Source organism: Streptomyces sp. NPDC002133, from assembly GCF_040296405.1.
Taxonomy (GTDB): Bacteria; Actinomycetota; Actinomycetes; order Streptomycetales; family Streptomycetaceae; genus Streptomyces.
Map to the genome: position 1 here is coordinate 1 of NZ_JBEOXF010000035.1, position 56554 is coordinate 56554.

At 68.3% G+C, this 56554-nt stretch carries 53 protein-coding genes and 5 pseudogenes (1 of these 58 cut by a window edge); 23 read left to right on the forward strand and 35 right to left on the reverse strand.

Annotation, left to right across the window (positions count from 1 at the left end; all coding sequences use genetic code 11):
• The first annotated feature begins 309 nt into the window (after nucleotides 1-309).
• From ABT078_RS27245 to ABT078_RS27260, 4 genes are all read left to right on the forward strand, one after another.
• A complete protein-coding gene (locus tag ABT078_RS27245) occupies nucleotides 310-933 on the forward strand; it encodes a Mu transposase domain-containing protein (protein WP_351232151.1) in 624 nt (207 codons plus the stop codon).
• A complete protein-coding gene (istB, locus tag ABT078_RS27250) occupies nucleotides 930-1694 on the forward strand; it encodes an IS21-like element helper ATPase IstB (RefSeq protein WP_502981347.1) in 765 nt (254 codons plus the stop codon). Before ABT078_RS27245 ends, istB begins: the two co-directional genes overlap by 4 nt.
• 39 nt (nucleotides 1695-1733) lie before the next feature.
• Complete coding sequence (locus ABT078_RS27255) at nucleotides 1734-2108, forward strand: hypothetical protein (protein WP_351232153.1); 375 nt, start codon at nucleotides 1734-1736, stop codon at nucleotides 2106-2108.
• Between the two features lie 201 nt (nucleotides 2109-2309).
• Nucleotides 2310-3062, forward strand: coding sequence for an ISL3 family transposase (locus tag ABT078_RS27260; protein ID WP_351232265.1), 753 nt, complete (start codon nucleotides 2310-2312; stop codon nucleotides 3060-3062).
• 35 nt (nucleotides 3063-3097) lie between these two features.
• Here the strand turns inward: ABT078_RS27260 and ABT078_RS27265 are convergent.
• A pseudogene (locus ABT078_RS27265) lies at nucleotides 3098-3603 on the reverse strand (DUF4240 domain-containing protein).
• On the opposite strand from ABT078_RS27265, the gene ABT078_RS27270 reads away from it, so the two are divergent.
• Both ABT078_RS27270 and ABT078_RS27275 read left to right on the forward strand, forming a co-directional pair.
• Nucleotides 3602-4408 carry a nucleotidyltransferase domain-containing protein gene (locus ABT078_RS27270; protein WP_351232155.1) on the forward strand — a complete coding sequence of 269 codons (807 nt, stop codon included), beginning with the start codon at nucleotides 3602-3604 and terminating at the stop codon, nucleotides 4406-4408. The pseudogene ABT078_RS27265 and the gene ABT078_RS27270 overlap by 2 nt on opposite strands.
• Nucleotides 4409-4739: 331 nt before the next feature.
• On the forward strand, nucleotides 4740-5132 hold the full coding sequence (locus ABT078_RS27275; protein ID WP_351232157.1) for a hypothetical protein: 393 nt from the start codon (nucleotides 4740-4742) through the stop codon (nucleotides 5130-5132).
• Between the two features lie 472 nt (nucleotides 5133-5604).
• Here the strand turns inward: ABT078_RS27275 and ABT078_RS42850 are convergent, their stop codons facing one another.
• Nucleotides 5605-5733, reverse strand: a complete 129-nt coding sequence (locus ABT078_RS42850; protein WP_502981351.1) for a DUF8636 domain-containing protein — start codon at nucleotides 5731-5733, stop codon at nucleotides 5605-5607.
• A gap of 721 nt (nucleotides 5734-6454) precedes the next feature.
• Between ABT078_RS42850 and ABT078_RS27280 the strand changes: the two genes are divergently transcribed.
• Together ABT078_RS27280 and ABT078_RS42855 are read left to right on the forward strand one after the other, a co-directional pair.
• Complete coding sequence (locus ABT078_RS27280; protein WP_351232159.1) at nucleotides 6455-7117, forward strand: deoxynucleoside kinase; 663 nt, start codon at nucleotides 6455-6457, stop codon at nucleotides 7115-7117.
• 69 nt (nucleotides 7118-7186) lie between these two features.
• On the forward strand, nucleotides 7187-8254 hold the full coding sequence (locus ABT078_RS42855) for a transposase (RefSeq protein WP_502981348.1): 1068 nt from the start codon (nucleotides 7187-7189) through the stop codon (nucleotides 8252-8254).
• Between the two features lie 19 nt (nucleotides 8255-8273).
• Here the strand turns inward: ABT078_RS42855 and ABT078_RS27290 are convergent, their stop codons facing one another.
• Complete coding sequence (locus ABT078_RS27290) at nucleotides 8274-8402, reverse strand: hypothetical protein (RefSeq protein ID WP_351232278.1); 129 nt, start codon at nucleotides 8400-8402, stop codon at nucleotides 8274-8276.
• Nucleotides 8403-8408: 6 nt separating this feature from the next.
• Here ABT078_RS27290 and ABT078_RS27295 point away from each other — a divergent pair, with 6 nt between their 5' ends.
• The gene (locus tag ABT078_RS27295; protein ID WP_502981352.1) at nucleotides 8409-8555 is read left to right on the forward strand and encodes a DUF6221 family protein; all 147 of its coding nucleotides are present in this window, start codon (nucleotides 8409-8411) and stop codon (nucleotides 8553-8555) included.
• Between the two features lie 227 nt (nucleotides 8556-8782).
• Here the strand turns inward: ABT078_RS27295 and ABT078_RS27300 are convergent, their stop codons facing one another.
• From ABT078_RS27300 to ABT078_RS27320, 5 genes are all read right to left on the reverse strand, one after another.
• Nucleotides 8783-9259 carry a peptidoglycan-binding domain-containing protein gene (locus ABT078_RS27300; protein WP_351232163.1) on the reverse strand — a complete coding sequence of 159 codons (477 nt, stop codon included), beginning with the start codon at nucleotides 9257-9259 and terminating at the stop codon, nucleotides 8783-8785.
• A 589-nt stretch (nucleotides 9260-9848) separates the two neighbouring features.
• A complete protein-coding gene (locus ABT078_RS27305; RefSeq protein ID WP_351232165.1) occupies nucleotides 9849-10892 on the reverse strand; it encodes a S66 family peptidase in 1044 nt (347 codons plus the stop codon).
• Nucleotides 10893-10933: 41 nt separating this feature from the next.
• Complete coding sequence (locus ABT078_RS27310) at nucleotides 10934-11299, reverse strand: hypothetical protein (RefSeq protein WP_351232167.1); 366 nt, start codon at nucleotides 11297-11299, stop codon at nucleotides 10934-10936.
• Nucleotides 11300-11443: 144 nt separating this feature from the next.
• Nucleotides 11444-12529 carry a methyltransferase domain-containing protein gene (locus ABT078_RS27315; RefSeq protein WP_351232170.1) on the reverse strand — a complete coding sequence of 362 codons (1086 nt, stop codon included), beginning with the start codon at nucleotides 12527-12529 and terminating at the stop codon, nucleotides 11444-11446.
• Nucleotides 12530-13189: 660 nt separating this feature from the next.
• Nucleotides 13190-13579, reverse strand: a complete 390-nt coding sequence (locus ABT078_RS27320; RefSeq protein ID WP_351232172.1) for a hypothetical protein — start codon at nucleotides 13577-13579, stop codon at nucleotides 13190-13192.
• 191 nt (nucleotides 13580-13770) lie between these two features.
• Here ABT078_RS27320 and ABT078_RS27325 point away from each other — a divergent pair, with 191 nt between their 5' ends.
• Nucleotides 13771-15018: an NsdA family TPR-like regulatory protein gene (locus tag ABT078_RS27325; protein ID WP_351232174.1), complete on the forward strand. Its 1248-nt coding sequence runs from the start codon at nucleotides 13771-13773 to the stop codon at nucleotides 15016-15018.
• On the opposite strand, the gene ABT078_RS27330 is transcribed toward ABT078_RS27325, so the two are convergent.
• Nucleotides 14999-15661 carry an HAD family hydrolase gene (locus ABT078_RS27330; RefSeq protein ID WP_351232176.1) on the reverse strand — a complete coding sequence of 221 codons (663 nt, stop codon included), beginning with the start codon at nucleotides 15659-15661 and terminating at the stop codon, nucleotides 14999-15001. The genes ABT078_RS27325 and ABT078_RS27330 overlap by 20 nt on opposite strands.
• A gap of 277 nt (nucleotides 15662-15938) precedes the next feature.
• Between ABT078_RS27330 and mobF the strand changes: the two genes are divergently transcribed.
• The 3 genes from mobF (at nucleotide 15939) to ABT078_RS42860 (ending at nucleotide 19275) form a co-directional block, all read left to right on the forward strand.
• Nucleotides 15939-17765, forward strand: a complete 1827-nt coding sequence (gene mobF, locus ABT078_RS27335; protein WP_502981349.1) for a MobF family relaxase — start codon at nucleotides 15939-15941, stop codon at nucleotides 17763-17765.
• Entirely contained in the window at nucleotides 17762-18076 is a 315-nt protein-coding gene (locus tag ABT078_RS27340) for a hypothetical protein (RefSeq protein ID WP_351232178.1), read from the forward strand. The genes mobF and ABT078_RS27340 overlap by 4 nt, the downstream gene beginning before the upstream one ends.
• Before the next feature lie 653 nt (nucleotides 18077-18729).
• A complete protein-coding gene (locus ABT078_RS42860; RefSeq protein WP_502981350.1) occupies nucleotides 18730-19275 on the forward strand; it encodes a hypothetical protein in 546 nt (181 codons plus the stop codon).
• 137 nt (nucleotides 19276-19412) lie between these two features.
• Here the strand turns inward: ABT078_RS42860 and ABT078_RS27350 are convergent, their stop codons facing one another.
• From ABT078_RS27350 to ABT078_RS27390, 9 genes are all read right to left on the reverse strand, one after another.
• Nucleotides 19413-19619, reverse strand: coding sequence for a hypothetical protein (locus ABT078_RS27350; protein WP_351232182.1), 207 nt, complete (start codon nucleotides 19617-19619; stop codon nucleotides 19413-19415).
• Nucleotides 19620-19709: 90 nt separating this feature from the next.
• Entirely contained in the window at nucleotides 19710-20030 is a 321-nt protein-coding gene (locus ABT078_RS27355) for a ribonuclease H family protein (protein WP_351232272.1), read from the reverse strand.
• Entirely contained in the window at nucleotides 19919-21346 is a 1428-nt protein-coding gene (locus ABT078_RS27360; RefSeq protein ID WP_351232280.1) for a hypothetical protein, read from the reverse strand. The genes ABT078_RS27355 and ABT078_RS27360 overlap by 112 nt, the downstream gene beginning before the upstream one ends.
• A gap of 79 nt (nucleotides 21347-21425) precedes the next feature.
• Nucleotides 21426-21734, reverse strand: a complete 309-nt coding sequence (locus ABT078_RS27365; protein WP_351232184.1) for a hypothetical protein — start codon at nucleotides 21732-21734, stop codon at nucleotides 21426-21428.
• A 133-nt stretch (nucleotides 21735-21867) separates the two neighbouring features.
• A complete protein-coding gene (locus tag ABT078_RS27370) occupies nucleotides 21868-22302 on the reverse strand; it encodes a hypothetical protein (RefSeq protein WP_351232186.1) in 435 nt (144 codons plus the stop codon).
• Between the two features lie 86 nt (nucleotides 22303-22388).
• Nucleotides 22389-22976, reverse strand: coding sequence for a hypothetical protein (locus ABT078_RS27375; protein ID WP_351232189.1), 588 nt, complete (start codon nucleotides 22974-22976; stop codon nucleotides 22389-22391).
• Between the two features lie 64 nt (nucleotides 22977-23040).
• Nucleotides 23041-23676, reverse strand: a complete 636-nt coding sequence (locus ABT078_RS27380; protein ID WP_351232191.1) for a ribonuclease H family protein — start codon at nucleotides 23674-23676, stop codon at nucleotides 23041-23043.
• Between the two features lie 114 nt (nucleotides 23677-23790).
• A complete protein-coding gene (locus ABT078_RS27385; protein ID WP_351232193.1) occupies nucleotides 23791-24120 on the reverse strand; it encodes a hypothetical protein in 330 nt (109 codons plus the stop codon).
• Between the two features lie 47 nt (nucleotides 24121-24167).
• A complete protein-coding gene (locus ABT078_RS27390; protein ID WP_351232195.1) occupies nucleotides 24168-24716 on the reverse strand; it encodes an Rv1352/Rv1906c domain-containing protein in 549 nt (182 codons plus the stop codon).
• A gap of 245 nt (nucleotides 24717-24961) precedes the next feature.
• Here ABT078_RS27390 and ABT078_RS27395 point away from each other — a divergent pair, with 245 nt between their 5' ends.
• The gene (locus tag ABT078_RS27395) at nucleotides 24962-27097 is read left to right on the forward strand and encodes an N-6 DNA methylase (protein WP_351232197.1); all 2136 of its coding nucleotides are present in this window, start codon (nucleotides 24962-24964) and stop codon (nucleotides 27095-27097) included.
• 733 nt (nucleotides 27098-27830) lie between these two features.
• Here the strand turns inward: ABT078_RS27395 and ABT078_RS27400 are convergent.
• A complete protein-coding gene (locus ABT078_RS27400; RefSeq protein WP_351232199.1) occupies nucleotides 27831-28001 on the reverse strand; it encodes a hypothetical protein in 171 nt (56 codons plus the stop codon).
• 149 nt (nucleotides 28002-28150) lie between these two features.
• Here ABT078_RS27400 and ABT078_RS27405 point away from each other — a divergent pair, with 149 nt between their 5' ends.
• Complete coding sequence (locus ABT078_RS27405) at nucleotides 28151-28387, forward strand: winged helix-turn-helix domain-containing protein (RefSeq protein ID WP_351232201.1); 237 nt, start codon at nucleotides 28151-28153, stop codon at nucleotides 28385-28387.
• Between the two features lie 171 nt (nucleotides 28388-28558).
• Here the strand turns inward: ABT078_RS27405 and ABT078_RS42865 are convergent.
• Nucleotides 28559-28663, reverse strand: a pseudogene (locus tag ABT078_RS42865) (IS5 family transposase); the annotation flags it as partial.
• Between the two features lie 302 nt (nucleotides 28664-28965).
• Between ABT078_RS42865 and ABT078_RS27415 the strand changes: the two are divergent.
• Nucleotides 28966-30618 (forward strand): N-6 DNA methylase, encoded by a 1653-nt coding sequence (locus ABT078_RS27415; RefSeq protein WP_351232203.1) that lies wholly within the window; start codon nucleotides 28966-28968, stop codon nucleotides 30616-30618.
• Between the two features lie 9 nt (nucleotides 30619-30627).
• Here ABT078_RS27415 and ABT078_RS27420 read toward each other — a convergent pair.
• From ABT078_RS27420 to ABT078_RS27455, 8 genes and pseudogenes are all read right to left on the reverse strand, one after another.
• Nucleotides 30628-32776: pseudogene (locus ABT078_RS27420) on the reverse strand (UvrD-helicase domain-containing protein).
• A 64-nt stretch (nucleotides 32777-32840) separates the two neighbouring features.
• Entirely contained in the window at nucleotides 32841-34043 is a 1203-nt protein-coding gene (locus ABT078_RS27425; protein WP_351232205.1) for an McrC family protein, read from the reverse strand.
• On the reverse strand, nucleotides 34040-35866 hold the full coding sequence (locus ABT078_RS27430; protein WP_351232207.1) for a DUF4357 domain-containing protein: 1827 nt from the start codon (nucleotides 35864-35866) through the stop codon (nucleotides 34040-34042). Before ABT078_RS27430 ends, ABT078_RS27425 begins: the two co-directional genes overlap by 4 nt.
• Nucleotides 35867-36048: 182 nt before the next feature.
• Entirely contained in the window at nucleotides 36049-36279 is a 231-nt protein-coding gene (locus ABT078_RS27435; protein WP_351232210.1) for a hypothetical protein, read from the reverse strand.
• A 176-nt stretch (nucleotides 36280-36455) separates the two neighbouring features.
• Complete coding sequence (locus tag ABT078_RS27440) at nucleotides 36456-36956, reverse strand: hypothetical protein (protein ID WP_351232212.1); 501 nt, start codon at nucleotides 36954-36956, stop codon at nucleotides 36456-36458.
• Nucleotides 36956-37708, reverse strand: coding sequence for a hypothetical protein (locus tag ABT078_RS27445; RefSeq protein WP_351232214.1), 753 nt, complete (start codon nucleotides 37706-37708; stop codon nucleotides 36956-36958). Before ABT078_RS27445 ends, ABT078_RS27440 begins: the two co-directional genes overlap by 1 nt.
• Before the next feature lie 19 nt (nucleotides 37709-37727).
• Complete coding sequence (locus ABT078_RS27450) at nucleotides 37728-38105, reverse strand: hypothetical protein (RefSeq protein ID WP_351232216.1); 378 nt, start codon at nucleotides 38103-38105, stop codon at nucleotides 37728-37730.
• Nucleotides 38102-40519: an AAA family ATPase gene (locus ABT078_RS27455; RefSeq protein ID WP_351232218.1), complete on the reverse strand. Its 2418-nt coding sequence runs from the start codon at nucleotides 40517-40519 to the stop codon at nucleotides 38102-38104. The genes ABT078_RS27450 and ABT078_RS27455 overlap by 4 nt, the downstream gene beginning before the upstream one ends.
• Before the next feature lie 257 nt (nucleotides 40520-40776).
• Here ABT078_RS27455 and ABT078_RS27460 point away from each other — a divergent pair, with 257 nt between their 5' ends.
• The 3 genes from ABT078_RS27460 to ABT078_RS27470 all read left to right on the forward strand — a co-directional run bounded on the left by ABT078_RS27460 (nucleotide 40777) and on the right by ABT078_RS27470 (nucleotide 44271).
• Entirely contained in the window at nucleotides 40777-41208 is a 432-nt protein-coding gene (locus tag ABT078_RS27460; RefSeq protein ID WP_351232220.1) for a hypothetical protein, read from the forward strand.
• 75 nt (nucleotides 41209-41283) lie between these two features.
• A complete protein-coding gene (locus tag ABT078_RS27465) occupies nucleotides 41284-43125 on the forward strand; it encodes a DUF262 domain-containing protein (RefSeq protein WP_351232222.1) in 1842 nt (613 codons plus the stop codon).
• Between the two features lie 90 nt (nucleotides 43126-43215).
• Entirely contained in the window at nucleotides 43216-44271 is a 1056-nt protein-coding gene (locus tag ABT078_RS27470) for an ADP-ribosylglycohydrolase family protein (RefSeq protein WP_351232274.1), read from the forward strand.
• 106 nt (nucleotides 44272-44377) lie between these two features.
• Here ABT078_RS27470 and ABT078_RS27475 read toward each other — a convergent pair.
• Nucleotides 44378-44623: pseudogene (locus tag ABT078_RS27475) on the reverse strand (ATP-binding protein); the annotation flags it as partial.
• Nucleotides 44624-44775: 152 nt separating this feature from the next.
• Here ABT078_RS27475 and ABT078_RS27480 point away from each other — a divergent pair.
• Nucleotides 44776-44979, forward strand: coding sequence for a DUF397 domain-containing protein (locus ABT078_RS27480; RefSeq protein ID WP_351232276.1), 204 nt, complete (start codon nucleotides 44776-44778; stop codon nucleotides 44977-44979).
• A 60-nt stretch (nucleotides 44980-45039) separates the two neighbouring features.
• Here the strand turns inward: ABT078_RS27480 and ABT078_RS27485 are convergent, their stop codons facing one another.
• The 6 genes from ABT078_RS27485 to ABT078_RS27510 are packed head-to-tail and all read right to left on the reverse strand — an operon-like array spanning nucleotide 45040 to nucleotide 54471.
• Nucleotides 45040-46782 (reverse strand): GTPase, encoded by a 1743-nt coding sequence (locus ABT078_RS27485; RefSeq protein WP_351232224.1) that lies wholly within the window; start codon nucleotides 46780-46782, stop codon nucleotides 45040-45042.
• Nucleotides 46775-49756: a GTPase gene (locus ABT078_RS27490; protein WP_351232227.1), complete on the reverse strand. Its 2982-nt coding sequence runs from the start codon at nucleotides 49754-49756 to the stop codon at nucleotides 46775-46777. The genes ABT078_RS27485 and ABT078_RS27490 overlap by 8 nt, the downstream gene beginning before the upstream one ends.
• Nucleotides 49757-49758: 2 nt before the next feature.
• Nucleotides 49759-51876, reverse strand: coding sequence for an Hsp70 family protein (locus ABT078_RS27495; RefSeq protein WP_351232229.1), 2118 nt, complete (start codon nucleotides 51874-51876; stop codon nucleotides 49759-49761).
• Entirely contained in the window at nucleotides 51873-52487 is a 615-nt protein-coding gene (locus tag ABT078_RS27500; protein ID WP_351232231.1) for a hypothetical protein, read from the reverse strand. Before ABT078_RS27500 ends, ABT078_RS27495 begins: the two co-directional genes overlap by 4 nt.
• On the reverse strand, nucleotides 52484-54142 hold the full coding sequence (locus tag ABT078_RS27505) for a hypothetical protein (protein ID WP_351232233.1): 1659 nt from the start codon (nucleotides 54140-54142) through the stop codon (nucleotides 52484-52486). The genes ABT078_RS27500 and ABT078_RS27505 overlap by 4 nt, the downstream gene beginning before the upstream one ends.
• Entirely contained in the window at nucleotides 54139-54471 is a 333-nt protein-coding gene (locus tag ABT078_RS27510; protein ID WP_351232235.1) for a hypothetical protein, read from the reverse strand. Before ABT078_RS27510 ends, ABT078_RS27505 begins: the two co-directional genes overlap by 4 nt.
• Nucleotides 54472-55339: 868 nt before the next feature.
• Here ABT078_RS27510 and ABT078_RS27515 point away from each other — a divergent pair.
• The 3 genes and pseudogenes from ABT078_RS27515 to ABT078_RS27525 form a co-directional block, all read left to right on the forward strand.
• Nucleotides 55340-55528 carry a hypothetical protein gene (locus tag ABT078_RS27515; RefSeq protein WP_351232282.1) on the forward strand — a complete coding sequence of 63 codons (189 nt, stop codon included), beginning with the start codon at nucleotides 55340-55342 and terminating at the stop codon, nucleotides 55526-55528.
• A pseudogene (locus ABT078_RS27520) lies at nucleotides 55449-55848 on the forward strand (endoglycosylceramidase); the annotation flags it as partial. The gene ABT078_RS27515 and the pseudogene ABT078_RS27520, both read left to right, overlap by 80 nt.
• A gap of 220 nt (nucleotides 55849-56068) precedes the next feature.
• On the forward strand, nucleotides 56069-56554 hold the beginning of the coding sequence (locus ABT078_RS27525) for an N-6 DNA methylase (RefSeq protein WP_351232237.1). Its footprint extends 1524 nt past the window's final position; only the first 486 of its 2010 coding nucleotides appear in the window; it begins with the start codon at nucleotides 56069-56071; its stop codon lies beyond the right edge, outside the window.

Below are 56554 nucleotides of genomic sequence, written 5' to 3' on the forward strand. Positions count from 1 at the left end.
GTACGACCGACCGTGCCACGGATGGAACGGGTGCGTCACCCGCACAACTCGCTCCGCACCATGCGGATCAGAAGCATTTGACGGTTCGGTCCAAGCCGCGGGTCGAACGGCCCATGCCCTATGTCCGTGACTCGTTCTGGAGCGGGCGGACGTTCACCTCGCTGGATCACATGCAGGCCGAGGCCCTGCTCTGGGCCACGAACGTCGCAGGTCAGCGGCAGTGCCCGCCCACTGGGCGGCGCGAAGCCGCTCTCCGTGTTCGAAGCGTGGAGGCCAAGGCCCTGCTGCCGCTGACCCGAAGAGCCGTTCGTGCTGGCCAGATGGTCACAGGCCACCGTCGGCCCGGACATCCACATCAAGGTCGGCCGCACCCTCTACTCGGTGCCCTGGAAGCTGATCGGCCGCCGTGTCGATGTCCGCTCCACCGCCACGATGGTGCAGGTCTTCCACGAGAGCGAGCTGGTCAAGACGCACGCGGCCCTTGAGCAGGGCAAACGCACCGACAGAGGCGACTACCCGCCCGAGAAGATCGCCTTCCAGATGCGCACGCCGATCTGGTGCCGTGGCCAAGCCTCCCAGGTCGGTGACGCCTGCCGGGAGGTGATCGACCAGCTGCTGGAGGTCAACGCCCTCTACCGGCTCAGGGCCGCCCAGGGAGTGCTCGGACTGCGCAAGATGTACGGCGACACCAGACTCGAAGCCGCCTGCCGCAAGGCGGTCGCGGTCGGTGACCCGTCCTACCGCACCGTCAAAGGCATCCTGGTCGCCGGCACCGAGACCGACCCCGAACCCGAGACTGGCTACGCCGGAGCCTCGGCCTTCCTGCACGGCCCCGAGGGCCTGTTCGCGGCCACCATCCCCCTGCAGATCCCCGGCGAAGTCCACGACGACCAGGGGCACGCCGACACCGACGCCGAGGAGGCCGGCCGGTGAGCGTGATGACCACCGCGCTGCGCGAGTCGCTGAAGACGCTGCGGCTGTCCGGCATGCTGGAAACCCTCGACGCCCGCCTCACCCAGGCCCAGAAGGGCGAACTCGGACACCTCGACTTCCTCCAGGTCCTCTGCCAGGACGAGATCACCCGCCGCGAGTCCGTCGCCCTCGAACGGCTCCTGCGCAAGGCAAAGTTCGAGCAGCAGGCCACCCTGGAAGGCTTCGACTTCACCGCCTCCCCGAAACTGCCCGCCGCCCAGATCCGCGACCTGGCGGCCCTGCGATGGCTCCACTCCGGCGAGTCCGTCATTCTGTTCGGACCGGTCGGCGTCGGAAAGACACACGTCGCCCAGGCCCTCGGCCACCAGGCCGTCCGCCAGGGCGCCAACGTCCGCTTCACCAAGACCAGCCGCACCCTGGCCGAGCTCGCCGGCGGCCACGCGGACCGCACCTGGGATAAGCGCATGCGCGAACTCATCCGCCCCGATCTGCTCATCCTCGACGACTTCGCCATGCGTCAGCTGACCGCACCCCAGGCCGACGACCTCTACGAACTCGTCTCCGAACGCCAGGGCCGGTCCCTGATCATCACCAGCAACCGGGCGCCCAGCGACTGGTATCCCCTCTTCCCCAACCCCGTCGTCGCCGAGTCACTACTGGACCGACTGATCAACGCCAGCCACCAGGTCATCATGAACGGCCCCAGCTACCGGCCCAACAAACGGCCCAAGAGTCCGACGGACAAGCCGCCGACCAGTTAGCGTCGGCTTCTCGCACTTCAGTGTGAGAAAGTCGGGCGCGTGATCGAGTCCTGGGTCTTCTCCGATGACACCGCGCCGACCTCACCGGCAGCGGCGATCGAAGTGCTGCGGGAACGGATCAGTGCCGGGCAGCTCGAGGCATGGCTGACCAGTTCGTCCGGCCGGTCACTGGCCTTCATCAGCAACACCGAGCGGGCCATGGTCGTGCTGCTGGACGGCGAAGACGACCCCGGCGAACACGCGGTGGATCCGGGTGCGAGCGGCTCCAGCAAGGGCTTCGTCCTGGCGAACGGGCAACACGACGAGTATTCCGACGAGGACACGCTGCCCCTGGCGGAGGCACTCCAGGTCGTCCAGCACATCCTGACCACGGGTGCCCCGCCCCCTCATGCTGCGTGGTCCATCGACCGCTGAGCCGCGGCAGCACCTGGGGAATTACGTGAACACCTGGGTGGGGAATTACGGGCTCTGGCGCTGATCTTGTGACGCAGTCGCTGTCAGTGGTCGATGTGATCATGGCTCGCGTGTTCTTCGCGGAGTTTCGAGGTGTTGTTCCCTCATCTGGCCGGTGTCGTGGTGGAGTTGGTCGAGCGGGCCGTGGCCGGGGTGGTCACGATGCATGCCCGGGCCCGCTCGGCGGGCGCGGATTGCCCGCACTGCGGTAGTGCGTCGGGCCGGGTGCACGGCCGGTATATGCGACGGCTTGCGGACGCCGCGGTCGGTGGGGCCACAGTGGTGATCGAGCTGCTGGTGCGTCGGTTCAAGTGCCCGAACCCGGCGTGCCCGGCGGTGACGTTCGCCGAGCAGATCGCAGGTCTGACGAGCCCGCATGCCCGCTACACGCCACTGGTGCGTGAGCAGTTGACCTCGATCGCTCTGGCGCTGGCCGGCCGCGCGGGAGCCCGCCTGGCCGGGGTCCTGGGCCTGCAGGTCGCCAAGGACACGCTGTTACGTCTGGTCCGCGCCACGCCGGAAGAACCCATGGGCGAGATCCGCGTGCTCGGTGTCGACGATTTCGCGCTGCGGAAGGGCGACTCGTACGCCACGATCCTGGTGGACCTGGAGAGACGGCGCCCGGTGGACGTGCTGCCCGGCCGGGACGCCGAACCGCTGGCCGCATGGCTGAAGGACCATCCGGAAGTGGAGATCATCTGCCGGGACCGGGCCGGAGCCTATGCCGAGGGCGCCCGCAGCGGAGCCCCGCAAGCGGTGCAGGTCGCCGACGCCTGGCATCTGTGGCACAACCTCGGCGAGGCCGTGGAAAAGACCGTCTCCGCCCAGGTCACAAGGACGAAGCTACTCAAAAGACAAGGATTCGGTCGAGCCAACCTCGACTTCCTCCGCAAGCGCGTACTCCTCACGCCCTGACCCGGCAGCGTCACAAGATCAGCGCCAGAGCCGAATTACGTGACCGTCCACAGGTTCATCTCGCGGTCGTCGTCGAAGTCCCAGCCAGGTCCCAGGTCCGGGTAGCGGGCGGTGAATGCGTCGTTGGGGAGTTCCTCGCCGGTCGCTGCCAGATAGGCGTCCCACGAGATGCTCAGTGTCTCTTCGCATTTGAACTCTTGCCCCTCGGCGGCCGCGGTGCGAACAACGGGAAGGGCGGCCAATGCATCAGGGTCGGCGACAACGCTCTCGAACACCTCGCGGCCCTGCGTGATCAGCCAGCCGCGCCGTTGATGATGTATGCGGCGGCCCACAGAGGGTTCTGGAAGGTAGCCGCCATCAGGTCCGACAAGACCTGCTCCGCAGCGATGATCTCCTGCGGCGTGCGGAGGGCAAGCAGCGCGGTTGCCCGTTCGGCGATCAGCACGCCGTCACTGCGATCGGCTACTTGTGTGCGGGCGTCCTCGATGAGTTGCCAGAACCGCTCGGCTGCAAATAGCAGCACGAGGCACAGTGGCCCCATGGATGAACGAGGGTTGGACCGCGCCGGGACGATCGCACGCGAAGGCGCACTGGACCGAGTGCCGGCAGCGTTCGTGCCCGTCGTCGAAGCCGCCCGCGCTCATATCACCGAGACGTTCGACAATATGCGCCTGCACAGTGCCTACCTCTACGGCAGCATCCCCCGTGGCACCGCCATCCCCGGAGTCTCCGACCTCGACCTCCAGCTCGCCCTCCACGATGAGCCCACCGAAGCCGACCGCGCTGACGGCAAAGCGATCGAGGCCGTACTCGACCATGCGCTCCCGCAGATCGATGGCGTCGGGATCCTGCTGACCAGCACGCGGGTTCTGCTCAGCGACGTCGAACGTCACGATGGCGGATTCTTCATAGCCTGCCTCTGCACCCCGTTGCTGGGCCCTGACCTCGCAGAACAACTGCCCCGATACCGCCCCACAGCCCTCCTCGCCCGGGAGACCAACGGTGACCTCGCCCGCGTCCTTCCACGCTGGCGTGCCAAAGCAGCCGAAGCCACAACGGACGCCGATCGCCGGATCCTCAGCCGTCTCGTAGGCCGTCGCATCGTTCGCACAGGATTCACCCTGGTCATGCCCCGATGGGGCGGCTGGACCAGCGACCTCGACCAGTCCGCCGAGCTCTTCGGCCGTTACTACCCCGAGCGTGTCGAGCAGATGCGTGTCGCCGCGTCCATTGGACGTGCGCCCTCACCCGACCCGGCGGTGTTCGGGATGCTCATCAATGACCTCGGCTCTTGGCTCGCGGCCGAATACACAGCCGTGCACGGGGAGAAAGCCCCGCGCCCCTGACGGGCGGCCCACGGCATGATCGACCTTCTCAGCAAGCACTGAAGCTCCAGATTCCCAGCAGCATCATTCTCGCTTTACACAGACGCTGGAGCTCACCGCCGGAACTGGCAGACCATCCAGGCAAATGCAGGCGCCTTCAACGAGCGGGATGTGTATCTGGCTTCCGGCGTTCCGGTAGACCGGCCGGCGTCTTCGCGGCAGCCACCCCGGTCACGTTGTGATGGAGGACCGGCAGCCGCAAGTCCCCTGGCGAGAGAACCGGGCCATGTCGATGCCCCGTTTAGACCATGCAAGCTTGTAGACCTCGCAGCAAGATCCCAAGGAGATCACGATGGCGCTTCCGAGTACAGTGAGGGCGCTGCGCATACTGCTCTACGTCTTCATGGCCTTTGTGGCAATTGCCGTGGTTGGCATCGCGTTGCAGTACTACCCCGGGTCTGTCTTCGTGCAGGTGCTGTCGCTTTTGCCCGCTCTGGCCAGTGTTGTCCAGGTCTTTTACCTTCAGCCAGGCCGCGGCGTACTGCGCATCACTCTCACCGTGACACTGTCGGTGTACCTCGTCGGTGCCTTCTGTGCGCTGGTGATGGAAAGAAGCCCGGGGGCCGTCATCGGTGTGGTCCTGGGCACGGCGATGCTGGTGCTGCTACACCAGCGCAGCTCCCGCGAGTGGTTCGCGCATTCCGATTCGAAGAGAGTCAACCCTCTCCCGTCGGCACTCGGCTGAGTTTGATCTTCAAGTCTCCTCCTCGGCTCCGTCGCGTCGAGGCACGTCTACTTTGCGCAGTTTCTTGCCGACTCGGTGGCGGGGTGCGGGCGTGGAGGTGCGGCCCTTGGGGCATGCGCATCTCGCGTCCTCCTTTCGCGTAGGCGGGCGTCGGGCCCCTCCCGGAGGCTCGGGACCCTGTCTCGCACCGCTGGCTGCGCCTTCGCCGGCCGTCCAGGAATGGCAGGCGCCCCTGACTCGTCGCGCACCACGTTTGCTGCCGACGCCGTGCACATCGTTGCAGTGCGACGCTGGGGGCAAGAGTGAGCGGTCGTCGCCGGTTCCCCTGATGTCTGGCGGTGCGCTACCGCTGCGTGCCATGCCTAGCGTGTGCGACGTTGTGGCCAGTGACCGGTGCACGCTAGCCCTGTCGCCTCACCTCAGCGGAAAACTGCGGGCGCAGTGGTTGTGCTCGGTCCTCGTGGTTGCGGGGCTACTCGCCCGGCTTCACCGGCACGATCTGTATGCGGGTCGCCCCTGCTGCTGCCAGCCGCTGCGCACGGTTCTCGGCGCTCGGGCGTTCGTAGCTCACGGCCGACGCACGCTCCTGCCCGTCCTCGATCTACTTGACCTTGAAGTTCTGCATCACTGTCCATCGTCGTTGTGCCTGCTGCGCGTCCCTGCCCGCTCGCGGCCTGTGGAGAGGTGCTGACCGCCCGCGGGATGCCTGCCAGCGTCCCCGAGACGGGTTTGACTTGCTCGATCACGATAACCGGCACGTCCGACAACGCAGCCGGCGCGAGCTCGGGGCCGAGCCTTCCGAGCCCAGTCGGCAGTGCAATACCAGGACCCACACCGCGACCGTCCGGTGGTCGCCGTCGGTGAGCACCATGCGGTTGTCGACCACGGCACCGACGGAGGTCTACACAGGACCGGTGTGGCGATCAAGGGCGGACGTCTCATCACTTCCATGCGCGGGGGCACGCCCCACACTTGCACCTGGCCGTCCCCTGCCGGTGCCGGCGACCCGGCGGCCGACGGTGACGGCGGCGGAGAGCAACGTGAGGCGGGTGCCGGCGCTCTGGCCAGCGTGGGCGAATCGTCATTTAAGCTTCAAGGCGGCCGCGGGGCTGCGGCTCGTCGCTGTGCGCGGCGACTGCGGAACGGTCAGGCCGGCCGGTCGAGGAGAGCGGCCTCTGTCAGGGCCTTGGTCCGGACGGGGACCACGTGATGCTGATCATGAAGACCCCGGGGAATCGCGTGACCGCCGACCTGCGTCTCAGTGGTGGGGGATGCTCAGCCCACCCGCCCGCGAACGGAAGACCCCCAGGGAGAAGTGAGGTATGGCAGTGATCTGCGTCGGAGGCATGATCGGAATCGGCAAGACGAGTGTGGCCGAACTGCTCGCCAAGGTGCTGGGCAGCGAAGTCTTCTACGAGAGTGTGGAAGACAATCCGATCCTTCCGCTCTTCTATGCGGCGAGCCCCGAGGAGATCCAGGCGAAGCGCTACCCCTTCCTGCTCCAGCTCTACTTCCTGCAGACGCGGTTCGCCTCGATCAAGGAGGCGTACAAGCAGGGCGACAACGTCCTCGACCGGTCCATCTACGAGGACTGGTACTTCGCCAAGGTCAATCACGACCTGGGCCGGATCAGCTCCCTCGAGATGCGGGTATACGAGGGGCTGCTCGACGAAATGATGCGCGAGATCGACGGCCTGCCGTACCGCAAGGCACCCGATCTCATGGTCTATCTCAAGGCAGACTTCGAGACGGTGCTGCACCGTATCGGGCTGCGGGGCCGCGATTTCGAACAGGACGAGAGCCTCGTCGAGTACTACCGGACGCTGTGGTCGGGCTACGACGACTGGGTGCACAAGCACTACTCGGCCAGCGAGGTCCTCGTCGTCGACATGAACCACACAGATGTGGTGAACAACCCCGAGGACGCGGCCCGCGTGGCGCGGGAGGTCACGGACGCCCTGGCGGCGGTCGGGCGCCGGGTCTGAAGCCGTTCCAGGCGGGGGGAGGCCACGGCCTGGACCTGGGTTGGTAGCTGCGGCTCGTCGGTGGTCGCGATGTCCGGCCAGCGGTCAAGCACGGCTCTGCCGGCGGTCGGGACCTCCCGGGCCCGGTCCGTGACCATCGCGCATACCGGTGCCCGCCCGTCGTGCCGGACGAGCCGGGACCGCGGCTTCGGCGGCGCCACACGGCGGCCGCCCTTCTTCCTCGCCTGCTCCTGCGCGGCACGCAGCGCGACACGAGCCAGGTCGACGCCGCTGGGCTGCGGTTGCTGGTCCGAGTTCATCACGCCACCTGCCCGGCGAGCTCCTGAACCAGGTGCCGCGCACACACGCTCCGCCTCGGCAGTGCCTCGCGTCCGCACGACACATCGCCCACGCCCCGGCACGTCACGAGGATTGATTTCGGAGGGGAGCGTCGGCGTGGGCGATGCCAGCGCGGCGGCTTCCTCGCGGCAGAGATTGCACCGGCCGTCCGCGAGGGCGGGCCCGGTCAGGAGGATCCGTGCTCCGCAATCGCCGCAGGACCCGCGCGACGAGCCCTCCGGCTCGCGAGGTGCCGGAACCAGACCCGGGTGGCGGACGGCGTCGTCCGGCTCGGCACCGCGAACTGCCCGCACACGGCTGCACCGGCAGCATCCAGTGCCTCCGCCGCTACTTCCGGCCCTTCAGGAAGCCGCACAGCCCACGCTGAAGAACCCGGCCCCGCCTGCTCCCAAGCCGCGGCCCGCCCCGAAACCCCGGCGCGCCGTGCGCTGGATCATGACCAATGCCGGACACCTCACTGAGACCGACGCCGCCGAACTGAAGGAGATTCGAGCCGCCTGCGCGCACCTCGATGCCACCGCGCGCCACGTCCGCGACTTCGCCGCCATGATGCGCGACCTGCGCGGCAACGACCTGTCCGCATGGATAGACCGCGTCCTCGCCGACGACCTGCCCGCCCTGCACTCCTTGGTCAACGGCATGAAGCGAGACCTGGACGCCGTCACTGCTGGCCTGTCCACGCCATGGAGCTCGGGCCAGGTCGAGGGCCATGGGACTAGAGCCAAGCTCCTTAAACGCATGGGCTTCGGCCGCGCCGACTTCGACCTTCTCCGCAGACGCATCCTCCTGCGGACTTGAGGCGGGACCGCCAACGCTGCTAAAGATCGCCGAGAATCCTCTCGTGGACGATCTCCTGAGCTTTCTTCCCGCCCGTTATGAGGTGGACAACCATGTCTATGCCGAGGTGGCCCACCGCTTCGGGGGTGGCGCAGTCCTTGACAGTCATCTGCCGATGCTCGACTTGGTCGACATGCTGGCTCGGGAGTACGAGGCGATGGATCCCTCCGACGCTCGCTTGGCAGGTCTTCGTTATGCCCTCCGTGTGCTCGCACAGTCGTACGCCGAGCACCCCGATTACCGGGCAGAGTGGCGACCCTAAAACCTGGTCCAGGAGGAAGCCATGGAGCGTCATAAGATCCCCGACAGAGCCGAATTGCGTGAGCGCTGACAATGGCCCCATCCGAGCCTCGAGCAGTTTGCGCGGCGTCACGCCGACGGGATCCCGCTGTACGAACCCGCGGCCCCGTGAATCGCGCACGCCCGGGTACCGGTCAGCCGACCGCAGCACCCGCAGCGGCCCCTCGTCGGGCCCGAAACGGCAGTACGTCAGCTGCAGGACCGGGAGTTGTAGCTGGCAAACTTATAGACGCCGCCGTCACCCTCTGGGAACAGGTAGTTGCCGTCCACGGCACGTATCAACGGGAAGTTGTGTGCGAAGCCGTCGTAGTACAGGTCCAGGGAGTTGTTGGGACCAGTGCTGCTGGCTACGTAGTGCAGGTAGTTGCCGGCCATGCCGAATGTGGCTTTGCCGACCGACCCGTCCTTCTGCAGACTGACGGAGTCCTGCCAGGCCACGGTCGCATTGTAGGTCTTGGTGCCGAAGACCCCGTCGATGTCCGCGGTGGAGGGCAGGAAGCCGTCTGCCCACAGGATCTTCTGCCACAGGCATGTGGCGTTGGACGACGCGTGCATGTTGGTCTGCAGGAGGCCTTCGTCGTTCCAGTCGTCCACCCAGGTTCCGCTCCCGTAGACGTAGGCCCGGCCGCTGTAGGTCCCGCTCGCCGCGGCCGGGGTGGTGCTCACGGCGAGGACGGCGGCGGTCAGCGCTCCCACCGTGCCCGCGCCGAACTTGATTCGCTTCGTGGCTGTCGGCGGCGTCCTTCCAGGAGACGACCAGGGTCCTCACCGACGCGGCGATCAACGCCAAGTCGGACTCCGCGACCCAGCGCACCATCGCGGCCCAGCTGAAGCACGCCACGGCCGTGTGGTCGGCGTGGTCCGAGTAGCCGGGCTGCTCGCTGTCCCGCTTGCGGGTCATGGAGCAGTACCGGCCGACCGTGATCCAGACCCTGGACCCGGACCCCGACATCCAGCACAGCGACGAGGCGCTCCCGAGAACGGGTCGATACCGCATATTCACGCCATTAATAGGTCATGTCCGCGCCAACTTGTGGGGTATGGCGCGTCAGGTTGGTACGGACCCTCAGGTTCGGGGTGAAGCCAGGGGTCTTCTGCGGCAGAACACTGTGTTGTGTGCCATCGGCGGCCGATGGTGATGAGGATGCGCGATAGCGCGTCCGGCCTTCAGGCGTGTCAAGAGCGTCCGGGGGTTGGAACGGCGGTGCGCGGGGGTGCGTAGAAGTTGCGCCTCATGCACTTCCCGGGCGCCGGTTCAGTAGGTGACGACGATCCGGCGGGCCGGTCCGTCCACCCGGACTCGTCCGCCTACGGGGATCACGACCTGGGGGTCGGTGTGGCCGAGGTCGACGTCGAACACCGCCATGGTGTCGGGGGCGTACTGGCTGAGTGCCCGCAGGACGGCCTCCCGCTGCTGTTGGCGAAAGCGCGCCTTGTCCTGGGCGCTGAGCCGGTTCTCGAATGACCAGCTCTTTGCTCGTCCCATGAGTAGTGCCGGGAACTGCTGCAGGAGCTTGCGTTCGCCCATATTGCGCAGGATCCGGTAGACCTCCTCGGCGCGCGGCATCTCTTCGGAGGTCTCCAGGAAGAGCACGCCGCCGGAGTATGCCTCGACCGGTTGCACTTCGCGGTTGGCCATCAGCAGCCAGGACAGGATCTCCAGGTTGCCGCCCCAGCTGTTTCCTTCTGCCACGTGGTCACCGTTGTGCCAGCTCCAGCCTTCGGCGGCTTCCATGGCCGGCTCGGCCTCGAAGGTGTGCGGGTCCTCCCACGGACGGTTGACGTCTCCGTAGGTATTTGAAGGCATGAGCTCGTACTCGCCCGAGGTGAACAGGGCTGCCCGCAGCGAGTCGGCGGTCAGCGGGTGCATCGCGCCGGGCCGCCCCAGCTCGACCATGACGGAACCGCCGTGGTAGCTGACGATGCCCAGGTTCCGCAAGCACAGCAGCAGGTTGGTGCTGTCGCTGTAGCCGAAGAAGGGCTTCGGGTTTGCGCGCAGAAGGTCCCGGTCAAGGTGGGGGAGCACGGTGATCTGGTCGTCACCGCCGATGCTGGCGATCACTGCCTTGATCTCGGGGTCGGCGAAGGCCATGTGGATGTCGGCGGCCCGCTCTTCGGGGGTCGCGCCCATCTTGCGGGTCGTGGGGTACTCCACTGACTTGAGACCGAAGTCGTCTCGGAGTCTGCGCAGTCCCAGTTCGTACGGCAGTGGCAGGAGGCCGGGCAGGCCGGACGAAGGGGACAGCACTGCCACGCGGTCTCCGGGACGGGCCTTGGTGGGGTAGATGGGAGCCGTCATCCAATGATCGTAGGTGTCCGGCGGGCCGGGTGTCGCTGGCATTACTCGGCGGCCGGCCTCGTTCGCCACTTCCCCTCATGGGCAGAGTATTCCGCTGACGTCGGGATCGGCTCCGGCAGACCGCTCAGCGTGGGCCTCCAGGAGTTGGCGGGCGGAGTTCGCGTAGCGGAAGGGGTCTTCTCTTCGAGTCCGAAGACCTTGGCGAGGTGGAGCGGGTCAGGGCCGTGGACGAGGGCTTCTTCGAGCTGACGGTCGACGCGGAGCCGTTCCAGGGTGGCGTTCTGGCCGTGGAGGTCGTGTTTGATCCACCAGCCGCTGACCGTCCGGTCTCCAGTGCGGTCATCTGGTTGGTGAGCAGGTGGGGGTTTGCGGTGCTCGGCCAGCGCTGCTGCTGGTAGTCCAGCCATGCCAGCAGCATCTGATGAGTGAGGTTGTCCATGGGGGGATGCGTCCGGGGATCCAACCGGCGTATGGCATGCGGGCGGAGATTACCTCTGGTTGCGCCGGTCAGCCCGCGATCCGTCACCGATCTGGCCGCAGGATTGCGCAGGTCACAGGACTGCGGGGAGATTCCAGGCAGGTCCCTCGGTGTCGCCGTAGGTGACGGTTTGACAGGTGGGGGTGATCGTGAGCAGAAAGTCGTCGCGTGCGGGTTCGTCCAGGAAGAGTTTCGCGAGGTCTTCTACGGTGTCCCAGAGTCGCTGTGGTCCGAACTGGTGGACTGATCCGGATGCGTGGACGATTGCGGTTGAGCCGTCTGGAGTCCACAGTGCGACGGCGTCGAGTGCTCCTCTCTCGTCCCGCCAGGCCCAGGTTGTGTGGCCGGGGAGGGCTACTGATGTGGGGAAATGGAGCCGTTCGAGCAGGTCAGAGGGTGGGATGGTGCTGTCAGTAGGGGGTTGCTCGAGTGCAGCGTCCAACTGTGGTGCCACGCTGGTTGTGCGCCAGGTCGTGAAGTGTGCTGGTGCCGGCAGGAAGCGGCCGTATGCGTGACCAGGGCCGGTGATGATGGCGCGGACGACTCCGTAGCCGAGCGGTACGACCATGATTGCGCCGAGAGCTGCCTGTCGCAGGAGCGGCCTTGGGATCATGTGCAGTCCGACGGTGGAGATGATGCGGTCGTAGGGGGCGTTGCGCGGATAGCCCTCAGCGACGTGCCCGGCTACCACCGTTGGGATGAAGCCAGCCTGCCGCAGGTGTCTCGACGCGCTCTCGACGAGCTGCGGGTCGATGTCGACGCTCGTTACGTTCGTGTCGCCGAGCCGGTGGCAGATGAGGGCCAGGTCGTAGCCGGTGCCGGTCCCCAGCTCGAGCACTCGGTGGCCTTCGCCGGTTTCGAGGGCCTCGAGCATGGCCAGCATCAGCGAGGGCTGGGTGGAGTAGCTGTTGGGGACACCGCGGTTGTCGAGTCGCGTCGTCAGCGCGGTATCGCTGTAGACCGCCTCCAAGTAGCCCGCATCTCCCCAGGCGAGCGGCATCCACGCCCCGTGGCTGTCCTGCTGGTACAGGCGTGGCACGAATACGTGGCGGGGGACGGAAGCGAAGGCATCGGCCCACTCGCTCGAGCACCCGCCGGCGACGATGACGGCAAGGCGCTGGCGTGCGGCGGCGGAGGCGTCGGTGTCAGACCAGTTCAATCGTGAGCTCCTCACAGGTACTCGGCGTGCGCCGCAGCGGCGCCAATGTGTTGAGGGCGGGGCACCTCGGGCATACCGAGCGCAGGCGGTTCATGGGCAGGACCACACCTCGACGTCCAGGACGTGGGCGCCTTGGCGGCCGAGGGCGACGCCGCGGTGAATGGCGCCGCTGGTCAGCTGTTTGCCGCAGGCGCAGCACGCGCGGCCGGCGTACTGCTCGGCGGACAGCTCCAGTGCGGACGGTAGTGGGGCTTCCCGACACGGCTTCGGGCCTGCAGTCCTGTCGACTTCTGGCCCGGTCACTGCGGCTCCGGACCGCGGTTGCGCCAGCTATGCCCGGACGCCCAGTCGTGATGGTCGCCGTCGTGGCCGGGGGCTTCGGTGCAGCGGTGTGCCGTGCCTGGTTTCCGGACCCAGCAGTAGCAGGGGATGACCACGCGGTTGGGGGTGGTGAACGGCGCCGGCGGGGTGCTCATGCCAACCTCGGCTTCGACTCGTCAGTGTCGGCGGTGAATAGGACCGAGGCTCCGTTTGTTGCCGCGCACTCTATGGGGGCGTAGGCCGACCCGTCGTGCCCGCTGCTTGCTGCGAATGCAGCCACGCAGACCATTTGGCTTGCGTCCGGGTGCGGGCAGTAGATGCAGTTCGCTTCATGCTGCTTCATGACGCGCTGGCCCTCCCCATGGCCGGGTTGAGGGCGGCCTCGATGGCAGCCTGGAGGGCGCCGGGCTGCGTGGTCCATGTGCCGTCGGTCGGGCAGATGCGCCAGTGCGGGCCGGGGCCTTCGATGCGGAGAGGTGGCGGGATGACGACGAACGTGCCCCTGCCGATCGGGCGCGTGTTCGTGACGGCCCAGTCAGCGGCGGCGCCTGCGGGGACAAACCAATAGAGGGCGAGGGCTCCGGGGTCTTCGAGGACCGCGCCGGAGCGTGCCCCGAGGATGCTCAGCGCGGTGAGGCCGACGCTTCGGGGGACGCGGACAGCGTCCCAGTCCCGGCCGGCGGGGATGGGGACGCAGTCCCTTTGCGGTCTGGCGGCTGGCGTGGGCACTGAGTGCTCCTCGTTCGGCGTGACGTGGGTGGGTAATCAGAGTGGCCCCAGTCAGCCTGCAGATCGAGGGCTTAGGAAGGGCTTTTGGTTGCCTCAAAGAGGACCTTCTAGCGGGCCTGAGGGTGAATACTGGCCGAAGAGAGGACTCGCTGTGACACTGGCAATGCACCTATTAGTCACGGAGGTTGAGCGTGCCCCGACCACCAGGAAACACCCGTCTCAAAGCCGCCCGCCTCGCGGCCGGCTACTCATCCCAGCAAGCCCTCGCCAGCGCGATGAGTCAGCAAGGACTCTCAGTTGGCGTGCGTCAGATCCGGCGATGGGAATCCGAGAACCCTCCTTGGCCGCATCCGGATTGCCAGAAGGTACTGACCCAGCTCCTCGGCCAGGACATCCAGGATCTCGGATTCACTCCACCGAGCGGACGTGACGCACCGACACCCGGGCGCCGTAAGGCAGTTGCGACCACCTTGGCGGCCGTCGGCCTGGCCGCCGTACCGGCGCAGACCTCCAAGTCGGTCCAACCTTCCACAGCCGGCAGCGACTTCGTGGCCGTTACACGAGCCCACCGACGGTTGTACTGGAGCGTTGCCCCTTCGACGCTGCATCCGGCCGCGAGTGCACACGCCGCCCTCGGTATCGCTCTGCTCACGGAGACAGCCGGTGCTACCCGGCAGACCGTGGCCGCGGCCTTGGCCGAGACGTATCTCCTGTGTGGGCGGATCGAGTTCTTTGACCTGCGCCAGCCCGACCGGGCGAGCGAGACCCTGCTCCGGGCGCTCCAAGCTGCCGGTGAGGCGGACGAGCCGCTGCTCGGCTCTGCGGTGCTGGCTCACACCGCATTCATCCCGGGCTGGGCGGGCCGCCGCGAGGAGGCAGCCGAGCGGATGGTGGCGGCACGGACGTATGCCCGCCGCGGCACGGCGTCAGCACAGTTCCTCGCCTGGCTGGATGCGGTCGAGGCCGAGTGCGAGACGCGGTGCGGCAACCCTCGCACGGCGTTGCACCTGATCGGCCATGCCGAGGACCTTCTTGCCGTCGGATCTCAGCATCAGAACCCGGAGTGGATGGACTGGTTCAGCCCGGTACGGCTGGCGGCGTTCAAGGGGAACACCCAACTCCAGGCGAATCACCTGCCGCAGGCGCGCGAAACGCTGCTTCAGGTCCTCGACACGTTGCGGCCGGACGAGGAGAAGCAACGCAGCGTAGTCCTCGGGGACCTGGCAGCCGTCGAGGCCGCGGCCCAGCGGCCGGAGGAGGCATGCGCCTACGCGGTGCGCGCGCTGGATCAGCTTGCAATCACCTGGTACGCGACCGGCATGGACCGCGTGAGGGACGTACGGCGAGCGCTCGCTACATGGCAGAACGAGCGCTGCGTCCGCGACCTCGACGAGAAGCTGTACGGGTGGGGCACTACCGTCAGCGCGCTGACTGGTTGAGCTGGACGATCCGCTCCCGGATTTGCAGGAGGCTGTCGATCCGCATGGTCGGCAGCCTCTTCGCGTCATCGCTGTTCCACTGGATGGTCGCCCAGGGGCCGCGATGAATCAGGGCCGTGGCCATGCCGGAGGTGATCGCCGGGCGAATGTCGTTATCGACACGGTCGCCGACGTAGAGGATCTCGTCGTTCGCGAAGGGGACGACCTCGGCGACGCGGACGAAGAACTCGGGGTCGGGCTTGCTCGCGCCCCAGTCGTCCGAGGTGCCGATGAGGTCGACGTCTTTGGTAAACAGATCGCGGAGGATCCCGCCGGCGCGGACCGTCTGATTGCCTGCGATGCCCAGCCACAGGCCGGCCTCGCGCAGCGCGGCGAAGGCTGGGCGTACGTCAGGGTAGAGGTCGTTTTCGCCGAACCATTCGGGTTTGCCCGCGGCAGCGCGGGCCTCGCGCTGTTCGTAGAGGTCGAAGCCGGGGCGAAATTCCTGGAAGGTGTCGCGGTAGTCGCGTCCTTGGGCGATGACGGCGCCGAACATGGCGGCGAAGGTGTGGCGGGGTACGCCGAGCCAGTCGGCCCAGGTGCCGTACTCCCTGGTTTCGTCCACTAGGCACTCACCGACGTCGAAGACCACTGCCCGAATCATGGGTCCGATCGTAGGCGCGGGATGGAAAACCGCTGCCGCAGGGGGCTGACCTTTCATTTGGTGTCATGCGGACTGGCGGGGTGGCAGCAGCAAGAAGAGATGTTGGCGACTCGAGGAACCTCCCTCCTTCTCGTACGCAGCATTTGCACGGCCAAGCCAGCGAGCCTGTCACGGGAGGTGCCAGCCGTGCCGGATCGGAGTCGTCACCGGCGCCCGCCAGACGGGATCGGCCGTGAAAGTTCCGTAACGTTTTGGTGGACTCTCCCGCCCCACGGGATTGCGCTTTTCGGCAGGTCAGAGGCTGTGTTTTATAAGCCGCATGGAAAGCATCGCAACGATTCACGCTGGATCTGGTTGGCGCTACTGCTTTTGCGGGGTCATGGCCGGCGACGGCTGGCGCCCGGCGGGGAAGCCACTGCACGCTGCCCAGGAGGAGGTCGGTGTCCCACCCGGGCGCTGGATGGGCCGGGGCCTGGCCGCACTCGGACTCGTGACGGACGACATCGTGACCGAGCGGCAAGCTGAATTGCTGCTCGGGGAAGGACGGCACCCGGACGCCGATCGGATCGAGCGCGAACTGCAGGAGGCCGGGAAGGACCCGGCCGCCGCGCGGCGGGCGACCGTCCTGGGACGGCCGATCGAGCACATCGCCTCCCCCCTGCTCGCGCTGGACCTCGTGTTCCGGCCGCCGCCGACCGCGCATGCGGCCTGGGCCCTGGCCGATGACGAAACGCGGCGAGTGCTGGAACTGTGCCACCAGATCGCCCGGAACAAATCGCTGACGTGGACGGAAGAATCGGTGGCGCAGGTGCGCTGGGGGAGCGGCGGGCGCCACCGAGCCCCGATACGCGACGGTCTGGTCATCGCCGCGTTCCGCCACTACGAATCCCGGACCGGCCAGCCCCTGCTGCACGACCACGCGCTGGTGTCCATCAAGGTGCGGCGACCGGACGGCCAATGGGGCAACCTGTCTGCCGACAGCATCTTCGATCACGTCGTCGCCGCGGGCACCCTCTACACCCTGACGTTCATGGAGGAGGTCTCCGAGCGGCTCGGCGTGGCGTGGGAGCCGCGTGAGGTGACGCCCGGCAAGCGGCCGGTCATGGAGATCGCTGGGATAGACCACCGGCTGATCGACTGGCAGTCCACCCGCCGTCAACAGATTCTCGACGCGTTACCTGGCATCGTGGCGCAGTACGAGAACCGACACGGCCACGCGCCGGGCGAGCGGGCCGCCTATGCGCTGGCTCGCCAGGCCGCCGACGACACCCGCCCGCCAAAGCCGCCCGCCAGTTCACTGTCCGAGCTGCGCGCGCGGTGGCGGGCATCAGCAATCCGCGCGGTAGGCACCGATGTCGTCGACCAGCTCATGGAGCGGGCGCGCGCGGCGGCGGCCGCCGTGCGGGACCGGGTGCAGTCCGCTGTCGACGTCGCCCTGGCCGCGGTCGACACCGTCGCCGTGGTGTACGTGATGCGAGGTGCGTTCCAGCACCGACACCTCCTCGCCGAAGCCCGTCGGCACATCGGCTACGTCCTGCGCGGCCGCCGGCACGAACCCGGCCTGGACGAACAGATCGTCCAAGCCGCCATCGACGGCTACACCTCTCCCGTCAGGCGGGCGCTCACCGCCGACTTCCGCTCCCTGTACCCACACGAGCCTGACGGCCAGGCCGAGGTACGCCCGCTGACCCAGAGACCGACAGCGTCCCGCTACGAGCGGGCCCGGCTCGCCAGCGATGCTCTTACCGCTCGGATCCGGGCCGCCCGCCGTTCGCGACGCCTTGCCACCCGCTCCCTGCCGCACGCGGTGTCCCTTGCAGCCGGAACGGTCTCACCGCAGCAAGATCGGCAGGCCCGCGGCGAGGCCCGCGTTGCCCGGATGATCGCCAAGGCCCGCCATGAGAGGCAGCAGCAGACGACCGACATCGCCACGGCCGACAGCACCCTGCGGTTCATCGAGGCTGCGGCCAAGCTCCGCGATGGCGTGAAGGAGCGCACGGTCGCGTACGGCCCACCCACCCGGCCCGCAAGTCCGAAGCCCGCCCAACAGTCGACCTCTCAGTCCGCACCGGACCAGAGGACCACACCACGGAGGCCCGCATGACCACACCGAACGACCGGAAGATCGAGGCCTTGGCCGCACGGCTCCAGGAGGGAGTCCGCGAGCGGGCGGCCGTATTCGGCCCGCGCCCGCTGCCCGCTCGTGTAAAGACCAAGGCGTCCAAGACGGCAGCGGAGCGGAAGAAGCAGTTGCGCGAACAACGCAGCCGACTGCAGTCGGCATCCCGCCGCCGGTTCACCGGGCGACAGTCCCGTCTGCCCCGCCCCCGGCAGAACCGCATCGGCAGCGCCGCCGCCCGCCGTGACGCGCGCGCCCTGTCCCGGCTGCGGCGCTCCAACGTGTGGCTGCGGTGACCGGCCGCTGCACCGGGCGGGTGTCACGCCGACGACGTCGCGGGAGTGAAGGTCGCGCCGAAGAGCCCTCGCGCCCTTGGTCGGGGCGAGACCGCTGCGGCCACCGTTGCCGCCCGCAGTCGGCAGTCGTCTTCTCTTCCCGCCGTGGCGCGGTCTCGAGCTCGAGCCAGGAGAACAAGGACTCTTGCAGTTGGGACCGGCCGGTCTAGGGAGCTGTCGCGGTCGTCACCGTGCCGCCGGGAAGCTGCCGGGGTTGACGTAAAGCTCAACCCTCTTCCCTGGCCAGACTCAACGGCCGCGTTCTGTTACACCCATAGGGCTGGGTCCCCGAGCGGAGGAGGCTCGGGGACCCAGCGGAGTGCTCAGCCGAAGGGCCCGCCCATCCGCCCCGGGGAAGCGGACGAGCGGGGCCGGCCTGGGGAGACCAGCTGATGGTCTGGCCCTGCGGGTGACGGTGAACTCCGCCGCCGCCGGTGTGCTGCCGGTGTGGCAGCGGCCGAGCTGCTCCTCGACGGCGTCCATAGGGCGTCCGGGCCGATCTGCCGCACGATCCAATGACTATCCTCCTCGTAGAGGGCGGCCCACGAGCCGTATTCGACATCGACCAGGACGTCCTCGGCGCGCCCGTCCCGCTCCATCGTCCGGCGCTGCGCGTGCGGTACGGCGAACTGCATGACGAAGCGGGACGTCCAGTCGTTCAGGACATCTGCCCCGATGGTGGCCTCGCGCGACTTGCTCGCGCTGAGGTCGGGCAGCATGCCGAGCGGGGCGGTGTGTGCGGGCGAGCGAGCATGAAGCTGACCTGTCCGCTCAGGAAAGGTCCGGACGCGGTGTCGTCGTCGTGGACCATCAAGCGCGCAAGCTCCGAGGCGCCGAGCCAGCCGCCTATGGTCGTCAGGATCAGCCCGCCGGGCCGGGTCTGCTCGATCCAGGCCGCAGGGACCGTCTTCACGCCGCACGTTGCGATGATCCTGTCGTACGGCGCCCCGTCGGCGCAGCCGAGGAGTCCGTCACCGCTGATGAGCGTCGGGTGGATGCCGATCTGGCTGAGGGCGGTGCGCGCCCGCGCGGCCACGCCCTCGTCTGCTGCGGAGTACTCGTCGACACGTCATCGTCCGTCCATGGTTTCGGATCTTGATGACGCCGTCGTCATCGAGGCTGCGGGCGGCGAACTGCAGCCCGAAATCGTCATCGGGTAGTACGGGTCCAGCATGTGGAGGCCCACGCCGTAGCTGAGGCCGTACAGGCCGCTGTCAGTGCGCATGATGATCAGACCGGCCGCAGAGTGACTGCGCTCGTTGACCTCGAGACCGGTGATCTCCTCGACCGCCGTGCATCAATCGGCCCTGTCACGGGGGATGCCTCCGATGATCAGCAGCCCTTCGAACTCTTCTCGGGAGAAGGGACGGGCCGGGTATCCGGGGCGCTCCAGATATTGGCGGCGGACGAGTTCGCGCAGTTCGACCTGGCGCCCGTCGGGGACCTTGAGCCGGTGGAGAATTGACTTACGGGTGGCGGGCTTGCGCTGGTTCTGGCCAGGCATCAGGCGGTCCCGTCGCGTGACGCTGGCTTCGGCTGGCGATTGAGAACCGGGCGGCACCCTGATAGTGCCAGCCCGTCAGGGGCTTGGGGATCATGCGGCAGTGTGCGGCTCGCCCTGGCCGAATCGAAGAGCGCGCAGGATCTGCCCGTGCTCCTTGCGGGCGACAGCAGCGGGGATGCGGCCGGTGGCGCGGCGCAGGGCCAGAGTGGCAAGTGCGTCCGCGGTCTCGTTGAGGTCGTGGCCGATGTGGCCCTTGAGCCAGCGGACCTCTACGCGGTCGCGGTGCGGCATCAGGTCGGCTAGGAGCTGCCTGCCCTCGGGGAACACAACGGCGCGGTGGGCCACCGCCGGGTTGGCGCTTTCAAGGGCCCGGTTGATGATGGCGACGGCTTCGGAGCTGTCACACAGGATGACGACGGGGCAGTCCCGGCTGCGTCGAGGAGGGCGAGTGCGGCGTTGCAGATGCCGACGACCTCCGCCTCGCCGCTGCTGGAGGCCATGGAGTCGCCACGGCCCGTGATGCCGTTTTCGGAGACCCAGCCATAGCCGCACACGGTGGACTCGTCGCCGACCGCGGCGTCGGCGACGGCTACGACCGCATGCGGGAGGAGGTCGTCGAGGATCGCGTATCGGTCCGAGGCGGTGTCGGGCTCGGCGATCTCCCTCGTGACGTCATCCTCGTCCAGCCCATCCGCGGCAGGGACTTCCATGGCAACGGCCTCGGCGAGAGCGAGGTGGCATCGCGGGCACTCCGCGGCCCGTTCCGGGCAGCCGGCCTGGTGCTCGGCGGACAGCTGCCGCGCCCGGTCCCACAGGTCCAGGTGCACGGTGGCGAAGCGCGCGAGAGCCCCTTCGTGGCACTGGGTGATGAGGTCGGCGAACACCCCAGTGGCCGTGAGATCCCGAATGCGGTCGTGGAGATCGGCGGTCCGGTGCTTGGCCTCGACCGCACGGGCGGTGAGGATCGCGGTGTCGTGATAGGCATCGTCGAGCGCGTCGAGCTGGGCGCTGCGGGCGGTGAGGGGACGGGCGAGCGCGGCCCGCTCGGCCTGGGCGATCGCGTAACGGCCCCAGGCCAGCGCGGTACGGGCGTGCCGACTCCACCTTTCGACGACCGCGTCATGTGCAAGGTGCGGGTTCTCCGCCTCCCGGGCGTCGTGCAACAGGGCCTGGATGAAGGAGTCGTCTTCGCAGTCCAGCAGTTCGCGGATCGGAGAAGGTATTTCGGGGTGCATCAGTCGGCGCTCCCGTGCCCACCGGGCCCGGTCGTGGTTCGGGACACTGAGAGCGTCATAGGGCAGGCCCCGGTGGGCGAGCTCCTCTTCCAGGGCGCGGAGGTACGCCTGCGGATGCGCGGCCCGCGCAACCCGCAGGTCCAGCGGAGCAGTCACCGGCGCGCGCCGCTGCGCCATCCGACGGGCATGCTGCTCTTTGCAGACGGCTTCAGCCTGGGATCGGGCACGCCGGACCCGGCGGACGTACGTGCGCAACGACGGCAGCCGCTGCGTCGGCAGGCCGGAGAGCTCAGCGCGCCGGACAGCTCCACGAACAAGAACCTCGGCGTGGGCGAGAGCGATCGCCACCGGTTCGGCGAGCGCGGGGTGTCCCAGTGCGGCTTCGGTCTCTGGACTGCCGGTGCCGTTCATCCGGGCGAGGGCGGCATCCTGGAGCGCGGCGAAGTCCTCGGCGAGGCGGCTGACCAGTTCGGGGCGCGCAGGCAATGTCACGGAGAACTCCGATCGAGGGCGGATGGTGAAGCGCTTTGTGGGGTGGATGCTCAGCCGGGCGATGACGAAGGCAGTGTGATCACCGCGGTGCGGCGGGCGGCCACAGCTCGCGGGCCAGGCCGGTGAGGACCAGGCGCTGTCGGCGGGTCATCGAGGCCGGCAGGCGCCGCGCGTAGCGGGAGGCGCGCATGTGGTTGCGTCGTGCGCTGCGGAGGTCGCCGCGGTCGCGGGCGGCGGCGATGTCGCGCAGGGTGTCGTCCAGGGCCATCAGCAGGTCGGCCCGTGGGATCGATCCCGGCCGCAGCGCGGATGCCTCCCAAGTACGCGGGACGCGCTCGTCCCAGATGGGTCCGCCGCCGGTCAGGCGCGCGGATCGTCGTACGCGCATGGTTGTCCCCCTTGTTGTGTGAAGTGACGGTTCCTCGGTCAGGCTCACAGCGGAGCTGCTTGTGGGTTGTCTTGTCCGTCCTCGCAAACGGAGGCCGTGTTGTTCCACCCGCGGGTCGGTGTCGGTGTCGGGGTCAGGGCGCGGGGTCGGCCTTGGCGGTGTCGTGGACGTTGGTGAGGCAGGCCTTCATGAAGTCGTCGCGGTGGACGGTGCCGCCGTTGGGTTGCTCGGAGATCTGGGAGTACTGCTGCGAGCATGTGGTGTCGTTGGAGGTGAAGGTCATGGTGCCGTCGTCGGTGTAGACGCCGCCTGCGATGACGCCTGCCGAGTAGACGCCGAGAAGGGTGGAGCGGCCGAAGACCGGCTTCTCCACGGTCTTGGTGACCGTCTTGGAGACGACCTTGGGCGGGCGGGCCTCGGCCTCCTCGGCTCGGTGCGTGGCAGTGGCCGTCTGACGGCGGGCGGCCTCCAACGCGGAGTGCGTGCGCACGTGGTCGACCACGGTCACGGTGCCGGAGGCGGCGGCCAGTCCGCAGGCCGCGATGGCGATGATCTTCTCTCTGGTCACTGAGCGTTCCTTTGCGGAGGGCGGGCGATGCGGGACGCGGCGGGGGCACGGTTGCGGGGGACCGCAACGCGTGCCGACGGTTGGAGTCAGCCGCCGAGGGTGAAGGCGATGTCGCCCTTGCGGAGCTCGGCCTCCGTCTTGGTGAGGTCGCCACGGTGGGAGACCTCGACGCGGTAGAGCTTGGAGCCGGCCGGGATGCCGTGGACGGTGAACTTGAACAGGCAGGAGGTACCCACGACTTCGCCGGTGGTCAGGCTGTCGGCGGCGACCACCGTTCCGGAGGCGTCGGAGATGGTGACCTCGGTGCCGACGTCGAGGTCGTCGTAGCCGTCGTCGCCGGTGCAGGAGCCGCCGTCGTCGGTGAAGCCCTCGGGGTCCATGAGGAAGATGCCGCCGGTGGTGGTGAAGGTGTCCGGATCATCGGCGAAGTCGATGGTGGTGCCGACCCAGGCGAGGGCGACCAGGGCGGCGCCGGCCACTGCGCCGACGGCCAGTGCGGTGGCGGGGCGCATGCCGCCGATTCGTGTGGCGAGCGACGGGCGCGTCTGCGGCGGTGCCGGTGCCGGAAGCGGCGGTGTGGTGGGCGGGTCGGGGACGGCGACCTCGGATACGGCAGGCGCGTCCACGGGGGGCGCGGGAGCCTGGCCGGTGGCCTCGGAGGCGGCGTCTGACATGGCGGTGGTTCCTCTCGCGGGGACTGCAGTGGGTGTCGTGCGGTGGTGCGGGAGGTGCGGGTGGTCAGACGGCGGCGCGGCGCCGGTGGTCGGCGAGGGCGCCGGAGGCCCACAGGGGTACGAGGCGGGGGAGTTCGGTCGGGGCGACCTGACCGCGTACACAGCGCAGGCCCAGCTTGGCGAGGGAGTCGGCGGCCTCGTTGAGGGGGTGGCCGACGTGCGCCTTCTCGTGGACGAACGTCAGGCCCGGGGTGTACTCGGCGATCATCTGGAGCTGTACGAGGGTGGGGGTGCGGCCCTGGGAGCGGAGGTGGGTGTCGTAGCCCTCGGGCATCCCGCTGCTGCCGCGCTGCCAGGCGTGCAGGTGGGACAGGGCCTCGATGTTGTCGACGCGGATCTCGACCGGGTGGCCGGGGTGGGCGGCGAGGATGCGCTTCAAGCCCCAGTAGACCGCGCGCAGTTCGGTGACCAGGACCCGGACGCCGGGGCGGGCGAGGTGCCGCGGGTAGAGGTGCGCCCGCAGGCCGGCGTGCCCGGTGGTGGCGAGGTAACCCGAGGCGATGCGGTCCGCGGCCACGGATGCGTCGGTGGCCAGGACGATCGGCCCGGATATGGCCTTGACCTGGTCGTCGATGCAGATGCCATGGCGCTTGCGGGTCTGCGGCCGGGGTGCGTGTGCGAGCGGTGAGCGGCGGCCCACGACGGTCCTCCTCTTCGTGGCGGTGGCGGTGGCGGTGGCGGTGGGGGCGGCGGGCGGCGTGGGCTGCTCGCCGCCGGGAGGGGCGGCGGTGGCGCGGGTGGCGCTCGGCGTGGTTCAGGTGGTGGGCGCGGGGTTGGCGCGGACTCCCGCGTAGATGGTCAGGAACAGCTCCAGGTCGGCGGCCTCGTCCGGGGCGGCGCGTCCGGAGGCGAGTCGGGTGCGGGCGTCGCGATGGGCACGGTGCAGGTAGCCGCGGTGGTCCAGGTGGTGCCAGAGGAGACGGAAGGCCTGCTGGTGGTCGTACAGGCTGGTCTCGTATTCGCCCTTCGAGACGCGGCGCGCTTCCTTCAGTAGGGCGCGGAAGTTGTCGTCGTCGCTGCGTTCCAGCAGCGAGGCCAGGTATCGGTAGTAGACGGTGAGCTCGGGCTCCTCGGACTTGGCCAAGCTGTGCGTCTCCCTGTCACTCGGGTGTGGTGTGTCCGCTGTGCCGGTCAGCCGACCTTGACCCACTTCTGGCAGCGGGTGGTCTTGAAGACCTCGCCCTTTCGGACGGTCACCCGGCCGCTGCCCTGGAGGTTCTCGTTACTGATGATCGAGTCGAACTCGCCGCTGGAGTCCTGGGCCCGCTCCCAGTAGCAGCCGAACGCGCCGTCCGGCCCGGCGGTGCGGTACGTGCCGGCGGCCATGTCCGTGCCGACCAGGTACTCGCCGTCCCCGGCGACGGTGGTGGCGGGGCCCTTCGGCTTCGGCGGCTTCGCAGTCACCGTCGCCGTCACGGTCACCGTCGGAGCCGGGGCGGCGGCCTCGGCGCTGGCAGTTGCGGTCACCGTCGCTGTAGGGGCGGGGGCTGCAGCCTCGCTGTCTCCGGCCTCGGCGTCTCCGCCGCCCATCCCGGCGCCGAGGATCAGGGCGACGAATCCGATGGCGCCGTGGGTGAGCCAGGCCTTGCGGCGGGAGGGCTTCGGCTGGGCCGGGGGCTGCGGCGGTACGCCGGGCCACGTCGCCCAGCTGGTGGTGTTCTGCGGTTCGGGGCTGGTCATGGCTGGCACTCCATGTGATCGAGAGGGAGGTGGGGCTTCGAGCCCACCTGGGGCGTGCGGCGGCCGCAGTGAGTTCATCCGTGCATGCGGGAGCGCAGGTCCTGTAGGAGCGCTGTGTGGGCAGCGCTCCCAGTTGGAAGCGTGAACAGATAAGCAGAATAGTGAAAGCACTGTCAATCGCGCCAACAATTTTGGGTGGCGTGTAAGGTGTTGGCGGTCAGCACGCCCACCAGGTCAGGAATGCCATGCCTAAGCCATCCGCGCAGGTGACCGCAGCCGAGATCTCCCGGCTCGCCGGGGTCACACGCGCCACGGTCAGCAACTGGCGCCGCCGGCACGCGGATTTCCCGGCCCCCGCCGGCGGCACAGACACCAGCCCGCTGTACGACCTCGAAGCGGTCCGCGCCTGGCTCGACGCGCGCGGTCACGGCACCGCCGCCTCACCGTCGGAGGAACTCCGTGCCGCGCTGCGTCTGTACACGGGTGGCGGCAGCGCCGCGACCCGACTACTTCCCCTGGTGCTCGCCGCGGCTCAACGCGACGCGGCCCAACTCACTGCGCTGAGCAAGCTGTCCGACCCGGACCTGGCGGCCCGGTCGCACGACGCCGTCGCCGACCTCGCCGAGAGCGTTCCCGACGCCGAGTCGGTCACCTACACCCCCGCCGACGCCTCGTTGCTGCGTGCGCTCCTTCAGTGCGTACAAGAAGAGGGCGGACGGGCAGCGCTCGATGTCCTGGCCGAACGCGAGCTGGAAGAGAGCGCCGCCAGCGGTGCCTACCAGACGCCCGAGCCGCTCGCCGACCTCATGGCCCGCCTGCTCGCGCCCGCCTCCGGCCCGTACCCGGCCCGGGTCCTCGACCCGGCATGCGGCAGCGGCACGTTGCTGGCTGCCGCGGCCCGTCGTGGGGCCACCGAACTGTTCGCCCAGGACTCCCTCCCGGTGCAGGCCCAGCGCAGCGCGGTACGACTGCGCCTGGCCGCACCCGATGCGGAAATTTCCGTCCGGGCCGGGGACAGCCTGCGCGCCGACGCCTTCCCGGAACCCACCGCCGACGCGGTGCTGTGCAACCCGCCGTACGGGGACCGCGACTGGGGCCACGATGAGCTCGCCTACGACCCACGCTGGGTCTACGGCGTACCGCCGCGCGCCGAGTCCGAACTCGCCTGGGCCCAACACGCTCTGTCCCACCTGGCGCCGGGTGGCCTGGCGGTCATGCTGCTGCCGCCGGCCACCGCCGCACGTTCCTCCGGACGCCGGGTACGCGCGGAACTGCTGCGCGGCGGCGCACTGCGCGGCGTGATCGCGCTGCCGCCGGGAGCGGCCACACCCTTCCATATCGGACTGCAACTCTGGCTCCTGCAACGCCCCCAACCGGATGGCGGCGACCGCCAGACCGTGCTCTTCGTCGACCTCTCGGGTGACCAGACGACGCCCGACCGCGCCTCGACCCGAACACGAGCAGGACAGGCGGCGCTGGACTGGGAGGCCCTGACCGCCAGCGCGCTCGAATGCTGGCAGGCGTTCGATGCGGACCCGTCGGGGTTCGCCGACCATCCCGGCATCGCACGCGCGGTGCCGGTTATCGACCTCCTGGACGATCTCGTCGACCTCACCCCGGCCCGCCACGTCCGGGTCACCCCGCCCGCCGCCGACCCCGCCCAGGTCGCCAAGCGGGCGGAAGAGCTGACCGAGCGCTTGGGCCGCGGCGTCGCGGCATTCGCCGATGCCTCTGCTCTGGGCATCTGGCAGCCGACGGACACGTCGCGGGAGTGGCGTACGGCAACCGTCGCCGACCTCGCACGAGGCGCCGCCCTCTCGGTACTGCGGGCAGCACCTGCCGTACGAGGGGCGGACGATGCAGTTCTGCCGAAGGAGTACGTGGGCCGCCCTGTCCTTACCGCGTCCGATGTTGCAACCGGCGCCCGCGCCTCTGGCAGCCACGACGAGCAGCGCCTTGCCCACACCGTGCCCATCGAGGCGGGTGACATCCTGGTGCCGCGCATCGTCAGCGCCCACGGCACCCGGGCCCGCGTGGCCGACGAGCAGGACGCCGGCTGCCTGCTCGGCCTCAACGTCCACCTCTTCCGGCCGGACCGGGAACGCCTGGATCCGTGGTTCCTGGCCGGCTTCCTCTCCGCCGAGGACAACGTCAGCAGCGCCTCCACCGGCAGCACATCCATCCACCTCGACTCCGGACGACTGCGCGTCCCACTGCTGCCGCTCGCCGAACAACGCAGCTACGGCCAGGCGTTCAGGCGCCTGCACGAACTACGCACCGCCGCACAGCAGGCCGCGGACCTCGCGGCGGAAAGCGCCGGACTGCTGACTGCCGGCCTCACCAGCGGCGCACTGCTCCCCCCGGACACCGATTCCGCCTGAGCCCGGCCGCCCGCCATGCCGCTCACCCGCGAGATCCACTCAGGCGGTGGGCGGCAGGAATTCGCTCGGCGTGCCGCTGCAGCTCACGCTGAGCGCTTCGCGGGTGCGGGTGCAGGCGTCGAAGAGGGGGCAGAGTTCCCGAAGAGGTCCGTGTCGTGCTGCAGCGGATCGGCCTCGCGCGGGGTGATCTCACGGGCGAACGGGACGGTGCCTTCGGCGACGCCGAGGAGCCGACCCTGGCCGCCACGGTGGCACCATACGGTGCCTCTCGTATCAAGCGATGGGCGGCCAGCGGGTCAACGCCTGCACTGGGGAGACAAAGGGCAGCGTCGGCACCGTTCTGACCCCGACTCGGGCCGAGGCCAAGAGGCCGCAGCGGACCTCGCCCGAGCAGTACGGGAGGCAGTGCTGCACCAGGGGACCGTCGGCGCATTCTCCCGTCCGGCCGTTACCACGCGGTGTGCACCGGCGGAGCACGGCACGACCCGTCCTTGAGGGCGGTCCGCAGATCGCTCAGGAACCCGGGAACACCCATCAACTACTCGATACCCATGGCCATCAGGCCATCCACGCCGGGCGTCCGGGCTCCCCGGTTGCCCGCGACCCGGTCGAACGCCGCCAACAGCGTCGCCGTCGAGTAGCGCGTAAACGTACGAGAACGGCCGTCAACAGGGTCGCGGAACGCGAGAACGCCCCCGACTGTGTGGCCGAGGGCGTCATCGGGTGATTGCGGCTACGCGTCGGCCTGCTCGCTCAGCGGACGGAGCCGGAAGATCGTCCGGCACGACGGACATGCATACAACGTCATGCCGGGGCCGCTGTTCGCGTGCACGATGCGCACCGCGACGGCATGGGGTGAGGTGCGCTGACACCAGTTGCAGTAGTGGTAGGTAGGCTCCGCCATGTCGCGACTCCTCGGGTCGTGGCCACGCCCCGGGGGTGTTCGCGCATCCGCCGGGGTTCCTTTTCGATATACCACGGTAGACCATGGGCCTCCATGGTGCACCATGGGCTGCCGATGCGGCCAACGGTGCACCGCGTGACGATCGCCGTATGGCTGAGTACGAGTGGCAGCGCATTGCGCGGGCGATCGCTGATGACATCGCGTCCCGGCGCATCCCGCCGGGCGGGGCGCTGCCGGGCATCGTGCGGATGGCGGAGGAGTATGGCGTCGCCGATCGGACCATCCGGCGCGCGCTTCAAGACCTTCGGGAGCGGGGGCTCATTGAGACGCTCCCGTCGAAGGGATCATTCGTCACCGAGCCGGCTGACGACCAGGATGGCGTGTAAATGCAAAAAGGCCCCACCGCCTGAGGAGGGCGGATTCGCGTGATCGTCGCAACGCTGCAGGCCCATGGTGCCAGAGCGACGGCGAAGGCTTGGGCGGGGGTTTGCCAACCCAGGGTCTTGCGGGGTCGGTTGTTCAACCGGTGCTCGATGGCACGGAGGTCCTTAGCCGTCCTCCGGCTGCCCGCCCCTCCCCTCCAGCCGCCCCGGCATCGGCAGCACCTCCCGCACCGCCGCCCACTCGGCGTCCGTCATGTCCGACGGATACCTCGGCTCCCGGCCCGGCCGATCGCCCGCATTCCCGAACCGGTGCGCGAGACCAGCCCCGCGATCCGCCGCGTGTTGCGGTGATTGCCCTCCAGGTCGAGTACCTGGCATCCACCGAGTGCCTTGGTGATTTCCGGCAGCGTCGGATGGGTTTCGGTCAGGCGCTGGCACTCGTCGGCGTAGACCGTGGTCCGTGCCCCCAGGACCCGTTCCGGTCCACGGCTGACTGGGCGGAGATGGGGTTCACCATTTGTGTACGCCGTCAACGAACCCAGTCGTTGAAGGAGGCTGCGCCCCTGTGTACGGTGGCTCATATGGTAGACACTCCTGCGACCCCGACTAATCCGCTGGTCACCGGATCCGAGATCGCCCGGTTGGCCGGAGTCACGCGGGCTGCGGTCTCCAATTGGCGGAGGCGGTACGACGATTTTCCCCCGCCTGTGGGCGGCAGTGTGAACAGTCCGCTGTTCGACTTGGCCCAGGTGCAGGCGTGGTTGGAGCGGCAGCGCAAGGGGCAGGACGTCTCGGCCGAAGTGCAATTGTGGCAAGTGCTGCGCGGGGCATACGGCGACGAGATGATCGAGGGGCTTGTTGATGTGGCTGAGACCATCTCCGGAACGGAAGCCTCCGCCGACCTTCCGACGGACGCCGTTCGGCTGGCGCGGGTCCTGGTCGCAAGCAGCTCTGCGGCTGACATTATCGACGCTCTCGCCGAGCGCTTCACCGACTCCGTGCGCCGGGCAGGGTCGGACCAGGTGACTTCGCCACGCATCGTCCGGGCCGTACGCCACTTCGCCAGCGAGGTGGAAGCAGACGCGACGCTCTTTGACCCGGCCTGCGGCATCGGCACCCTCCTCCTGACCGTCGCCCTTGAGCAAGGGTTGAAGCTATATGGGCAGGAGGGGGATGCCCGCAGCGCCCGCTTCGCGCAACTGCGCGCCGAATTCACCAGGGGCATTGATGTTGTCGTTGCCACTGGTGACTCCCTCCGAAACGACCAGTGGGCAGATCTCAGGGCCGACCTCGTCGTCTGCGACCCACCCATCGGTGACGCGGACTGGGGGCGCGAAGAACTGCTCCTCGACTCCCGCTGGGAATTCGGCACACCGTCGCGGGCCGAAGGAGAACTCGCGTGGCTGCAGCACGCTTATGCCCACACCTCGCCCGGCGGCCGGGTCCTCATGGTCATGCCCGCCTCGGTCGCCTATCGCAAGGCAGGCCGTCGCATCCGTGCCGAGCTCGTACGGCGAGGTGTCCTGACCCAGATCACGGCACTTCCGCCAGGCGTCGCGGCGTCGCACGCGTTGCCCGTGCACCTCTGGCATCTGCGCCGGCCACAGTCTCTCGGCGACGCGGGAACCAGCGTGCGCATGGTCGACCTGACCGCGAACGCCCCGGACGGTTCCCTGCAGCCGCGAGCCGACCAAGTGGCGGACGTCTCCCTGATCGAATTGCTCGACGATGCCGTGGACCTCACCCCGGGCCGTCACGTGGCCGAATCCCACCGCGACTACGTGGCGGAATACCAGGCTTTGCGTCGGGAGCTCACCAAACAGGCCCGGCTGCTCGCCGAGTTGCTACCCGCACTGACCCTGGGCGCGAGCGCCAGCGCGCTGGAGGGGCCATCCGTCAGCGTCGCCGACCTCGCCCGCGCCGGACTGGTCGAGTACGGCGATCCGGAACCCGTCTCTGTCAGCGACCAGCTTGACACCGACTTCCTCCAGGGGTTCCTGCGCAGCTCGGCGAACACCCGGCGGTCCACGAGTGCCAGCGGCACCTTCCGGTTGGACGGCAAGGGCGCGCGCATTCCACAGATGGACATCGCAGACCAGCGCCGATACGGCGCCGCGTTCCGCGCACTTCAGGAGTTCGAGGAACTGGCTCGACGTGTGGCCGAGTTGAGCACACAGGCATCAGCACTGGCGCGGAACGGTCTGGGCAACGGGGCGCTGGCCCCCGGCGAGTGACAGGCCCAGTCAGCGGCAGGCCCCGGGCCGGTTTCCCTGCGGTGCGAACGAACCTGCCGCACCGCTCCACGACACCGACAGCGCCTCCCGCGCCCGCGTGCACGCCACGAACAGCAGACACCGCACCCGCAGCAGATCCGAGTCGTGCTGGAGCGCGTCCACCGAGGCCGGTGTACCTCGCGGGCGAAGGGCACCACACTCGCCGTCACGCCGAGGACGGCCACGCAGCGGAACTCCAGTCCCTTCATGGCATGCATGGTGGCGAGCCGAACCCCGTCCGCGTCCGGTCCGGGGTTGTCCTTGACCCTGACCACCGGGACATGCGCTGCGACCAGCTTGTCGTAAGCCTTGTCGAGCAGCACGTTGAAGCGTGCGCAGACATCGATCTCCGACGGGCGGATGCCCTGGGCGATCCAGCCCAGGACGCGTTCGACGAGCGCCGCCACCTCGGCCTCCTCCGAGCCGTACCCCTCCACGTGCGGCCTGCGGCGGTGCAGCAGCGACCGGTAGCCCGCCAGGGTGTCGGTGCCCTCGCCGCCGAGGTCGTCCACCGAGACCGGGCTGAGTATGCCCGTCGACCAGGCGAGGATCTCCTCCGTACTGTGGTAGTTGATGCGCAGGCGATGCGTGCGTCCGGCCAACGCGATGCCCAGGGAACCGAGCGAGACCTTCGAGTCGTAGATCCGCTGGCGCGGGTCGCCCGTGATGAACAGATCGTTGCTGTTGGGTGCCACCGCTCCGCGCAGGACACGCCACTGGGCAGGGTGCAGGTCCTGGGCCTCGTCGACCACGACGTGGTCGTGCGTCGGCGACGAGGCAGCCAGGAGATCGGCCGCGCGGGCACACACCCTGAGATGGGTGGTGGCCTTCTGGTCGCGCAGCATGGAATCGAACAGCTCGACAGCGGGCCACAGCTGCTTCCGCCGCGCCGGTGACAGCGCGCTGCCGCGGCCGCGCCGGGCGGCGGCACGGTAGGCGTCGATGGTGCGCAGATCCTGGGCGAGGACGACGTGCCGGTACTCCTGCGCCAGGAACTGCTCCGTCCACCGCAGCCCGAGCTTCTTGACGACCCGCTGCCACAGCAGCCGCTCCTCGCGGTCGCCCACGGGGGAGGGAGCCTTGCCCTCATTGCGGGTCACAATGCCGTGCGCATAGGCGTTGACCGTGGTCACGTCCACACGGTCGAACAGTGCCGCGTCACCGTCCAGAAGAAGGGACAGATTCTCGCGCAGGGCGGCGGCCAGGGCGTTGGTGTACGTGGTGAGCAGGACTCGGGCGTCCGGCGACCGAGTGAGGAGGTGCTTGATGCGGTGCAGGGCGGCGACCGTCTTGCCCGTACCAGGACCGCCGGTCACCTGGACCGGGCCGCCGTACGACACCCTGGGCGACCCGGCGCTGTGAGGGGTGGAGGAAGACCCGTCAGGCCGCGAACGGCTTCTCCAGGATGTCGGCGAGCCTCCGGGCCGGAGACCAGGGTGATGCGGCTTCTGGTGTTGGCGATGGCGACGGCCAGACTCTCGTCCGGATCGGGGCACGCGTCGACGGGACGGCGCACGGTGACCACGTCCCGGTACACATCTTCCGGGCTGAACTCCTCGGCGAGGTACTGCAGCACCTCGCACTGGTCCTCCGGCAGCAGCGGCTCGAAGGCCTGCAGCTGGGCCTTGTCGACGATGGTCCGCACCGCCCGCAACACCTGGTCGACGATTCCGAGTTCGCGCAGCACGGTGTCTGAGTACTTGGCGAACAGCAGCGAGTCGGCCGTGGCGGCGGCCTGTTCCAGGGCAGGGGTCAGCTGCTCGATTGCGACCACGTTGCGGACTTCCAGTGCCCGCGTGGCGGAGTTTGTCGTGTACAGCCGCTTGGCAGCCCAGGTGTACGCGTCGTCGTGCGGGACGACGTTGACGAGCAGGAACACGTCACTGCCGTCGTCCGGAGTGAGGACGACACCGCGCCAGAAGTCGTTGATGCGGATGGTCCGCATACGCGGATCGCGCGCGTTCTCCACGGACTCCAGGTGAAGTCCCTTGTCCGCCTGCAGACCAGGCACGCTGTGCTGCTGGAATTTCTGCATCGCCTTGCGCACGCCTGCCCTGACGGGCTTATCCAGGACGTCGTAGCTCTCCCAGAAACTGTTGGTGAACGCGAGCTGAGGCACGACGTGCACTCGCCACCCTGGACGGGCACTCGGCAGTCGATCATACGCGCGGGGTGTACGGAATTCATGCTTCTGTCATATGCAGGGTGATCGCGGCGATGTCCTCGAGCAGGCCGGACGGTTCCTGGTCCAGGTCCAGAGCATGCTGATGGATCACGATGCCCGCGTGCCGCACCCGGTGGGCGGCATGCGGAGCGTTGCCCTTCGCATACACCAGGTGCCCCTCGCCCAGCCCCAGGGCCGTGCAGTACGCCAGCATCTGGTACAGGTCGCCGTCCGGATATCCGCCCCGCTTCTCCGCCTTGTACTTGGCGTCCACGACGGCGCACGGCCGACGGTCCGGGCCGTACAGCACAAAGTCCGGCTTCATACGGATCGCTGACGCCTCGTCGAGGTGGTGCGGATCCTGGAACCGGCAGGTGTGAACCGAGCCGCGGAAAGCCTCGCGCAGGGCGACCGTCACGAAGTCCTCGAAGAGCTTGTTCATGTCGAACAGGAACCCGTCGATCCGGAGCCCGCCCGGGGCATGTTCCGCCGACGCGTCCTCCAGGACGGCGCGGGCGAGGTGGAGGGCATGGTGGTAGCGGGCGTTGAGACGCGTCGGCCGCCAGCCGGGGAGCGGCTGTCCGCGCACCACGGCGGTGACGTCGATCAGCCGGGCACGCTGGTGCAGCAGTCTGCGGCGCACCTCGCTTGGTACACCGGGCAGCCGCAACAGGCGCTCGACGGCCGCCCGCAGGATGCGGTTCTCCGCGATGTCGCCGGTGAACTCGTCGTACGCCACCTCCACGGGCAGTGCCGCACCGAACCGGCGCCGTATCTGTTCGGCCTCCCGGATCCGGCCACGCACGACGAGCGCGGTATCCTCCGTCGCCCAGTACCCCTGCAGCAGGCCCTGCCGCAGGGCCCGGTCCACCTGACGCTCCACGGCGTGGGCGAGCGCGGGCAACAGATCGTGGTGCTCGGCCACCTCGACCTCGCCGTCCCGCCAGCCGCCCTGCGGGTCGAGGCTGTAGCCGAGCAGGAAGAAGAGTCGTGCGATGGGCGTCTTGGGGGTGACGCGCACGGTGAACGGCTCGTCCGCACCGGGTACAGCGACGGCCACCGCGCCGACCTTGCTGCCCGCCCGCAACGACCAACGGCCCGGGGTGTACGGGTCCGGAGCCGCGTCCAGGACGTCCCCGGCGGCCAGCGCACGCCCGACGGCGTCGGGCAGGACAACGCTCACCGCCGGCGCGTGCTCGACGAGCTCGACGACCTGCGTCACCCCAATGACTCCCGCAGCACGGTCAGCCCGTACCGCTTCTCCACGTCCACGCCCTCGCCGTAATGGTGCTCCTCCAGCAGCGGCAGGATCTTGGTCCGCCACGTCCGCTCCAGGCCGCCGTCCCGGTAGACACCCTTCTTCATCAGGTACGAGGGCCCGATCCGGAAGTCGGTATCGTCGATACGGGCGTTGAGCGCGTCGAGGAGATCGGCGGGCTCGGCGGCCCTGCCCTCCTTGGCCAGCCAGCGGCGCAGCAGCCCGCTCGTGGGCTCGGTGCGCGAAGACAGCTCCACGAACGCGAACCGCCGCCGCATGGCCGCGTCCACGAGCGCGATGGACCGGTCCGCGGTGTTCATCGTGCCGATCACGAACAGGTTCGGCGGCAGCGCGAAATCGTCGCCGGAGTAGGTGAGCCGAACCGACTTGTTCCGGTACTCCAGGAGGAAGTACAGCTCGCCGAACACCTTCGCCAGGTTGGCGCGGTTGATCTCGTCGATGATCAGGAAGTGCGGGATGTGCCGGTTGCCCTCGCGGGAGGAGAGGTCGGCGAGTTCGCGTAGCGGTCCGGCAGTGAGCCGGAAGGCGACTTCCCGAGTCTGCGGGTCCTCCTGGGGCCGGAATCCTTCGAAGAAGTCCTCGTAGGCGTAAGACGGATGGAACTGCACGAGCTTGACCTGTTCGGGCCCGCCGCCGAGGAACTCGGCGAGCTTCAGCGCGAGATACGTTTTGCCGGTGCCGGGTGGCCCGTACAGCACCAGTTGGCGTTCGTCCCACAGCAGATCCCGCACCTCGCGCAGCCACGCCGTGTCGTGCACGAGGAGTTCCTCGGCCAGATCGTCCGTCGGGTCGGGCAGCTCCAGCTCGCGGCGGGCCGCCAGCGCCGGGATCTCCACGCTCGGATCGCCGGCGGTGGCCTCAGCCTCCTCGATCAGGTCCTCGTCGCTTATACCCAGACCGTCGATCAGGTCCTTCACCATGGTCAGGTCGACGACATCGTGCTGTGCGGACAGCTTCTGCTGGAGTGTTTCGGGCAGGTCCTCGTATGCGTGTCCCTGTTCCGCCCAGTCCACAGGCCGCCGCAGATCGGCTCGCCCGTCCTCTGACGGGATCCGCTCCACCTCACCAGTGATCTTGCCGACGTGGAGACGACCGCCGGAGATGGTGCACATGGTGTCGCCTGGCCTCATCCGGGACAGGAACATGTGCAGTTCCTCGACCAACTGCACCTTTTGGTTGTACGTCGCCGTCGAGGCGTAGTCCTCCTCGACAGCCGCTCGCAGCCGGTCCTTGCTGACGCCTTGATCAATGTCCTGCCGCAGGTGCCGGGCCTGCAAGGTCACCACGCCTTCGGGCAGCCACAGGCGGCGGACGAGGTCCAGCCCGGAAACGTTGGAACCCCGTACCAGCCAGGCCCGGTTGGGGCCCCACCACACCTGGTCCAGATAATCCGAAAGTGGGTGGCCCTCGGCGCTCTTCCACTCCAGCCATCCGTTGGCGCTGCGGCCGACGAGGATCTCGGCGGCGGCCGACGGCGAGTTGCACTCGACGTCCTCCGCTGTCTCCAGCCAGCCGGGCCAGGTGGCCGAGTCCGTGATGATCCCCTCGTCGATCAGCCGCTGGCGCAATCGATGTGACGACGGCATGCGGATCGGGAAGGAGGGCACCACCTCCGGTCGGGCAGGCGATCCGGCGAGTACGACGAACTTCTGGCTGCCGTTCGTCCCTTTCTCCGTCAACAGCCGCCCCCGGGCCTCGGGGCCGCCCCCGGGCAGTCGCAGTCGGAACTCCGGATAGGGAGTGCCGCCGCCGTCGGCTATGTTCATTGCCTTCCCCTACTCGTGCACCGCGCGTTTACCGAGAACGATAGGACGCGCCGGTGACGTCGCGCGTCCACAACGGCTCCAGCCCTCGCCAGCATGGTTCCCTGGCAGGGAGTGTCGCCTCTTTCGTGCGCGGCTTGAGCCGCGCCCTGACGCTCCCCGTTCACAGCGGGTCCTCGGCCAGGTCACGTCAACGTGTTAGTCAGATGCGGCCCGATGTATCCCGCATAGATGCCGTGTTCGGCGCAGGCCGCGTCGAAGTAGTGCAGCCGCGGTGCGATCGTGTTCCCGCCGCCGACGCGCACGTGAGCGCCCATGAACACCTTCCGGGCCGGATCGAGGTGCTCGGGTACGGGGAACGTACGCTGCCGACGCCAGCCGGAGTTGCTCTTCACCGACTTGGGCTCGTCCCGCACGATCTTCCGCGGTGAGATCGTGCGGACTCCCCCCGGGGCTTCGGCACACCACTGTTTGAAGTCCCGACCGCTCTGCCCCGTCGCCGTCGCTTCCGCGAAGTCCCTGAGTGCCAGCAGGGCGTCCCAGGGGATGCGCCCTCAGGAAGAGCCGTACGCCTGCGCGTCCAGTTCGAGGGTCACCTTGCGGGAGCCGGTGAAGTGCAGCCGGGGCAGGTCGGTGATGCGGTGGAGAAGTTCCTCGAACGACTTCGGTTCGTCGTCCGGCACGATGGAGGGGGTGTACGCGGCCGCGCCGGCACCCAGTTCCACCATCTGGTTCCGCAGCGCCTGCAGCTGGGCTCGGACGCGTGCAGCTCCCGGTACTGCTCGTCGTACTCGGCGATCAGCAGTGTCTCGTTGTCCTCCGCCTTGCGCAGCTCGTACTTGAGGTCGCGGATCTCGTCGGCCCGCACGCGCTGTTCACGCCCCGCCTCCTCGAGGATCTCGTGAAGGGCCTCGTTCTCGACACGGAGTCGTTCCAGCTCGGGTGCTGCCGAGTCATGCAACGTGCGGGTCCGCATGACGGGGACGGAGTCGAGCTCGGCGGGCAGCGGAGTGCGGGCGGCCAGCCGCTGCGGCAGCTGGGCGACGATGCTGCAGGCCTGGGCGGGGCGCTCGGTGATGAGCCGGCGGGACATCACCCGGTGCCGCTGCCCGACTGCGGGCCAGGCCGGGGCGACCCCGGGAAGGTAGGTGCGCACTCCGCCGCCGTACACCCGGTGCTATTCCAGCGCACGGTTGAAACGGGTTTCCGCCTCCGGAGACAGTACGTAGAGAATGGCGAGACCGGCCAGCGGCCGAGCCGGACCAGGGGGTCGACGGTGCCCTCCAGCCAGGCACCGAAGTCGACTCCGTACGGTGTGCTGGCCACGACGACGCAGGCGGCGTGCCTCGTCGCACAACTCGTCGATGACAGCGTCGACGTCCTCAGCCTCGACCACCTGCGGCTGGGCCGTGACGTCGGCGAGCCGTCGGGCGCGTCGAGGACGTCGAGGAGACCGCGCGCGAGCCGGGGCGTCTTGGCCGGGACGGGCACGGCCTCGGGGTCGTCCGGCAGGTGCTCGACATCCAGCTGGACCCTGGTCGGCCCGTTCCCGGCCTGGCGGATCAGCAGCGTGGTCGGCCAGGTTCCGCCGGGCAGCGTCTCACGCAGCCGCCACCGCCCGTACGCCCCCGAGGTTCCGGTCGCGGAGTCGTGGTCGAGGGTGACACCGCGGGCTATCTCGTTGCGGCCCTCTGCGAACGCGGCGACGTCATAGCCCTTCGGGGGCTCCTTGAGCCACAGCCGCAGTCGGCCGTCGACCTGCGCGCCGGTGCTGACATAGTCCAGTCCGCTGGTGACGACCATGCGGTAGCGGTGGTTGTCCAAGGCGGGTTCCTCGTGGTCCATGGGCAGTGGGTGTGGCGGGTCAGCCGTTCGTGGCGCTCAGCGCCGACAGGAGGCCGGTGACCTCCAGCAGGCGCGTGTGGATCTCCGCGGGTGCCGGCGGCAGTTCGCACGTGCGGTAGTGGCAGGCCGCGCTGAGGGCCGACCAGGTGGTGCGGCACCGGCGGGCGGTGTCGTGGCCCGCGTACCACTCCAGGCACAGCATCCGGTGCTTGCCGATCCGCGTCATCGACGGGGTGACCCGCAGCCAGTACGCGTCCAGTGCCTGGTCGAGCGCCATGCGGAGCAGCACGGCGGCAGCTCGTGCGCGCAGGCCCGGAGCGAGGGTATGCACGATGCCGGGCTCGGGCAGCAGGAGCCGGTCGGCGGCGGTCACGAGGGTCTCGGGCGACGCGCTCATCGGCCGCCTCCGGCACCCTCGGTACCGGTGCTGCGCCGGATGGCCGCCGCCAGCGTCTCGGTCCGGCGCACCAGCCTTTTCCGGTCTTCCACCGTCGGAAGGGGTGCGTGCGCACCGGAGTTGAAGGTTTCGACCAGGGACCAGCCGCCGGGGCAGATCCGCTCGACCGCCTCACGGGCGTGCCTCTGTTCGTCGCCCAGGAGGGCGAGGGACACGTACGTCTTGGTCCGGTCGAGGGAGGCGACGCGCTCCTCGACGGCCCGCAGACCGAGCCCCTGCTCGTCGCGGAGGCGGCGCCGCGCGGTCTCCAGACAGGCCGCTTCCACCGCGACCCGGCACATGGCGGGCAGCACGTGATCGGCTACGTCCTGCGGGAGATGGGGGTCCATGGAGATGTCCCGGGCCTCCTTGAGTGACTGCTCCACCGGGTCGGTGACGGATTCGACGCCCACCACCGAGTCGGTCTGACGCGTGACGCGCAGGACGGTCGCCTTGATGCCGAGATGGGCGATGGCCTGCTGGAGCCTGGTGTCGTGGGTGAAGACGATCACCTGCCGGTCCCGAGCGCAGGCATCGAGCACGCGGGCCAGCCCTTCGACCTTCTCGGGGTCCATGGACTGCACGGGGTCGTCGATGACGAGAAAGCCGAACGGGCTGGCCGTATGCGTGGCCCGAGGCAGGAACAGGGAGAGCGCGAGCGAGTGCAGCTCGCCCTGGCTCATCACGCTGTAGGCGGGTGCGTCCATGTCGTCCACGGAGACGCCCAGTTCAACCTTGCCACGGCCGGGGGTACCGGCGAGGGTGACGGATCCGAGCGTGACGCTGCTGTGTTCGCACAGCTTCTGCCACACTTCCTGCGAACGCTGTGCGAAGGGGCGCAGCCGCTCGTTGCGCAGCTCGTCGATGATCGGCCGCAGCCAGGTCCGCGCCTTGCGCGCGTGCTTCCGCCGCTCCTGCGCGGCCTCGGCCGCCTCCGCCGCGCCGAGCCACTCCGTCAGCCGCACGGCCGCAGGCTGCCAGGCCCCGTCGTATTCGGAGAGCCGCCGCGAGGCCTCCTCCCGCACCTGCCGGCAGGCGTCGTCCAGTGCGGCCGCAGCCCGCTCGACACGGTCCGCCAACTCCCTGGGGTGCGTGACGTCCCGGCACTGTGTCCAGTCCTGCCACACCGTCGCGAGGGGCGACGTCTCACCGCGCAGCCACACCGGAACCGGCTGAACGAGGCCGTGGACGGCCCGCACCGCGACCGCCACCTCCTGCCTGGCGGCCTCGGCGCCCGCGGCCTCCGCCTGGAGCCGCTCCACCTCTGCCCGCGCCTGCTCGGCCCATGCGCGGTCCAGCCGCTCCTCGGCACCGCAGACCGGGCAGTCCGTGCTGCGGGAGCGCCGCAGGTGTTCGATGGCCGCCTCCAGCAGCCGGGCCAGACGGCGGGCCTCCTCGGCACTGCCGTACCGCGCCTCCTCGGCACGCGTGGCAGCCTCCCGCAGCCGGGCGACGGCCCCGCCGACCTCCGACAGGTCCGGCCCGGCCAGGCTCGCGTGCTGCCGCAGCCGGGCCAGCTCGACCTCGGCGGCGGGTGTACGGCTCTCCAACAGCGCCCGTACCCGGACCAGATCGGGCTTAGGTCCCGACAGCGCCTGCGCCGCCTCGCGGGCCCTGGGGTCGTCGAGCGTGCCCAGCAAGTCGAGGAGCTGAGCCGTGAGCGAGTCCGCGTGCTTGATCGCCTGCTCGCACTCGCCCGCGGCGTCCTTGACCCGGCCGTCGAACTCGGCCAGAAGTTCCAGCCCGAGGAGCTTGAAGAAGGCGTCGTGCAGGCTGCCGAGCGTGCCGTTGATCATCGAACCCAGCTCGCTGTAGGGCAGGAAGGGCCGGGCGAGGTCCAGCGACTCGGCGTCGAGGATCTCCTCCAGCTTCCGCTCGGAGCCGTCGCCGCCCTCGATCTCGGTGCGCGCGTCATCGACCTTGGCTCCGTGCCAGGTCCGCCGCACATGGACGGCCTCACCCCGCTCACCGACGGCCAGTACGACACCGACCTCGGGCGTGACATCGGGACTGTGCAGGTTGCGCCAGCCCTTCTGCCAGTCACCGGCCCGCCGTCCCTCCCAGCGGGAGTTGCGCCCCGTGATCGCCGTCTCGGCCGCCTCGGCGAAGCTGGACTTGCCGGAGCCGTTGGGACCCGCGACGACGACCAGCCCCGGGCCCGGAGGCAGTTCGAGCGTTGTCCGCGGACCGATGCCACGCCAGCCGGACGCGGTGATGGAACGCAACTGCACGGGCCCGGCACGTCCGCCGGAGTTCCTGGCCTGGTCGTAGGGAAGCAGTTCGCGCAGCAGCTCCCGCACCTCAGGCGCGAGTCCGGAGTCGTTCAGGCGGTCGAGGAGGAGCGTGCGCAGGGAGACAGGGGGCTTATCGGTCATGGTCGTTCCCCGTTGTTGGGCGCGGCAGGAGAGGCCACGCGGGCTGATGATGTGCCTTGTTGGCATCTCCAGCATGGCGACAGCTTGTTAGCACTGTCAACGCGCTTTTGCGGATCCAGGCATTCGAATTTGTGTACGCAGGAGGCGTCTCGGACGATCGAACAGGGGCAGGGCCGTTAAGGTGATCGCATGCCATCCACGCACCTGCTGATCATCGGAGATCGGGCCGCCCTGAGCTGGGTGGTCACCGACAGCGGATGGCGTTCCCGGCGGGCCGAGCCAAGGAGGCGCGCGCACTGGGGGAGGGCGACGAGATCTTCCTCTACACCACGCGCGGCTGCTTCCGGAATCCGACGCGTGACCTCGGACGGGTCATCGGGCGGGCGTCGATCGCGAGCCCTGTGCGCGTCCTAGACGAGCCGGTCGTGTTCAACGGCTGGTCCTTCACCGAGGGCTGCCGCCTGAAGGTGTCCGGGCTGGCTCCGTTGCGAGAGGGCCTGGTCCTGCGCGATCTGGTGCCGCGCCTGTCGGTCTTCCCCGGCCCGGCGACCTGGAGCGTCCGTATGCGACGAGCGTCGCTGACGCTGCCGCCGGGTGATGCCGAACTCGTCCATACGGAGCTGGAACCGCTGTTGCGACCGTACGGCGAAGTCCGCGACGGGTACCGGTGGGAGCCTGCGCCCGCCTGATTGTCACGGGTCGCTGCGAGGCCCGGACCATGGGCGATACGGTGTGGGCGAATTCTGAGTCCGGTGGGGGGACGCATGTCATTCCAGACGCCCATCACGATCGCGAGCGCGCTGGAGCGCATCCATCGCCGTGAGTACGTGTTGCCCGCCATCCAGCGAGAGTTCGTCTGGTCGCGCGACAAGATCACTCGGTTGTTCGACAGCCTGATGCGCGGCTACCCCATCGGCTCGTTCCTCATGTGGCAGGTCCACGAGGGCAACGCCGGCCGCTTCGCCTTCTACGACTTCATGCGCGACTACCACGAGCGCGACAACGCACACTGCGCACAGACGGGTCCGCTCGGCAGCCGGTCCGTCACCGCGATCCTGGATGGTCAGCAGCGGCTCACGGCCCTGAACATCGGCCTGTGCGGGTCGTTCACCGCGAAGCTCCCGCGCCTGTGGGCCAACAACCCGCTCGCCTATCCGAAGAAGGTCCTCCACCTGGATCTCCTGCACCGCGGCCACGACGACGACCTGGGAGTCGAGTACGACTTCCGGTTCCTCACGCCGGAGGAGGCCGCGGCCGGGACCGAGAGCGGCGAGGCTCACTGGTACCGCGTTCAGGACATGCGCGAAGCGCGCAGCGTCGGGGATGTCATCCGCGCGCTTCAGCAGCACGGTGTCGCGGACAACATGACCGCTGGAGAGGTACTGACCCGACTCCACGAAGTCGTACACGTCACCCCGACCGTGAACTTCTTCCTCGAGGAAGCGCAGGAGCTGGACAAGGTCCTCAACATCTTCATCCGGGTCAACTCGGGTGGTGCGGTCCTCTCCTACTCCGACCTGCTGCTTTCGGTGGCCACCGCACAGTGGGGCGAGCGGGACGCCCGCGAGACCATCCACCGGCTCGTCGACGAACTCAACGGTATCGGCCAGGGCTTCGCCTTCAGCAAGGACCTCGTCCTCAAGACGGGGCTGGTGCTTCTGGGCAAGGGTGACATCCGCTTCAAGGTCGACAACTTCGACCGCGAGACGATGACCAGTCTGGAGAAGCGCTGGGCCGACATCGAGGGTGCTCTGCGCCTCGGTGTGTCCCTGCTGGCCGACTTCGGGTTCTCGGGCGTCACTCTCACAGCCAACAGCGTGCTGATTCCACTGGCTTACTACCTCCACCGCTGCAACCTGGGGGAGGGTTATCGTACTTCGGACGCTTTCAGGGACGATAGCGCCGCGATCCGCCGATGGCTCCAGCGCTCGCTCATGAAGTCCGGCGTGTGGGGCAGCGGCCTCGACAGGCTGCTCACCGGCCTGCGCGCGACCCTGGAGAAGGAGGGCGGACAGGGCTGGCCGACCGAGGCCATCGAACGGGAGATGGCACGGCAGGGCAAGTCCCTCCGCTTCGAGCCGACCGAGCTCGACGACCTCCTGGACCTCAAATACGGATCGAAGCGCCTGTTCCCGATGCTCGCGATGCTGTATCCCAGCGTCGACACCCGGGACCACTTCCAGGAAGACCACATCTTCCCGCGGAGTGTCCTGAGGTCACGGGTCAAGCTGCGCGCGGCGGGCGTCAGCGAGGACGCGCTCCAGCTGATCGAGGACCGCGCGGACAGAGCGGCCAACCTGCAACTCCTCAGAGGAGCCGAGAACAATTCGAAGCAGGCTGCCCTTCCGGCCGCCTGGCTCCAGAAACACTTCCCGTCGGACGCCGAGCGCGAGAGCTGGCTGCGGGAGTACGACGCCATCGGCCTGCCCGAGGACGTGACGGGGTTCCTGGAGTTCTACGACGTACGCCGGGAGCGCATGCGAGGGCGTCTCGTGGCCCTTTTGGAAGTGCACACCCGCACAGAGCAGGAGCCGGCCGGCGTCGCGCCGGCGGCCGCACAAACCGTTCCAGACGACGAGCCCGATCCGGGGAACGAAGGTCTGTAGGCCCAGTGAAGAGAGCAGGCTGATTTGGCCGACGAAGACGAAAAGGACCATCGGAGCAAGGTCCTCAGAACGGAATCCCGAGTGCGGGGAATGATGCTCGGGCTGGCCATCGGCGACACGCTGGGCGCGGCTCGGGGCAAGCTGCCGGCGAGCGGTCCGCTGCGGGCCGGTGTCAGCACACAGCTGGCCTGCTTCACGGCGGAGGGTGTCATCCGCGCGATGGTGCGGGGGAGCCACAAGGGAATCTGTCATCCGCCGTCGGTGGTCCTGCACGCCTACTGCCGTTGGGCGGTCATGCAGGGCATCGAAGGGGACAGGATGCGTCGACGCTGGGCCACTGCCACGGGTGGCGAGGCGTGGCCTGACGGCTGGCTCGCCGACGTACCCGTGCTGGCCGAACGGCGTGGCAGCGCTCCGGCGACGGTGGCAGCCCTGTCGCGGATCGAGGATCCCTACGACCGGATAGCCACCACCAGCCGGGGCTGCCACGCACTGACCCGGACCCTTCCGGTCGCTCTCGCTGGAATCGGGTGGGCCCGGCAAGCCGGTGAGTTCGCCGCACTCACCCACGGTGACTCGGCCGCGCAGTCCGCTGCCGCCCAGGCAGCCGTGCTGGTCCACCACTGTCTCACCCACCCGCTGCAGGAGCATGACCACACTGGCCGCTCCGGCCGTGCCGTGCGGGAAGCGATGGAGGTGGGGATCGCCGCGCTCCCGTCCCTGGGCGACCGGGCGACCGACGAGGAGCACAGGCGTCTCCTGGCGGCATTCCAGCACGCCGTCGACCAGCCTGCGCATGCGCCGCTGCTGGCCCGGCTCGCACCGGATGCGACGGCACCCTCTGCCCTGCTCGGCGGGATCTACACAGCGGCGTCGTTCCCCGGCCGCACTCAGCTCAGCGACGCCCTGGCATTCGCGACGGGAGCACCGGACGGCGACTCCGTCGCCTGCGTGACCGGGGCGCTGCTCGGTGCCGTACACGGCTTTGAGGCACTGCCCGCTGACTTGGTGAGCCGCCATGAACTGGCCTGGGTGCTCGACACGTTGGCCCGCGACATGCTGAGTCAGATCGTCGACTCGCCGAGCGGCAGCGAGTACGTTGCCGGCTGGGACCCGTACTGGTGGGACCGTTACCCGGGCGGGTGAGTGGACGATCACCAGCCTCTGCTTCATGTGGTTCGGGGGCGACTTCGGCCCAGACGGTCTTGCCGACGGGCGTGTACGGGTCCGTGCCCCAGCGGTCTGCGAGGGCGGTGACCAGGATCAGGCCGCGGCCCGTCTCCGCGTCGGTGTCTGCGGCGGGGCAGGGAAGTCGATCTCCGCGTGCGTCGGTCACCGCGATCCGCAGCAGACTGGCCGCCGGATCGAAGCGGAGTGCCAGGCGGAAGTCCCCGCCCTGGACCCGGCCGTGCTGCGCCGGGTTGGCCGCCAGTTCTGCCACGATCTGCTCCGCGCGTTCGGCGGACGGTGACACCTGCCAGGTGTGCAGCTCCGCCACGGTGGGGCGAGGCGTGCACCGCGGCGAGTGGAAGACAGTTGCTGAGTGAACGTCTGCATGCTCGTGGACGGATGAGCCGTGGTCACCTTCATGAGGACACGGTGGCGGGCGTGCGGGAGCGCGCGCCAGGAGTGATTCCCGTACGGTGCGTCATCGTACGGGCACGTTCTTATGAGCACGGCGGACTCGTCTGGTTCAAGTCCAGCTACAGCGGTAGCCGGGGCGACGACTGTGTTGAGGGCGCCGTCACCGAACAGTCCGTCTGCGTAACGGACTCCAAGGACGTGACGCGCCCGCACTTCGCCGGCGGGCGTGAGGAGTGGTCGCGGTTCGTGGGGTTCGCGGCGAGGGCCTGAGCTGTGTTTGTCCCGGCGGTCGCGTGATGACGTTCACCGCCGGGACACCGGGCCGCTGGGTCAGTCGGTCGGCCTGACAAGCTTCTCGGTCTCGCCACGGAGGCTCTTGAGCGCTCCCAACGATGTTTCACGCTCAACGCTGATCTCCGCACCCGGGACCGTGAGACCGCTGAGCGACTGCTCCACCTCCACGATCCACTCGTCCAGGTGCTGTGTACCGGCGTCATCGAGAGCACTCCGGGTTCTGAGTGCCTCGTCTTCGAAGTGACGTGTGATCATCTTCCGCCGATCGTCGATCTTCTTCCGCTTGTACCCGTCCTGCACGACACTCGTCAAGCCGGTCAATGGCCCGATGACCGTCAGCGCCCACTGTGTCTTGTCGGCCGCGTTGGCGACCTTCTCGGCTGCCTTGCCTCGACCCCACGGGTTGAACTTGCCTGTTTCGTCGCTCACCTTCTTGCCGACGTTGAGCAACTTCTGGCCCACTCGATTCCTGTTCAACCGGGTCGCGATGTCGGAGGCCACGCTTCCCTGTCCGCTATCGCTGGCTGCAGCCTTCCCGATCCACTCTCGAGCCCTTGTGACACTCTCCTTCGCCCCATTCTTCGCGCCTTCCCGGACCGCACGTTCAAACCGTGATTCGTTATCCGGGGACGCGTCGGCCGTCGTCTCAGGTGAGTCAAGGTCGTTCACCCAGGCCTCAGGCTCAGGCACATCAGTTCCGTACTCGGCGACCAGCGCATCGAACGCTGTCCTCATCGACGCGGAGAACTTGGTATCGAACTCGGCCATTGCACGCGCTAGTTCTTCCCTGATGTCACGAGCGATGTCGGTGGGGACGTTGCCGTCGTTCTCCGAGACGCCGGCAGCGCTCTTGGTTCCCGCCGCTCTGATCACGGACGCGACGACATCTCTCTCCCTCTCAAGTGTGCTCAGCAAACTCTGCTTCGCCTGGGAGATCGACTCCTCGACCTTCTTCGCGGTCTCCGCGGCCCTCAGGTCCTCGCCGCCCAGCACCCAGTGCTGCTCGGCGTCTGCCAGAACCCGGAGGAGTTCGAATGCCTGCGCCTTCGGTCGGACACCGCTGACACCAGGCGCGACTATTCTCTGCAACTCGTAGGCAAGAGCATCGACGCCGCTCTCCGCGAACAGCAAATCACGCTGAGCGACCGTGAGGTCGGGATCATTGATCGCGTCGACGTAGTCGCGCGCGTCGGTCGGCACGATCGGTACACGGTCGGCAAAGGGCCCGAGACGCTTGCGGATCTCATCGAGGATGACGTCGCGATCACTGTTCTCGGCGTTCATCTTGTTGACGACGACCACACTTCGGTCAGCGAACCCGTCGGTGTCGAGCGCTTCCAGAATCGCCTCGGTCTCCGCTTCGCCCGGTAGCTCGCTCGTTGTCACGATCATCAGCGCGTCCGCACCACGCACGCCGAGACGCGCCGCGCCGGAATGCTCGTCGTTGCCCGACAGCGTCCCGGGCAAGTCGACGAGCGTCACGCCGTTCCACGGGTACGGTGTCGGCGCGTGCGTCTTGGGCGCCGCGTCGACGAGCTCGTCGACAGCGGCCGACGGGAGCCGGAGCAGCGCCGCGATGAGCATCGACTTCCCGGCGCTATACGGACCCAGGAGTGCGATCCGTAGCGGGCTCGCGTCCTCACGGGGAAGGTTCACCACCAGTCCCCGAGTACGGGCGTGAGCGCTCAGGACACGCTCGGCCCGTGCACTTAGCGCAAGCACGTGGGCATTGAGACCCTCGTCGCTCTCCATCAACCCAGCCGGATTGCCGTCAGCCATCTGTTTTCCCTTCTCTCGCTCCGAGGGTGCCGGCCACCGCGACAGGGCTCCCGGAATCCGAGCAGATTTCGATCCGCTCGGTGAGGACATCCACGAGTTGGGCCTGGAGGCACGCCCGCACTTCCACGATTCGGGACGCGTCGGTCCAGACGCGAAGTTCGACTCCCGGCGTTCGGCGCGCCGAGCGGATCGCCGCCGGGTCCCCGCCGACGAGGGCCAGGAGTCGGCGCACCAAGACGAGGTCGATCGAATCGAGGGCGGACCGCACGGTCGACTGCAGCCGACGGAGCTGCTCAAAGCGCTCCCGTGTACGACTGATGTCCGCAGACTGCTCTTGGAACTGGGCACCGACTCGAGCCGTCGTGTCATCGACGATTCGTGTCAACCGGGCATCGACCCTGTCGAACAACTCATCGAGCTTGGCCTCGGCCTTGGCCACGGTCTCGCCGGTCCACTCGTGCTTCGCCTGCTGCGCACGATCAACTTCACTGCTCACCGCTTTCGCCGCTCCGACAGCGACATCCAGCAGGTAGCCCACCGCCACCATGGCAGCGTTGCCCCTGGTGGCATCCGCAGGGAGCTTCTTTGGGATCCCACGGGCAGCAAAGGAGTCCAAGAGGGTCGTCCCCGCCCCCTCAGCAGCCACCGCGATCCTGCGCCAAACCGTCGTGTCAGGACGCTGTCGTACATGCAGGCGCTCGTCGTCCTGCCGCTCCGCGGCGCTTTCCCGGGCGCGCACAACCCTCTCCCGTTTCCGGATCTCCTGCTCGATCTCTCTCTCGAGGATCGAGGCGAATTCCTCCAACTCCAGACCGGTGATGAAGTCGCCCCATCGCTGCGCGTGATCCACGCCGCCCAGGCTCGGAACCACATCCGACAATTGCTCTTTGGCATGGTGGCGCTTGGCTTCGAGGAGGTCGCGCGTGCTCTGGCCTGCGATCTGGAAAGCTTCGAGCAACGCAGTCCGTTGACCCGCCGCCGACCGTTCAAGGTCGCCAAGCGCGAGACCGATCTGAGGGAGTTCCGCGATCACCTGGTCGTGGAACGCGGCGAGTGGTGCTCGTACACCTTCGGCCAGCCGAACGGCACGAAGCGGAATCGCGCGCTCGGCCAGTAGCTGTGCGAGGGATTGTTCGAGCTCGGGCAGCCTACTTGCCCGGAAGGCCCTGTCTCCCAGCTCGCTGTCTTGGGTGGACAACGCTTCATGTGCGGCAGCGGAGTGGACCGCGAGGACGATGGGCGGTGCGGCTTCGACCGCTTTGGAGACCTGCTCGATCCGGACAGCGTGCCCCGAGGCCGACGTGAACGCTTTGTCTTGGCGTTGAACGAAGAGTTGAAGACGATCCAGCGTGTCGACTCGTTCCTTCACGTTGACGACCGCGAGCAGAGGCTTCCCTGAGAGGAGAAGTCGTTGGAGTTCGGCGGACTCCTCGTCGCGAAGCGTGTCGGCGTAGTTCCATATGACCGCATCGGCGCTGTCGCACGCGGCCCGAGCGCGTTGGGCGTCGAGGTCGTCGTCCTTCGCGGCGACGCCGGGCGTGTCGAGGTAGGTCACGGAGCCGAGCTCGAACGCAGAGGTCTCCCGCGTGGTTCGGTGCGCCCCTCGACCGATCCCGGTTCGGTCCGCGTCGCGAGTCAGGGCTTTCCGGAGCGTGGTCTTTCCGGACTTGGTTCTTCCGGCGATGGCTACGAGCAGTCTGCCTTTTACTGCAGGTATGGCACGCACGGCATCGCGCAGTTCGCGTTCCAGCGTCCCGATGCGGCTGATGGCCCCGACGAGATGCTCGCTCTCCATCGCGTGCGCAGAGTACGACGTTCGCTGAAGGCGAGCCTTGACCTCGGCCCAGAGGGTGGATTGGATATCGCGGTAGGCCGATCGACTCGCATCTACTACCCCGAGCGAATCGGCGAGTTCGCCGACCAGGGATTCAAGGGCCGCGCGGAGGTCCGGTTCAGTTCGCCGCATGTCCATGGCCGCTGCCACGCGGTCGAACAGCTCGGCGTCTTTCGCGTACCAGGACTCAAGCGCTCGAAGTGCGCTGATGTCAGCCCGAGAGGCAACCGCCGGCAGCACCGTCACGAGCCGTGCGGCCGAACTCGTGGCAGGCGCAGCTGGGGAAGCGGTCGTGCTCACGGGTACCGTCACGATCCCTTGCTCGATCACTGCCCTCACGTTGCTGTCCGCGAGCATCTCCAGACTGCTCCCCGAAACGGCGCCGGTGTCGCGAGCCTCGATCGCCCAGACCAGGGCATCACGCCGATCGGATCTGAACCTGAACTTCGCGTCCGGCCCTAGCCAACGCCACCATTTCGGTTGCCCGGACAGGACTGCCTCGTACGACTCCTTCGCGGCGGCGAAGTCCTGCACCTTCTCAAGCCGCGTCACCAGATCCCGATTCTGCAGATCCCGAGCTGCGGAGACACTGTGCCTGAGCACGAGCTCACGTGCGCCTGCTGCCTGCCGGCTACCTCGGCGGTGACGACGCAAGTCGGTCACCGCGCGATTGACGTCGATCTCAAAGATCGAACGCCAGATCTCCCCGGGCCACCCCTGATCCGCACGACGGCACTGCTCAAGGACTCCAGGCAGTACCCGTTCCGCAAGCGCCACGGCCGCAAGGTCCGCCCGAAGCGCTTCCACCGACACACCCTCAAATGCCTGGAGATGAGGCCGTAGTCCTTCGAGCCGCATCAACTCTCGGAGGGCTCTGGCCTCGCTCAGTGTCAGAGTCCGGCCCCGAGCCGTTGTCAGACGGACCAGTTCCTGTTCCTCGACGCACGCCGCCACGGCCTCGGATATCCACTGAAGAGTGCTCCCGGACGGTGGCAGATCGGCACACCCACATGCTTGAGCAACCGCCTCCACGCCCTTGGCGAGCCGCCTGAGCGCGGCCGTCCCAGCCGTGGCGTCGACACCCAATGGCTCGAGCAGGAGGGCCAACACCTCAGCTCTGAGACTTGCCGTGTCATTCACCACTACTCCTCGTGAGGTCGGTGGTATCTGAACTCGGGGAGCGGGCCCGGGCTTGGGGGAATCAAGGCCCGGGACTGCTGAGGTACTTCCGCTCGTACGATCCGGTGGCGAGGTGGCACGCAGGTGCGCGGTGTGAAAACCCACATGCCTTGCGACAAGGTGACCCCGAGCACTCGTTCCTTGTCTCGCAACCAGGGATATCTGTTGTGCAACTCGGCATAGTTGTCGTTGGTGACGACGGTTCCGCCGGTGTCCTCCGCGATTGCTGTCACAAGCGCATCGCCCTTGCCCTCGGTTCCGGCCGGAGGCTGGATGAGGTCGCCTTTGCTGAGCGCCGAGTCCACTGCCGCGCGTTCTTCCTCCGCAACCTTGTGCCTGAAAGTGGCGTCGACGACCACGTGGAGCACGGCGTCTGGATACCGCGAGGTCAGGGCGTCGAGGGCGGACAGCAGTTGGGTGAAGGATGGTCGGTCGTCGCTGCGGTACACATCAGGTTGCCGCGGCGGTCTGCCGATGCACGCCAGGTTGGAACCGTCTACCACGAGCGCCGGAGGTGCTGAACCCGTGGCTCGCTTCTGTACCTGTTTCGGCAGCGGCCTGGTGACCACGTTGCCAGCGAGCAGATCCTCAAGTTCCTTGCGTACTGCTGGCGTCGGGCCACCAGAACTGAAGCTCTTGATCTCCTCGTTCAGCACTTCCTCGCCGGTACGTTCAAGGGTCGCCTTGACGTGCAGGAGCCCGTTCGTGTCGTACGTGTACTCCAGTAGGAACCGGGAGTCCTCACGAGCCCGGGGGTCTCGATAGGTGAGTGGGAGGTCTGTCAACTGCACGTTGTCGGGGTGATCCAGGGGCCGCTCCGGGTCACCCTCCCAGATCTCCACGGTGAGACTGCGGGCGTTGTCCCGGCGCGGCGTGTAGTTCTTGCGTTCCTTCCACGGCAGCGGTGAGTTGCGCGGAATGATCTGACTGAACTTCCGCTGTCCGGTGTCGTCTGTGACCACCGTACCCAGGGCATGGCTCGTCGCCACCTGGATCACGCCGTCCACCTCGCCCGACAGCACTGCTGCCGCGATGGAGGCGCCGCGGGCGACCGCCGTCATGGGATCGCACAGGTCGACCTCGATGGGCTGCTGCTGCATGACCTCGGCGACCGCCATCCGGACGCTCGGGATCTGGCTGGTGCCGCCGATCATCAGCACCGCGTCTACGTCCAGAGGCGCCATGTGCAGGTCGGTGAGGCACTGCTGGACCGGTGCGAGAGCGCGGTCCACGAGGTCGGTGATGGCGTCCTCCAGCTCCTCCTGCCACACCTCGACGGTGTCACCGTCCGGAGTCCTGACGGTGACGGAGTCCTCGGAGGACAGGCGGATCTTGCTGCGCTCCACGTCCAGCCGGAACTGTCGCTCCTGCGCAGGTGTCCACGCCGATCGCACCGGAGCCCGTTCGAGGACGAGGTCACGCAGACGGCGGTCGATCTCCAGACCGCCCAACTCGGTCACACCCCGTGACGCAAGCTCCTCGAAGAACCCGTCCTGGTAGTCGAGCACGGTGACGTCGATCGTGCCGCCGCCCCAGTCGAAGACCAGAATGGTGGGATCCTTCCGTAGCTCATGTAGGTCATGTCGTAGATCGTGCGCGTATGAAATCGCGGCTGCCGTCGGCTCGTTGAGCAGCGCCAGGACGTCGATGCCTGCGAACTGCGCTGCGGCGCGTGTGCGATAGCGCGCGGCACCCGTGGCGTTCGCGGGCACGGTGATCACGGCCTTGTCGATGGTGGTGAGGTTGTGCTCCGCGCCCTTGCGCATGGCGCGGAAGACACCAGCGGCCACCGTAGTGGCCGCGAACCTGCGGCCGTGGATCGTGACGTACTCGTCGCTCTTGAGGAGTCGTTTGCAGGCCTCGGCCGCCTCTTCGGAGCGAAGTTTGGCTTCCCAGCCGAACAGCGCTCCCCGGCGCAGCGAACTCATGCCCACCACCGATGGGAAGAGGTGCTCGAAGCCGGGGTGGCGCCAGTCGGCGTCGATGTGGTGGGCGTCCAGCAGCAGCACGTCGGCGTCGTTGCCCAGCCACTGGGCCACCACGGAGTTCGTGGTGCCGAAATCGATCCCGGTGGCGGTCACATGCCCTCCCCGCTCGTCGCCTCGTCGTCCCCGGCGGAGTGCTCCCCTTCGTCTGCCCCGGACAGGCGGCGCAGTTGTCCGGAGAGCACCAATTTGCCGGTGGCCTGGTCCACATAAGCCGGACGCAACACCTCGAAGACCTCGCCGTCGCCTTCCACCACCACGAAGAGCTCGCGTTCGCCGTCGGGCGCATCCACGCACCGCACGCCCTGGTCCAGCAAGGCGGTACGGATGCCCTTCCGAAGCGAACTGGCACTCTGGTTGGCCGCGCCGGCGAGCAGATCGACCTCGACCATCCGGGCCACGTACTCCTCCCGAGAGCGAAACGCCTCCAGAACGGCCTGGCGCAAAGCAGCCGTCACAGCGGCCTGCGTGGGTCGCCCCTCTTCCGGGAGAGCGGTCAGGAGGTCGGTCGCCCGCTCGGCGAAACGGGAGAGCAGCATGGGAGGGCTGAGTAGTTCCTCAGGGCGGTAGGTGCGCGGGGAGTCCTTGGGGACATAGGCTGCCGCCCGCCGCTTCTCCCGACGATGTTTGAGGCCGTTGTTCCCCTTGGGGGTAACCCGCTTGGGGCCTGCCGTGGTCTTCCGCTGGCTGCGGGGCACCTTCTTCACTGTGTGTGCATCCTTGCGTTGCGATCGGGGCGCCGGGGCGCGTTGAGCAGGTGGGGCAGCAGATCCGCCACCGCTCGCTGCCGCACGAGCGCCAGACTTTCGGGGGAGTGAGGCGTTGTTCGCCTGGTCAGCGGGGCCAGGGGCGGGACCAGCGTGACTGGTACCTCGTCCGGAAGCGCGAACACATCCAGGTCGAGCGGTAGCACGAAGAAGCCGGACCAGTCCTCGTCGCGCTCGGCGTCTCTGATGCGTTTCATCGCGCTGTTGAGCCGCGCACTCATGTCCACGTCGTGCACGTGCTCCCGGCGGAGGTCCCGGTACCGGGTCTCCCAGCTTGGTGCGCCGTGCGGCAGCCCGAGGTCCAGATAGGGGTTGGACGCTGCCGGTCTGTCGTTACGGGGAACCGCCCGGCGCTGCTCGACCATGCGAAGGTTGGACTCGGCCAGCTCGCGCGAGCCGCTGATCCCCTTCAGGACGACGGCCGCCGCGTTCAGTTCCTCCCGGAGCAGCAGCGTGTACGCATGGAAGTTGAGGGCCTCGGCCCGGTAGGTCGGGTCAGCGGTCTCGAACGACACCAGCTTGTCTATCTGGGATGACGCACGGGCGAGGTCGTTCAGGCACAGCAGATCGTAGGCCTGACGCAGGGCCATGAGCGCGTGCAGGGGCGATCGCGACGGGTTGACGGCTGCCTTGGGCTCCCACAGAGCGAAAATGAGCCGCCACAACCCTCTGTCTTCCCATATGTCCCGGTCCCAGTTGCCGACATCGACCCCGTCCAGGAGTTGGCGCAGCCGGAGCACCAGATCCCGCGGCAGTTTTCTTTCGAGCTCCTTCACCACCGAGGCGTCGCCGTCGGCAACTCGCTCCAAGAGGTCGTAGACGTCGCCAACCGAGGGCAGCGGCTCGCCCCCGGCGAGGAATGCGTTCCGCCGCTGCCGGGCCGTCCACTCCAGCGCGGTTGCCTGATCGGCGGTTACCTGATCGGGAACCAGCCGGGCTTTGAGGTACGCGTGCTCCGCCTCCTCGGCCCGGCACTGCCAGGGCAGGAGCTCGGGGCCGACCACCCCGGCGTCGATGAGGTCGTCGAGGACGCTCAGCGGTATCCAGGGAAGCACACACGGCAGCATCCGAGGAGAGAAGGCGGCCGTACCATCCGTCGCGAACGCCGTGAGGAGGGCGAAGGCCCCGGAAGGGTCCTCGCTGCTGGAGACGGCGAGTGTGTAGTCGCCCGCTGTGAGGGCGGTGAGCCGTTGCTCCCCGACCTCGGACAGCCACAGGAAGCCGCCCGCGTGGACCGCTGTAAGCGCCGAGGCGACTGTGGCTGGGTCGGCCCGTTCGAGGACGGTTCGCACAGCAGGCAGCAGCCGATCGTCCGGTTCGTCGCGCAGGGCGTCGGCCAGGGCGTCGTGCGTCGCGGCCTGTGCTAGGGAAACGAGTTGTTGGAGCAGAGCGTGGGTCTGCAGTACCGCCTGGGCTCCGAAGACGCCCGCCTTCCGCCACCTGCGTACGGTGAACCCGTCAACCCCCGCGTCCGCGCTCTGGGCGTCCCGGCGTTCCCTGAGCGTCCTCAGCCGCTCCCGCTCCCGCGCAATTGCCTCGGCCCGCGCCCCCGACACCGGCTGCCCCGCCCCGCCGGCCGGCGGGGGACTCGTCACTCTCCGGCTCCTTCGTGCCGGGGGCCTTGGCCCGGGGGTGAGGTGAGGGTGGAGGTGTAGTTCTCACCGTCCACGAGCGGGTTCTCCAGGGTGAGGCCGGCGGCGGCCATGCGGTCGTACTCGGCAAGGATCAGTTCCTTGGTCCGGTAGGTGCCGTACTTGGCCTCGTCCTTGCGGCGGACGATGCGTCGGATCGTCTTGACGGCCACGGTGTGCTCTGGCGCCCGCTGCGGAAGGTGGAGGTCCTCCGTCTGATGCACCTCCCCCATGTTGCCCCTGCCGATGACGCGCCCGATGCGGAATCTGCCGTCCACCAGCTCGTGGCTCACTGCCGCTCCCCCATCTTCTTCCGTCTCGCCCCGCACCCCGCCCGAGCCTCCGGAGCGGAGCATGCCCCCCGACAGCCGCTGACGCCCCGCTCTTCGTCGCAGAGCAGAGGTTGCAGCGTCCGCAACCGTACACGAGGAGCTGTTTTCGCGCTAGCAGTCGGATCTGTTGACGTTGTAAACGTGTGGATAATGCTCTGAGCCGTGTCACTGGGGAGGGGGTGGCTGCCGTGTCACATCGGCCCCTGGGTCAGCATGGCGCGCCGAGCGGGGTGCCGAAGGTCGCTATGACTGCGCTTCTGGCTCGTCTCCGCCATGCACTGATTGATGGTGCTGTGCCGGAATTCGAGTTCGTGGCGCAGGTTCGCGTGTACTGGGGCTCGGTGGCGTTGAGCGTGAGCGGCTGCGCGAAGAGCTGGCCATACTGGGGCTGCCCGTCCGGGGGCGGTTGTGCATGTAGGTGATGACCTTCCGGATGTGGAAAAGGTTGCACGAGCTAGTGAAGAAAATGTGCTCGGAAACGAGCTGCTCGAGGCGCCGCCCGACCGCGAGTACCTCATGGGCACGCTGTATGCCCAGGAGGCGGACCTTTAGCGACAGTTGGACCTCGCGGCCGCGGAAATCGAGGGGGCCGGTACGGAGGGCAGCTCTGAAGAAGCGGCTCCCGCGAGGGATCCCGCGCCCGAGTCAACTCCTGGCTGCCCTCCTCGCTCGGCCTCAGCATCTACACGGATGCCGCGACCATTAACGTCCGCTGTGCGGGAGCCCGCTACAAGACCCCGGCCGCCACCAGCGAACGCGGCGCCCATGGGAACGGGTTCCTCTGCCCGAGGGGACTCACGCCCTCGGTCCTGAGCGGGACCATGTCCCGATGCTCGACGGACGGGCGGAGATCCGAGTCCGGCGGCGCACCTTCGGCGTTGAACAGCTCGTCACCGTCGCCCTGGTGAATGCGGCCCGCCACGAACAGGCGCTCGGTACTGCTTCTCGTCGCCGCGTCTTTCCTTGGGCTTGGCTCGGCCTCCGCTGCGGCTTCGCCGCCTGGCTCCCTCTGGTTTGACAGCCCGGCCACCGCATCCTTCACTGTCCAGGGCGGCCGCTTCGTCGACGGGCTCGGCCGCGAGTTCGTCTTCCGCGGATGCAACGTCTCCGGCGAGAACAAGCTTGAGGAGAACGGCGGGCTGCCCTTCGCCTCTGTCGTCGACGCCGAGAAGTCAGCGACCGCCCTGCGTGCTCTCGGTGGCGGGAACGAGGTGCGCCTTCTGCTGTCGTGGGCGGCCCGCCGAACCGGTACGCGGACAGGTCGACCATGCCTATCTGGCAGCGGTCGCCGCGCAGATGCGGGCCTTCCTCCGGGCCGGCATCCGGGTGTACCCGGACAGCCCCAACGCGACGGCTGTCGTCGGTTTCGTCGCCACAAGCCGCCTTGTGCGTGGTGTGTACGGTACAGCTAAATCGTTCGGATGTTCGAGCCTGTAAGCTCGGTCTTTGATCCCGAAGTCGGTGAGACTGTCGAAGTAGACTGGTGAATACTCAGTCAATCGATCCGTCGGGGGCTTTGCCGGACGAGGGGCGGCAGGTGTCGGGTTCGGGAGTGCAGATGACGCAGCGTGACGAGCAGGTTTTGGTGACTCTCGCCGAGATCGCCCGGTTCGCGGGCGTGGGACGCGCCGCCGTCAGTAACTGGCGGCGACGCTTCGACGACTTTCCCGCTCCCGTCGCGGGAAGTGATGCCAGCCCGCAGTTCGCGCTCGACGCTGTCGAGGAGTGGCTGGTCGATCACGGCAAACTGCGCTCGTCCAGCGGCGCCCTCGACCGGCTATGGCCCCATATCGAATCGCTCGGTGACCGCGACCGGATGGGCCTGGTGATCGCCGAAGTGGGTCTGAGGCTCGCCTCCCCCGCGGTGCCACCGTCGTGGCCGGATCAGGTAGCCGAGATGTCGCACGACGAACTCCGTCTGGTGGACGAGGCGGTGCAGTCCCGGCTGCCAGCCAACGGAGCCGAGGCTTTCCGCTATTTGCTGGAACGTTGGCTGAGCACCCACGTTCGGCAGATCACCCCGACACCGGCGCCACTCGCGGAT

Coding starts and splice junctions, on each gene's coding strand:
- ABT078_RS27485 (WP_351232224.1), bottom strand. CDS start 46,782: ATGGCTGACGGCAATCCGGCTGGGTTGATGGAGAGCGACGAGGGTCTC.
- ABT078_RS27310 (WP_351232167.1), bottom strand. CDS start 11,299: ATGGCTGGACTACCAGCAGCAGCGCTGGCCGAGCACCGCAAACCCCCA.
- ABT078_RS42855 (WP_502981348.1), top strand. CDS start 7,187: ATGTCCGGCCAGCGGTCAAGCACGGCTCTGCCGGCGGTCGGGACCTCC.
- ABT078_RS27305 (WP_351232165.1), bottom strand. CDS start 10,892: ATGACGGCTCCCATCTACCCCACCAAGGCCCGTCCCGGAGACCGCGTG.
- ABT078_RS27400 (WP_351232199.1), bottom strand. CDS start 28,001: ATGGCGGAGCCTACCTACCACTACTGCAACTGGTGTCAGCGCACCTCA.
- ABT078_RS27260 (WP_351232265.1), top strand. CDS start 2,310: ATGCATGCCCGGGCCCGCTCGGCGGGCGCGGATTGCCCGCACTGCGGT.
- ABT078_RS27390 (WP_351232195.1), bottom strand. CDS start 24,716: ATGACCAGCCCCGAACCGCAGAACACCACCAGCTGGGCGACGTGGCCC.
- ABT078_RS27465 (WP_351232222.1), top strand. CDS start 41,284: ATGTCATTCCAGACGCCCATCACGATCGCGAGCGCGCTGGAGCGCATC.
- ABT078_RS27455 (WP_351232218.1), bottom strand. CDS start 40,519: ATGACCGATAAGCCCCCTGTCTCCCTGCGCACGCTCCTCCTCGACCGC.
- ABT078_RS27375 (WP_351232189.1), bottom strand. CDS start 22,976: ATGTCAGACGCCGCCTCCGAGGCCACCGGCCAGGCTCCCGCGCCCCCC.
- ABT078_RS27270 (WP_351232155.1), top strand. CDS start 3,602: ATGGATGAACGAGGGTTGGACCGCGCCGGGACGATCGCACGCGAAGGC.
- ABT078_RS27330 (WP_351232176.1), bottom strand. CDS start 15,661: ATGATTCGGGCAGTGGTCTTCGACGTCGGTGAGTGCCTAGTGGACGAA.
- ABT078_RS27445 (WP_351232214.1), bottom strand. CDS start 37,708: ATGGACCACGAGGAACCCGCCTTGGACAACCACCGCTACCGCATGGTC.
- ABT078_RS27295 (WP_502981352.1), top strand. CDS start 8,409: ATGCTCGACTTGGTCGACATGCTGGCTCGGGAGTACGAGGCGATGGAT.
- ABT078_RS27405 (WP_351232201.1), top strand. CDS start 28,151: ATGGCTGAGTACGAGTGGCAGCGCATTGCGCGGGCGATCGCTGATGAC.
- ABT078_RS27415 (WP_351232203.1), top strand. CDS start 28,966: ATGGTAGACACTCCTGCGACCCCGACTAATCCGCTGGTCACCGGATCC.
- ABT078_RS27515 (WP_351232282.1), top strand. CDS start 55,340: ATGCTCGACGGACGGGCGGAGATCCGAGTCCGGCGGCGCACCTTCGGC.
- ABT078_RS27460 (WP_351232220.1), top strand. CDS start 40,777: ATGGCGTTCCCGGCGGGCCGAGCCAAGGAGGCGCGCGCACTGGGGGAG.
- ABT078_RS27280 (WP_351232159.1), top strand. CDS start 6,455: ATGGCAGTGATCTGCGTCGGAGGCATGATCGGAATCGGCAAGACGAGT.
- ABT078_RS27350 (WP_351232182.1), bottom strand. CDS start 19,619: ATGCCTGGCCAGAACCAGCGCAAGCCCGCCACCCGTAAGTCAATTCTC.
- ABT078_RS27365 (WP_351232184.1), bottom strand. CDS start 21,734: ATGCGCGTACGACGATCCGCGCGCCTGACCGGCGGCGGACCCATCTGG.
- ABT078_RS27275 (WP_351232157.1), top strand. CDS start 4,740: ATGGCGCTTCCGAGTACAGTGAGGGCGCTGCGCATACTGCTCTACGTC.
- ABT078_RS27430 (WP_351232207.1), bottom strand. CDS start 35,866: ATGAACATAGCCGACGGCGGCGGCACTCCCTATCCGGAGTTCCGACTG.
- ABT078_RS27470 (WP_351232274.1), top strand. CDS start 43,216: ATGATGCTCGGGCTGGCCATCGGCGACACGCTGGGCGCGGCTCGGGGC.
- ABT078_RS27395 (WP_351232197.1), top strand. CDS start 24,962: ATGCCTAAGCCATCCGCGCAGGTGACCGCAGCCGAGATCTCCCGGCTC.
- ABT078_RS27340 (WP_351232178.1), top strand. CDS start 17,762: ATGACCACACCGAACGACCGGAAGATCGAGGCCTTGGCCGCACGGCTC.
- ABT078_RS27440 (WP_351232212.1), bottom strand. CDS start 36,956: ATGTCCCGCCGGCTCATCACCGAGCGCCCCGCCCAGGCCTGCAGCATC.
- ABT078_RS27290 (WP_351232278.1), bottom strand. CDS start 8,402: ATGACTGTCAAGGACTGCGCCACCCCCGAAGCGGTGGGCCACCTCGGC.
- ABT078_RS27450 (WP_351232216.1), bottom strand. CDS start 38,105: ATGAGCGCGTCGCCCGAGACCCTCGTGACCGCCGCCGACCGGCTCCTG.